The organism is Pelomonas sp. BJYL3 (assembly GCF_027257975.1).
GTDB classification, from domain to species: domain Bacteria; phylum Pseudomonadota; class Gammaproteobacteria; order Burkholderiales; family Burkholderiaceae_C; genus Roseateles_B; species Roseateles_B flavus.
In genome coordinates this window covers 1-55607 of the sequence record NZ_JANZKX010000008.1, presented here as the reverse complement: position 1 = coordinate 55607, position 55607 = coordinate 1, and the positions used below count along the sequence as shown (strand labels likewise).

The following is a 55607-nucleotide window of genomic DNA, read 5'->3' as shown; positions in this document are numbered from 1 at the left end:
CGCCTGGCGGCCGTGGGCCTGAAGCTGGTCGAGAACCTCTACGCCGACCACATCACCGTGGCCATGCTGCGCCCGGCCGAGGTGGCCGTGTTCGGCGAGACGGGGCTGGCCTCCAACAACAACCTGGACCTGCCGCGCGACGGCGTGGCCCTGCTGGTGGTGCTGTGGTCCCTGATCATCCTGCCCAAGCGCCAGCGCCAGATCGCCCGCACCGAGGCGCAGGCCGAAGGGCAGGGCGAGATGTTCGCCACGGACAAGCCGCTGCCGCTGGCCTCCAGCGTGTCGCCCACGCTGTCCTACCGCAGCCTGCTGGCCGACTTCGGCAACCAGCTGGGCAAGAAGATGCGCCTGGACGCCAACCTCAAGCTGCTGGAGCGCAACGGCTTCATCACCCGCCGCGCCGAGGACATCGCCGAGGGCCCGCTGCTGGACCTGCTGCTGGACTACGACGTGCTCGCCCCGCGCGTGCTGGATGGCTCTCTGGCCGATGTGCTGGCCCGCGCCACCGACCCGCTGGCAGGCCCGGCGATCAACGCCATCATCGCCAAGCGCAACGAGCCTGAGCCTGAGCCTGAGCCCGAGCCTGAACAAGACATGAACGACGCCGCCCCCACCCAGGCGGGCGACGCGCCGGAGACGCACTGATGTTTCACCTGCAATCGCTGGAACTGCTGCACTGGGACTACTGCCGCCGCGTCTCCATGCCGCTGGACGGCAACATCATCACCATCGCCGGCCCCAACGGCTCGGGCAAGACCACGCTGCTGGATGCCATGCGCACCCTGCTGGGCCTGGAGTGCTCGGGCGGCCGCACCTACAAGACCTACGCCCGCCACGCCAACGCCGAGACCGCCTGGCTGCGCGCCCTGGTGGACAACCGCCCGCGCGGCCGTCAGAACAGCAGCCGGCCCTTCGCCAGCTCGCTGCTGTATGCCGACCAGGTGACGCTGGCCTGCCGCATCGAGCGCCACGGCGGGGACTGGCAGCGCCGCTACCTGCTGGTCGACGGCGTCCATGAGATCGAGGCCCTGGCCGAGCGTGCCGAAAAGGACTGGCTGGGCATCGAGGCCTGGAAGAAGCGCCTGGAGGCCGCCGGCCTGACCCGCGCCATCGGCCGCGTGCTGGCCCTGGAGCAGGGCCAGACCGACCGGCTGTGCGAGCTGAGCCCCAAGGAGCTGCTGCGCCTCGTGTTCGAGGTCTTCGGCGACCAGGAGGTGCTGGACCGCTACGACCAGGCCCGCAGCCACCAGCAGCAGCTGAGCAAGGAAGTGGAGCAGGCGGCGCATGAGCTGTCCCACACCCAGGCCCAGCTGTCTGACCTCGCCAACCGCGTCAACAGCTACCAGCAGTACCAGCTGCGGCTGAAGGAGCGCGAGCGCCTGGCCACCGAGGTGGTGCCGGTGCTGCAGTGGTCCGAAGGGCGGCTGCGCACGGCCCAGGCCCTGCGCGAGCTGCACCGCCAGCGCCTCTTCGCCTCGGGCGACCAGCGCAATATGGCCGCCAAGCGCGCCGAGCTGCATGCGCTGTTCGAGAAGCACGAGAACGCCAAGGCCGAGCTGCAGGACCTCGAGCGCCAGCGCAAGGAGGCCCGCGCCGCCTTCGACGCCGCCCGCGAGGCCGAGCGCCCCGCCGAGCTGCTGGCCAAGCGGGAGGAGGAGCTCAAGGCCCTGTCGGCCGTCGAGGCCGATGCCAAGGAGCTGACCGCCCGCCTGGAAGACCTGGGCAACCGCCAGCACGCGCTGCGCGAGAGCTACACCCGCACCAATGACCAGGCCCGCAAGGCCCAGGCCGCGATGGACGCGCTGCAAGGCCAGCGCCTGCCGCCGCCGCCACCCGAGGTCACGCGCTTCCGCAAGGCGCTGGACGACGCCGGCATCGGCCACCATGTGCTGGCCGACTGCATCGACATCGCCGACGAAGCCTGGCGCGCCGCGGCCGAAGGTTTCCTGCGGCCCTCGCGCTGGGTGGTGGTGCTGGAGCGCTCGGGCGACGAGTCCCGCGCCTTCGCCCTGGCCGCCAAGGAGCGCTACCGCCATTACGTGGTGGGCGACAGCGAGCACGTGCCCTCCGTGGTGCCCAAGGACAGCCTGCTCTCGGCGCTGAAGGTCAGCGCCAGGCTGCCGGGCTGGCTGATCCGCCAGCTGGGCGGCATCCGCTGCGTCAAGGACACCGAGGCCGGCCGCGACGCCGGCGGCGAATGGATCACCCCCGACGCCTACTACCGCGACGGCCGCGGCGGCCGCAGCCTGTGGGTGGAGCCGCGCGAGTACCAGTTCGGCGTCTCCGCGCTGGATTCGCGCCGCCAGTCCCTGGAGCGCGAGCTGGCCCGCTACGACGGCGAGCTGACCCGCATCGCCAAGGAGCAGGCCGAGGTCGAGCGCCAGCTGAAGGACGCGCAGCGCGCGGCCCAGGGCCACAAGGCGGCGCTGGAGCTGTCCGAGCGTTCCGACGAGTTCGCCGAATGCCGCGCCCGCATGCCGGCGCTGCGCCAGGCCCGCGTCGAGGCCGCGACCCGCATGGCACAGCTGGACCAGGCGCACGACCGCGCCCTGGCCCAGGTCACGCGCAGCGAGCGCGACTACGAGTCCGCGCAAGGCTCGCTCAAGGCCAGCGAGGAGAACGTGCTGCGTGGCCAGCGTGACCAGGAAGGCCGGCTGCGCGAGCTCAAGGCCGCAGCGAAGGCCTCGCGCGAGGCGCGAGCCAAGTTCCCGTCCAGCTGGACCCAGCCGGCCCGCGTGGCCGCGCTGCGGGACGAGTTCGAGAACGCCAAGCAGGCCGAGATCGCCATGCGCCATGTGCAGCAGGAGCTGGACACCGGCCTCAACGCCGGCACCTGGGAGACCGACCCGGCCGTGGCCGACCGCCATACCCGCATGCACCTCTCCGTGCTGGAGCAGACCACGCAGCTGGAGGACCGGCGCGCCAGCAACGAGATGGCCCGCATCGCCGCCTTCAATGCCCGCGAGCGCTACATCGACGTGCTGCGCGCCACCGTGCGCCGCTACAAGAAGAACGTGCAGGAGCTGGGCGAGCTGGCCGGCGTCATCGCCCAGGCCGAGCTGCCGCACCTGGACAACGACGACCTCGTGCTGGCCCAGGCCGGCCTGCACGTGCGCTTCAACTTCGACGGCAAGGGCGAGGTCGGCCTCAACGACGGCGAGGCCTCGGGCGGCCAGCAGGTGCTCAAGAGCCTGATCCTGCTGGTGGGCCTGATGAAGGACGACGACAGCCCCGGCGGCTTCGTCTTCATCGACGAGCCCTTCGCCCACCTGGACGTGCGCAACATCCAGCTGGTCGGCCACTTCCTGCGCTCCACGCGGGCCCAGTACCTGCTGACCACGCCGATCACGCACAACGTGGAGGTCTTCGAACCCTCGGAGATCACCCTCGTGACCAGCAAGAAGCCGCGCGGCGAGCGCTGGGCGCCGCCCATCGCGGTGCTGGCGCGGCGGCCGGAGAAGTCGATCTACGACTGAGCAGGAGCAAAGGGCGCCGCGGCGCCCTTTTTGCTGCCTGAGCCCTGCCGCGGCTCAGTTCCGCGCGTGGGTCACGCGGTACTCGCTCACCCCGGGCAGATCGCCCAGGCGGCTGGAGAAGCGGGTGAGCGTCTCGCCCCGGTAGTTGCGCTTGGCGGTGCAGACAAAGCGCCATTCCTCGTGCTTGCCCATGCGCTCGATGCTCAGCGAGCCGGGCGCGAAGCGGTAGCCCAGCTGCTCGGTGAAGGCGGCCAGCTCGGCCTGGCTGAAGTGCCGGCCGTCCACGCCGCGCATCATCACCGAGATGGCCGGGTGCGAGGGCAGGGCGGACTCCAGCTTGGCGCCCCACATCATCAGGCTGGCGCACAGCAGCGTGAGCGAGATGGCCGCGAAGTAGAAGCCCATGCCCAGCAGGATGCCGATGGCCGAGGCCGACCACAGCGAGGCCGCGGTGGTCAGCCCGGAGATGTTCATGCCCTCGCGCATGATCACGCCGGCGCAAAGGAAACCGATGCCGGTGACCACGCCCTGGATCACGCGGGTGGGGTCGGCGATCAGCGGGGCCGCGCCGCCCGCCACATGGCCACCGAACCACTGCTGCGGGTAGGCCAGCAGGATCACCACGCCCGTCGAGGCCATGCACACCAGCGCGTAGGTGCGCATGCCCGCGGCCCGGCCGTGGAAGGCGCGCTCGTAGCCGAGGATCAGCCCCAGCAGCATCGCGCCCATCAGGTGCAGCAGCATCAGCACATTGGCTTGCCACTGCTCGGCGGTCCAGTAGCGCAGCAGTTGGTCCAGGTCCAGCAGGCTCATGGGGTGATCTTGTCAGCGTGCAGGGCGCACCATGGCCTGACCATAGTCCTGCGCCGTGTGGCGAACAAGCCGAAGAGTGGCGAAATTGCCGCTTTGCTTGCGCTTCAGAAGCTCCATTGCGGCTTGGCCACCATCAGCCAGAAGATGAGGGGCATGGCCGCGAAGGCCGGGTAGCCCAGGCCCTCCCACCAGCGCGCATAGCGCCAGTAGCGCGCCGGCAGGGGCTCGCCACGGGCCAGCGCGGTCTCGGCCATGTCCCGCATGCGCAGCTGCAGCCACACCACGGGCAGCCAGCAGCCGCCGGCCACGACGAACAGGAGGAGGGCCGCCAGCAGCCAGGGCGTGTCCAGCGGCCAGCCGGCCAGGTGGGCCATCCAGAGCCCGGTCAGCGGCTGCACGATCACGGTGGGCGTGGTGAACCAGGTGTCGGCCTTGACGACCATGCGGCACACGGCGGCCTGCGTCTCCAGCGAGCCCGTCCGGTTGGCGAAGAAGAGGTAGAAGGCCGAGCCGAAGCCCGTGCCCGCCAGCAGCACGCTGGAGATCACGTGCAGGGTCTTCAGGATCAGGTATTCACTCATGGTCGGGGGTCAGGTCTTGCAGGATCAGGAGCAGGGCGGCAATGGGCAGGTTCTTGCCCAGCGGGCCCAGAGGATGCAGCCACAGCGCGGGCTGCAGCACGGTGGCGACGAGCGTCATCAGCGCCATCAGGACCAGGCAGGCCCGGTAGACCCAGGGCCGGTCCCAGCGCCACAGGGCCAGGCCCAGCAGGGCGTCGGCCGCGCTGCCGGCGGCGATGGCCGCGCCGTGCCAGGCCGGCGGCAGCGGCGTGCCGCTCAGCAGCGCGTGCGAAATGCCTTGCCAGTCCAGCAGGCTGACCCCGGCCGTGCCCAGCCACAGGGCCACGAGGCTGGCGCGCGCCCAGCGGCGGTGGCTCGGATTCATGCGGGCGCGCCTTCGAGCACCGAGCGCGGCGCACGACCCAGCAGGGCCTGCAGCGGCGCGGCGTCCGCGATGTTGTCGGCGCCCAGGAGGGCCAGGGTCTCGCTGCCCCAGGGCTGGCGCGGGCAGAGATCGCCCATGCGGGCGGAGGCGGTGCCCAGGGCGGCCGGCAGCACCAGCAATTGGGCGGGCCGGCCTCCGTGCGTCTGCCGCAGCGCGGCGATGAAGTCGGGCAGGGTGTAGCGCGCGGGGCCGACCAGGTCCAGCGTGGCGGGCAGCGGCCCCGGCGCGTCCAGCAGGCGGACGCAGGCCTGGGCCAGGTCCTCCACCCGGATGGGCTGGATGCGCGGGCTCACCGCCTGTGCGGGCCAGGGAAGCCACGGCAGGCGGGCCAGGCGCTGGAAGAGGGCAGTGCTGGCGCCGCCCTCGCCAAAGACCACGCTGGGGCGCAGCACGCAGGCGTCCAGCCGGCCCTCGGCACGCAGGGCCAGCAGCGCGGCCTCGGCCTGGCGCTTGCTCTGGGCGTAGCGGGTGCGGCTGTCGGGCGGCATCAGGGCCGAGACCTGCAGCACCCGGCGCACGCCCGTGTTGGCGCAGGCGCTGAAGAGCGCCGCGGGCACGGCATGGTGGATGGCGTCCATGGACTGCCCGGCCTGCTCGCGCAGCACGCCCACGGCGTTGATCACGGCCTCGCAGTCGGCCACGCGGGCATGCCAGGGCTCGGGGCGGGTGTCGCGGCTGAAGTCCATGGGGCAGGGTTCGACGCCCGCGGGCAGGGGGGCCGTCGAGCCCGCGCGAACGCCGGCCCGCACCGTGAAGCCCGCCTGCAGCAGGGCCTGGACGATGTGCCGGCCGATGAAGCCCCGGGCCCCGCACACCAGGACGCGACGCACGGGGCCGTTCATGAGCGACCCTCCGGCGACCGCTCGCAGGCGCCGTCGCTGCAGCGGGGCTGCGCTGCGGCGCGCTGGGCCGCACGCCGGGCCGCACGCTCGAACAGGCCCCGGATCAGCGAGCGCGGCAGGCGGTAGCGGTTGCGCACCACCCAGGGGTAGGCCCGGTCGGCGATCGGGCGGATCAGCGGATGGATCAGCAGCCGGCTCACCCAGGGCAGGCCCACGGCACGGTAGGCCGCCTCGAACAGATCCACCGCGCGCAAGACCTGACCCCCGGCGCCGACGCCATGGATGACGTTCATCAGCGCCGCCCGGTCCGCGCCGGGCACGGGGGAGACGAAGTCCGCGGGGCTGCAGTCCACGAAGCTCAGGCGGCCGTGGGTGTCCCGCAGCTGGAGGTTGCGGATCTCGGCGCTGCAGAGCTGGCAGGAGCCATCGAAGTAGATCGTCAGCGGGTACAGCGCTTCAGGCGTGTCGGTGGTATTCATTTGTCTGATATTTCGGTAGTGACAGAAATTGAGAGACAAAAAAGGGGCGCCGGAGCGCCTCAGGCGGTGCCGCCCGGCTTGCTCTCGCCGCGCACGAACTTCTGCACGCTGGCGCCCATCTTCAGCACCTTCTCCAGCGTGCTGGGCGAGAGGCGCAGCATTTCCTCGGACCAGGAGCCCAGGGTGTCCATGAAGCGCAGGGCCTCGCGGACGCGGTCCTGGGCATCCGGGCTTTCGCTGGCGAAGGCCGGGTCGGCCACGATCTCGCTGAGCACGCGCACGGTGGGGTCGAACTCGCGCTCCTTGCGCTCGCGCACGATGGTGCGGAACAGCTCCCAGACGTCGACCGAGGTCTCGAAGAAGTCGCGCCGGTCGCCCAGCTGGTGGGTCACCCGGATCAGCTGCCAGTTCTGCAGCTCCTTGAGGCTGGTGCTGACGTTGGAGCGGGCGACGTTGAGGGTGTCGGCGATCTCCTCGGCGTTCAGCGGCCGGCCGTGGAAGAAGAGCAGAGCGTGGATCTGGGCCACGGTGCGGTTGACCCCCCAGGCGGTGCCCATTTCTCCCCAGTGGACGATGAATCGACGTGCGCTGCTGCTGAGTTCCATGGCTGGCAGTCTAGGGCATCTGTAATTTCTGTCAACACAGAAATTAGCGGGCTGTGAACCCGTGGGGCGGGGCTGGGACAATAGCGCCATGAGCCTCAAAGCCCCCGAACTCCTTCTCCCGGCCGGTTCCCTGGCCAAGATGCGCGCCGCCTACGACTTCGGCGCCGACGCCGTCTACGCCGGCCAGCCGCGCTATTCCCTGCGTGCCCGCAACAACGAATTCCGCCTGGAGCAGATCGCCCAGGGCATCGAAGAGGCCCACCAGCGCGGCAAGAAGTTCTTCGTCACCAGCAACCTGATCGCCCACAACGACAAGGTCCGCACCTATCTGCGGGACATCCAGCCCGTGGTCGAGCTCAAGCCCGACGCCCTGATCATGGCCGACGCCGGCCTGATCATGCAGGTGCTGGACCAGATGGAGCGCGGCCTCTTCCCCAAGGTGCCCGTCCACCTCTCCGTGCAGGCCAACACCACCAACTGGGCCGCCGTGAAGTTCTGGCAGAAGGCCGGGGTGGAGCGCATCATCCTCTCGCGCGAGCTGAGCCTGGATGAGGTCGAGGCCATCCGCAACGAGTGCCCGGACATGGAGCTGGAGGTCTTCGTGCACGGCGCGCTGTGCATCGCCTACTCGGGCCGCTGCCTGCTCTCGGGCTACTTCAACCGCCGCGATCCCAATCAGGGCACCTGCACCAACGCCTGCCGCTGGGAGTACGGCACGACGGCGGCCAGCGAGGAATCGGCGTCCGGCGAGGCCATCCCGGTGGGCAAGCTCGAGGCCGACTTCAACTTCGCCGAAGCCCAGGCCGAGGCCGAGAGCAGCTTCTCCACCTGCGGCGGCGGCCAGCGCCACCCGGCGGCGGACAAGGTCTACTTCCTCGAGGAGAAGGGCCGTCCCGGCGAGCTCATGCCCATCATGGAAGACGAGCACGGCACCTACATCCTGAACAGCAAGGACCTGCGCGCCGTCGAGCATGTGGAGCGCCTGGCGCGCATCGGCGTGGACTCGCTGAAGATCGAGGGTCGCACCAAGAGCCTCTACTACGTGGCCCGCACGGCCCAGGTCTACCGCCGCGCCATCGACGACGCCGTGGCCGGCCGACCCTTCAATCCCGAGCTGCTGCTGGAGCTCGAGGGCCTGGCCAACCGCGGCTACACCGGCGGCCTGCTGGAGCGCCGGCCAGCCCAGGACTACCAGAACTACATCAGCGGCCACAGCGAGCTGCACCGCAGCCATTTCGTGGGCGAGGTGACCGGCGTGCGCGAGGACGGCTGGGTGCAGGTCCAGGCCAAGAACCGCTTCGCCGTGGGGGACCGTGTCGAGCTGCTGCACCCGAGCGGCAATCGCATCGTCGAGCTGACCCAGATGCAGAACCTGGACGGCGAGCCCGTTCAGGTGGCGCCTGGCGACCCGGTGCGGGTCTGGGTGCCGCTGGGCCTGCCGGCGGAGGGCGGCCTGCTGGCGCGCCTGCTCTGATCGGGTCAGGCGCGATGGGCCGAAGGGGCCAGTCGGCCCTTCATCGGCAGGCCGCAGTCGCCGCACAGACTGCCTGCTTTTTTGCGGCAGCAGACCGCCAGGAGACAGCATGGCCCCCGATTCCCTCGACCCTTCCGACATCAGCGAGACCGGCGTGAACACCTCGCGCCGCGGCCTGTTGCTGGGCGCGGCGGCGGCCCTGTCCTCCTCGCCCGGCTTCGCCCAGACCATCGCCCGCGCCCTGGCCGTGCCGGCACAGCGCCTCAGCGGCGGCCTGGGCGACATCGAGCATGTGGTCTTCCTGATGCAGGAGAACCGCTCCTTCGACCATTACTTCGGCAGCCTGGGCGGCGTGCGCGGCTTCAGTGATCCGCGTGCCGTGCCCTTGCCCTCTGGCAAGCCCGTCTGGCAACAGCCCAGCAGCGCTGCGGTGGGCACGGCGGACGTCACGCCCTACCACTTCGACGTGCGCAACACCAATGCGCTGCGCGTGGGCCTGGACCATTCCTGGAAGGGCAGCCAGGCCGCCTGGAAGGACTGGAACGCCTGGGTGCCCAGGAAGGGCGCGCGCTGCATGGGCTTCTTCAACCGCCAGGATCTGCCCTTCTACTACGCGCTGGCGGACGCCTTCACCGTCTGCGACGCCTACCACTGCTCGATCTTCGGGCCCACCGACCCCAACCGCTTCTATGCCCTCAGCGGCCACTGCGGCGGCGTGGTGACGGGCATCGGCGACTCGCGGCTCTACAACGTCACCGGCGGCATCTACAACGCCGACATCGCCAATGACAACAGCGCCGCCAGCGGCATCAGCTGGCCCAGCTACGCCGAGCAGCTGGACGGCCTGGGCGTGAGCTGGAAGGTCTACCAGGAGTGGGACAACTACGGCGACAACTACCTCCAGTACTTCCGCCGCTACCGCGTGGACGCCAGCGGCGCGAAGCTGACCCCGGCCTCGCCCCTCTACCAGCGCGCGCGGGCCATGGCGGCGGGCTCGGGGCCGGGCAACGTGGGCAGCACGAGCGGGCAGTACCTGATCGACGCCTTTGCCAAGGATGCGCGGGAAGGGCGGCTGCCGGCGGTCTCCTGGATCTGCGCGCCCACCGAGTACTGCGAGCACCCGGAGCAGACGCCCAATGCCGGCGAGCACTTCACGGCGCGCCTCCTGGCCGCGCTGGTGGATCAGCCCCAGGTTTGGGCCAAGACCCTGCTGGTGCTGACCTACGACGAGAACGACGGCTTCTTCGACCACATGCCCGCGCCCGTGCCGCCTCTGAGCAGCGCCCAGGGGCGCAGCACCGTCAGCACCGCCGGCGAGACCTACGGCAGCGAGCCCATCGGCCTGGGGCCCCGTGTGCCCATGCTGCTGATCTCGCCCTTCACCAAGGGTGGCCGCGTGAATTCGCAGCTGGCGGACCACACCTCGCTGATCCGCCTGCTCGAGGAATGGCTGGTGCAGGGGCGCGGCCTGCCGCGCGAGCGCGTGCAATGCCCCCACATCAGCCCCTGGCGCCGCGCCGTGTGCGGTGACCTCCTGAGCGCGCTGCAGCTGGGCACCGCGGATGCGCGCTGGCCCGCCAGCGTGCCCCTGAGCGCCAGCTACCCCCGCACCTGGGGCACGCGCGACGCCCTGCCGCCCGCGCTGCAGCCCCTGCCCGCCCAGGAGGTCGTGCCCGGCTCGCCGCGGCCGGCCTGCCCGCTGCCCTATCGCTCCGTGGTGACGGGTGCCGTGCAGGGCGATGCCCGCCAGTTTGCCCTGAGCTTCGCCAACCTCGGCAGCGTGGGCGCCAGCTTCATCGTCCAATCCCAGCTGCGCAGCGACGGGCCCTGGCACTACACCGTGGAGGCCGGCAAGCGGGTGGACGCTGAGGTGTGGAACTGGTCGGGCCCGGCCTACCACCTGCGGGTGCAGGGCGCCAACGGCTATCTGCGCGAGTTCGCGGGCGCGCTGGGCGCCGGCACGGCACGGGCGGACTTCAGCCTGGAAGAGGATCCCGCCAACGCCGGCGTGCGCCTGCGCCTGACCAATGCGGGCAGCCAGCCGATCCGCCTGACGCTCAAGGACTTGGCCTATGGCGATGCCGCCGTGCTCACCGTGGACCTCGCCCCCTCGCAGTCACGCGAGTTCAGCCGGCCGCTGTCCAACAGCCGCGGCTGGTACGACCTGGGGCTGACGGTCGAGGGCGATGCCCGCTTCTGGCGGCGCTTCGCGGGCCACCTCGAAGGCGCCGGACTGGACTTCAGCGATCCGGTGCTCAACGGGCAGGCGCTGGCCCAGCCCTCGCCGTCGCTGCCGGGCCTGCCCGCCGCCGCCCGCTTCGGCATCAGTGCCCTGCAATGCCGGGTGGGAGAGAGCGTCACGCTCAACTGGGTCAACCTGCCGGCGGGTGACAAGCACTGGATCGGCGTCTACCGCAAGGGCGACACGCCGGGCAGCACCTCCTCGCTCAAGTGGAACTATGTGAGCGCGCCGGCCGGCAGCCAGGCCCTGGGCGGGCTGCCCGCCGGTGACTACCTGCTGGGGCTGTTCCTCAACGACGGCTATGTCCAGGCGGCGCCGGCGCTGGCCCTGAGCGTGAAGTGAGCCGGACCGCCATGGCGCGCCCCTGCGTCCATCGCCGCCAGCTCCTGTGGCGCGGGACGGGGCTGCTAATGGCCTGGCCCGGCATCGCGGCTGCGGCCGATCCGGCGGGGCCGGAGGCCGCTGCGGCCGCCTGCGTGCAGTCGACCGCCCGGCTGGTGCGGGGCGAGCGGGTCGATCCGGGGCCTGCCGAGGGCTGCGGCGGGTCCGCCACGCCGGGCGTCTTCCAGGGCGCCTCCCTGGCCAAGCCCCTGGTGGCCACCCTGGTCTTGCGCCGGGTGCTGAAGGGGCAGCTGGACCTGGATCGCCCGCTCGACGCGCTCCTGCCCGAGGGCTACGCCCATCGACAGAACCTGTTCGCCCTTCGCGAGCCGCCGGTGCTGGACCCGGTGCCGCGGGACATGCTGGCCCGGATCACGGTTCGCCGGCTGCTGTCCCACACCGCCGGGCTGCCGAACTGGGCGGAGGGCAGGGCACTGCGCTTCGCTGTCGAGCCCGGCACGCGCTGGGTCTACTCGGGCGAGGGCTACGTGCTGCTGCAGCATCTGCTGCTGGGGCTGACGGGCCAGACGCTGCAGGCGCTGGCCGCGCAGGAGCTCTTCGGTCCGCTGGGCATGGCGGACAGTGCCTTCAGGCTCACCGAGCAGATCCGGCCCGCGCTGGTGGCGGGGCGCACGGCGTCGGGGCAGGTCCGCCAGCTGCGCTTTCCCCATGAGATCGCCGCGGCATCCCTCTACACCACGGCGGCCGACTACGCCCGCTTCCTGGCGGCGACCCTGGCGGACCGCGAGCTGCTGGCGCAGGTCACGACCTCGCCCGTGGCGGTTCCGGAGGTGCCGGGCGTGTCCTGGGGCCTGGGCTGGGGCCTGGAGCAGACACCGGGCCGCCGGGCGCTGTGGCAGTGGGGCGCCAATCCGGGCTTCCGTTCGCTGGCCATGGCCGAGCTGGAGTCCGGGAACGCGGTGGTGGCGCTGGTCGCGCAGGACAGCGGCATGGACCAGGCCAAGGCCCTGCTGCGCCAGGCGCTGCCCGGGCCGCATCCGGCACTGGCGCTCAAGCTGGTCAGCTGAGCAGGGGGTCAGGTCTTGCTCAACCTGGGCCTCAAGCCGGGCCGGGCCTACCTCGTGCGCCGGTAGCTGCCGGGCGCCAGGCCCGTCCAGCGCTTGAAGGCGCGCTGGAAGGCCGCCGTGTCCGAGAAGCCCAGCTCCAGCGCCAGCTTGCCCAGCGGCAGGGCACTGGTGTGCAGGCGGTAGATGGCCACCTCGCGCCGCAGCTGGTCCTTGAGGGACTGGAAGCTGCTGCCCTCGGCCGCCAGGCGGCGCTGCAGCGTGCTGGGTGACAGGTGCAGGGCCTCGGCGCAGCGCGCCAGGTCCGGCCAGAGGGGCTGGGCCCGCTGCAGGTGGGCGCGCACCTGGCCGCTGATGCCCGCATCGCGCCGGGGCAGGATGACCTGCACCGGCGCATCGGCGACGAAGCGGCGCAGGGCCTGCTCGTCGCGGCAGACGGGCAGCTTCAGGCGTGCCGCCTGGAACCACATCGCGCTGTGGGGCTGCTCGAAGCGCCAGGGGGCCGGGAAGATGGGGCCATAGCCCTCCGAATAGGCCGGCCGCGCATAGGCGAAGTCGAAACGGACCGCCGGCAGCTGGCCGCCCACCAGCCAGGCAAACAGCCGCCAGTAGACCCGTAGCACCAGCTCGTGCAGGTGGGGGTTCGCGGCCACCTCGGGGTTGTGAAAGCACAGCTGCACGCCCGCCAGCTCGGGCCCCTCGTGGACCAGGACCAGGCTCAGGTCGTCATGCAGCAGCCGGAACACATGGGCGATGTGGCGGATGGCCTGCTCCAGCGTCGCGCCGGCAATGCCGGCCCGCACCTGCAGGGCAAAGGAGCCGCGCTTGGAGGGGCGGGACAGCATGCCCAGCACCTCGTCGTCATGGCGCTCGATCAGGGTGCGCAGCAGCGTGGCCAGCTGCAGGGTCGAGATGCGGGCGCCGGGCTGGCTCAGCGCCTCGGGCGGGATGCCGGCCTCCAGCAGCAGCTCGCTGCCCTCGATGCCGCGCCGGCGCAGGCCGGACAGCAGGTTCAGCGCGAACTCGATGCCCACGGTCAGGGCCGGGGCCGGCTTGAGGGACGGGCGGGATGTCACAGCCGTCCACTGTAGCGCGGGGCGGGGGCGCGGCGTGGCGATGTCCTGCCCGGGGTGCGCGAGGTGAAATGACATCACGGCGCGGTCTTTTGCCATCGCCGCGGGCAGCGGCCCTGCCTAGCATGGCGAGGTCGCCGGCTCCGGGGCTGCGCCGAGGGGCGCGCCGGTCGGGTGGCTGGCAAAGGAGCAAGGCCCATGAATCGCAAGGTACTCGTCGCCGGGGTCGGCATGATCCCCTTCACCAAGCCCGGCGCCAGCGCGCCCTATCCGCAGATGGCCGCGGAGGCCACGCGCCTGGCCCTGGCTGATGCCGGCCTGGGCTATGCGCAGGTGCAGCAGGCCTATGTGGGCTATGTCTATGCCGACAGCACGGCCGGCCAGCGCGCGCTGTACGAGGTGGGCATGAGCGGCATCCCCATCGTCAACGTGAACAACAACTGCTCCACCGGCTCGACGGCGCTGTTCCTGGCGCGCCAGGCGGTGGAGAGCGGGGCGGCGGACTGCGTGCTGGCGCTGGGCTTCGAGCAGATGAGTCCCGGCGCCCTGGGCTCGGTCTTCAAGGACCGCCCCAGCCCCTTCGACCGCTTCGACCAGACGACGGACGAGCTGGTCGGCCATGCCGAGATTCCGCTGGCGCTGCGCTACTTCGGCGGCGCCGGCCTGGCGCACATGCAGCAGTTCGGCACCCGGCTGAGCACCTTCGCCAAGATCCGGGCCAAGGCCAGCCGGCACGCCGCCCACAATCCCCTGGCCCTGTTCCGTACGGTGGTCACCGAGGAGGAGGTGCTCAGCGCACCCGTCATGTGGCCCGGCGTGATGACCCGCCTGATGGCCTGCCCGCCGACCTGCGGCGCCGCCGCCGCCCTGGTCTGCTCGGAAGACTTTGCCGCCCGCCACGGCCTGCGTGCGGCGGTGCGGATCCGGGCCCAGGCCATGAGCACCGACGGCCCCGAGACCTTCGAGTCCCGCGACATGCGCGAACTGGTCGGCTTCGGCATGGCCCGGCGCGCCGCCGAGCAGGTCTACGAGGCGGCCGGCGTGGGACCGGCGGACCTGGATGTGGTGGAGCTCCACGACTGCTTCGCGCACAACGAGTTGATCAGCTACGAGGCCCTGGGCCTGTGCCCGGTGGGCGGCGCGGAGCGCTTCGTGGTCGACGGCGACAACAGCTACGGCGGCCAGGTCGTGACCAACCCTTCCGGTGGCCTGCTCAGCAAGGGCCACCCGCTGGGCGCCACGGGCCTGGCGCAGTGCACCGAGCTGGTCCAGCAGCTGCGGGGCACGGCGGGCCCGCGCCAGGTGCCGCAGGCGCGTCTGGCGCTGCAGCACAACCTCGGCCTGGGCGGTGCCTGCGTGGTGACGCTCTACGAGCGGCTGTAGGCCGCCCCTTTTACCTCTGTTTCCCGGATTGGCGGCCGGCTGCTGCTCGCCGCATGTCTTCAGGAGTTCCCCCATGAGTGAGTCCCTGTTTCCCCGCTTGCACCGGCATGCCTGGATGGACGAGCAGATCGAGGCCTTCCGCGAGCAGGTGCGCCGCTACGTCACGGCCGAGCTGGCGCCCCAGCTGGAAGGCTGGCGGCGCCAGGGCTACATCCCGCGCGAGGTCTGGCGACCCTTCGGCGCCCTGGGCTTCCTGCTGCCGGAGCTGGACGAGGCCTGGGGCGGCGCAGGCGCCAGCCTGGCCTACCAGCTGGTCGTGCAGGACGAGCTGGCCCGCGCCGAGATGCCCGCCAACACCGCCGTGCACACCATCGCCGCCCACTACATCCTGGACTACGGCACGCCGGCGCAGAAGGCGCGCTGGCTGCCCGGCTTGGCCAGCGGCGAGCTGCTGGCCGGCATCGCCATGACCGAGCCAGGCTGCGGCTCCGACCTCAAGGCCCTGCGCACCCGCGCCCGCAAGGAGGGCGACGGCTATGTCCTCGACGGCGCCAAGACCTTCATCACCAACGGCTTCACGGCCAATCTGCTGGTGGTGGCCGTGCGCACCGGCGAGGCCGGCAGCCGGGGAGTCTCCCTGCTCGTGCTGGAGACCGAGGGCCTGCCGGGCTTCAGCGTGGGGCGGCGCCTGGAGAAGCTGGGCCAGCATGCCTCGGACACCGCGGAGCTGTCCTTCCAGGGCGTGCGCGTGCCCCAGGACCAGCTGCTGGGAGGCGTCGAGGGGCAGGGCTTCCGCCAGCTGATGAGCCAGCTGCCCTACGAGCGCATGCTGCTGGCCGTCCCGGCGGCGGCCACCATCGAGCGGGCGGTGGAGCTGACGGTCGAGTACACGACCCAGCGCCAGGCCTTCGGCCAGTCTGTCGCCAGCTTCCAGAACACCCGCTTCAAGCTCGCCGAGTGCGCCACCCTGGCCCATGTGGTGCGGAGCTTCGTCAACGACTGCGTGCAGCGCCTGCTGGACGGCACGCTGGACGACGAGGCCGCCTACATGGCCAAGTGGTGGACCACCGAGCAGCAATGCCGGGTGATGGACGAGTGCCTGCAGCTCTTCGGCGGCTACGGCTACATGGCCGAGTACCCGATCGCCCGGCTCTATGCCGATGCCCGCGTGCAGAAGATCTACGGCGGCACCAACGAGATCATGAAGGACCTGATCGCCCGGCGCCTCCTGGGCTGAGGCCGGGGCCACCGTCCCGCGGGGGCCGTCAGCCCCGGGCGCCAGGGGCAAGCTCAGGGCGCCATGCGCGCCGGGCTGATGCGGGGCAGCAGCCACAGCCAGTCCCAGTGCCGGCCGAGCTGGCCCGGCTGCTGCGAGCTTTCGACGCCGCCCTGCCCGTATTCGTAGGCGAACTGGGGCAGCGTGACCGGGGCCGAGGCCCTGACCAGCAGGGCCTGGCCCGGATGCTCGCGCGCCAGCTGCTGTTCCAGGGCCTGCGGCGGCTGCGCGGGCACGTCAGCCTCCTGCAGGCTGACGTAGTCCAGGTAGCGGCCGCCTGAGGCGCTGAACTGCAGCACCTGGTAGGCCGCACCCCACTGCCGGTGCATCACCTCGCCGGCCTGCAGGTGGGCGGGGTCGCGCTGGAAGCCGCGCGCCAGGTGCACGGTGTGACCCCAGACCACGGCCTTGCGGCCCGGATGGAGCTGCTCCATCAGCCAGATGGCGTTGTCGCCCATGGCCTGGTCGCGCTGGTAGTCGGCGCCGTTGCTCCAGAGGCTGCGGGCCTGCGCGTCCATGCTGCGGACGACGCGGCACCACCAGCCCGCACCGTCTGGCCTCGCGCGCGTTTCCCTCACGGCGCACAGCGCGTCCTGGAGCGCCTGCGAGCGGGCCTGGAAGGCCTGGCGCTCGGCCGCCGGGGGCGCCTGCCGCGAGAGCGTGAACAGGGTGGTCAGCTGCCGCGCATAGGCTTGCCAGCCGGCATCTTCCGACAGGGCACGCCCGCGCGCGCCGCCCATGCCGCTCCTCAGCGCCCGCCTCAGGCCCCGTGCCAGGTCTTGCTGGCTGCGCAGGCCGCTGTGCTGGCTGTCGATGCCGGCCACCAGCAGGGGCCGGCCCATCGCCTGCTGCTGGTCGAGATAGGCCATCAAGGCCTGACCCTCGACGCTCTTGGAGTACATGTAGAAGACATTGCCGGGGGCGCCCCTGGCCCAGCTCGACGACCGCGCGGCGGAAGCCTTCCCTCGAAGCCTTGCGGCCGCCTGGACGTCCTGCTGCAGCTGCTCCACGTCGAAGAAGCCGCTTTCCAGCAGCAGCACGTCGAAGCCCTGGGTCTCGTGCAGATGGCGCAGCAGGCGCAGCTTGGTGGCGAATTCCTCGTGCCCGCCATGCGTCTGCTCCGCCAGCCCCAGCACCCGCACGCCCGCGAGGCCGGCCGTGAGGGGCGCGAGGTCGGCGGCGTCGTCGCTGCGGTTGTCACCCGTGGCGCTGCGCACCGGCCACGCCTGCCAGGGCGGGGCCTCCTCGGCCCGGGCCGGCGCGGGGCCGGCGCCGAGGAGACCCGACAGCAGGGCGGCCAGCCCGACGGGCAGCAGCCGGGCAGGCGGGCGAAGCGGCAAGGCAGGGCGGGGACGCGGAGGCAGGACGGGCATGGCGATGTCGAAGGAGCCGCAGGACGGCGCGATGCTAACCAGCCCCAGGGCCGCCCGGGCCCTGCAGGACACCCGGCTCAGCACGCTTGTGCGAGGGCCCCACCTCGGGGCACATGCGCTTACGCCGCTCGGGGCCAGACCCCGGGGCGGCCGGCCAGCGGCCATGGCCTGCCGGCCTCCCCGGCAGCAGGAGGGTCAGGTCTTGCTATGCTGGAAGCTGACAACGCCAGACTTCACGGAAGGACCGCCCCATGCCCAGGGTGCATCTCATCGAAGGCCCTGTGGGAGCAGGGAAGTCCACCTTTGCCGCCTCGCTTGCCGCCCGCAGCGGCGGCGTGCACATTGCGCTGGATGCCTGGTTCGCCCGGCTGTTCAGCCCGGACCGCCCGGCCGGTGACTTCATCCCCTGGTATCTGGAGCGCAAGGACCGCCTGCTGGCACTCATCTGGGCGCACAGCCAGGCGCTGCTGGCCACCGGGACGGACGTCATCCTGGAGCTGGGCCTCATCCAGCGTCAGCCGCGCATGGACTTCTGCCGCCAGGTCCTGGACCAGGGCGTGGAGCTCCTGATGTATGAGCTGGACGCGCCGCGCGAGCTGCGACGAGCCCGCGTGCAGCAGCGCAATGTGGAGCAGGGCGCGACGTTTTCCATGGTCGTGCCGGAGGCAGTCTTCGAGCTGGCGAGCGATCTGTGGGAACCGGTGGATGAGCAGGAGCGTGAAGTGCCTGGCATGGAGTACCAGCATGTCGTGTCCGAAGGGCGCGGCGGAGGTTGGCATGGCGCATGAATGGCTTCGTGATCGTGGCTTGCATGCCCCTGCCCGACGGCAGGAAGGCAGCCGGTCCCTGCGAACCCTCGGGGTGACCCTGCTCGCAGCCGCTGCCTCCGCCGGCTGGGCAGGCCCGGTCCCCACACCATGGAACTGCGACAAGGGACGAGACCATGCGGTGCAGGGCCGCACGCGGATCACCGTCACCGCGGCGCTGTCGCGTGCCGCCGCGCAAGCTAGGGCCGAGGGCTGGGACCTGCGGAAGTACGCGGGGCCGGAGCTGTGCTACAGCGCCAGGGATGCTAAATGGACCGTTTTCTACGATGGCCTGGACCCTTTGCCGGGAAACCACTTCATGGTGCTGGTCGATGAACGCACCAAGGCAAGCAGGCTCGTGCCAGGGGAATGAAGCCGCGGCCAGACGCTGTGACGCGGGGCGCCATCCGACCGTCGCTGTGCCCTCAGGGCTTCAGTACCTTCGCCACCGGATTGGGCCGCAGCCTGAACGCGTCCGGCATGCCCGAGCCCAGCAGCGGGCGCAGGTAGAGGCGGAAGGCGTCGGTGACGTCCGTGCCGCTCTCGCTGATGAAGTGGTCCTCCATCACCCGGGTCTTGCCGGCCACGGCCTCCAGGGGCAGGAGCTCGTAGTCCACCGAGTAGTAGCCATTGCGGCGGATGGCCACCGAGCCGTCGCGATCGCCCCACATGGCGTACTGCACGGCCTTCTCGCCCACTTCGCGGGCCTCGCGCTGATCGACGTCGGACACGCAGCCCACGAAGCTGCGCTGCAGGTAGCCGAAGGTGTCGCCGCGCACGCGCTTGATCTTGAGGCGGGTCTTGATCTCCTCGCACAGCAGATCGGCCAGGGCGCCGGTGCCGGAGAGCTGCACATTGCCGTGGGCATCGTGCTCCAGGTCCTTGGCCAGCCGCGCGGCGATGGGCTGGCCGCTGGCATCGTGGATGCCCTCGCTGACGGCGATCACGCAGCGGCCATGGCGCTCGTAGACTGCCTTCACGTCGGCCAGGAAGCGGTCGATCTCGAAGACGCGCTCGGGCAGGTAGATGAGGTGGGGGCCGTCTTCATCGAACTTCTTGCCCAGGGCCGAGGCCGCGGTCAGGAAGCCGGCATGGCGGCCCATCACCACGCCCACGTAGACGCCGGGCAAGGCGGCGTTGTCCAGGTTGGCCCCCGCGAAGGCCTGGGCCACGAAGCGCGCGGCCGAAGGGAAGCCGGGCGTGTGGTCGTTGCCGACGAGGTCGTTGTCGATGGTCTTGGGAATGTGGATGCAGCGCAGCGGATAGCCCGCCTGGCGCGCCTCCTCGGCCACGATGCGGACGGTGTCCGAGCTGTCATTGCCGCCGATGTAGAAGAAGTAGCCGATGCCGTGCGCGCGCAGCACCTCGAAGATCTGCTGGCAGTAGGCGAGGTCGGGCTTGTCGCGGGTGGAGCCCAGGGCCGAGGCCGGGGTGCCGGCCACGAGCTCCAGGTTGTGGCTGGTCTCCTGGGTGAGGTCGACGAAATCCTCGTTGATGATGCCGCGCACACCGTGGCGCGCGCCATAGACCAGGTCGATGCCCCTGTGCCGTCGCGCCTCCAGCACCACGCCGACCAGGGACTGGTTGATCACGGCGGTCGGACCGCCTCCTTGGGCGACGAGAATCTTGCGGGCGGCGTGCATGCTCACGGAGGGCTCCTTGGGTGGTCGGGCGCTGGCTGACGTTCTACACCATGCCGGCCGTGTTGGCACCTCGGAGTGGCCGACTTGATGCAACAGCTAATGTCGAAAGCACATCCTCAAGAGGGTGGACGGTGGCGGCTCTGACGGCGCCCCCGGCTTCCTAGAATTCCGCGGCTGGCCGGGCAGGCCAGGGAGGGAGCGGGTGGTGCAATTCATGGCAAAGGCGGGGCACAGGCAGGGGCTGAGGCCGGGAACGCTGGACCTGACCGGGCGCCAGCGCTGCCAGTGGGGTCAGGTCTTGCGCGAGCTGGAGGCCGAAGGCCAGCTGGCGGCCAGCCTGCCCGAGGGGCTGGGTCACCTGCCGCCCGGCAGTTCGCCAGAGGCCTGGATCGATCTGGCGGAGGCCCGGGGTCAGGTCTTGCCCTGGCTGCTGCGCCAGCTGAGCCTGCGGGCCCACGACCTGAGGCTGCACGCGCTGGGTCGGGACCTGGGCCTGTGCGTGGACAGCCGCGAGCGCCTGCAGTGCAGTCCCGGCTGGCGCCACTGGACGGGCCTGGACTCGCCGGCGCAGGGGCTGTCACCCGGTGCCGGTGCCCTGCGGCCGGCGCTCGCTCCCACGATGGTCCTGGAGGTCTGGGTGCGCCGCCTGCTGTGCCTGTGGCAGGGCGGGGCGGCCCCCGCGTCCTGGATTCCACGCAGCCTGGTGCTGGACCTCGGCGCAGACCTGCTGCCGCTGGACGATTCCGTCGTCCCTTCGGGCGAGGGCAGCGTGCCCGCCGTGCGCTGGCAGCTGGCGGCCCTGCCTCGGCATGTGGCGGACGAGCCCCCGCGCGTCGAGGCCCATTTCAGGCTTCCCCGGCCATCTCGGCCATCTCGGCCTTCTTCCCGTGAGGCGGGGCCGGCGCTGCCACGGCTGCAGCAGGACGGGCCTGCCGCGCCCCCGCTGGACCCGGCCCTGCTCGGACAGCCGCAGGCCGGGCCGGTGCTGCTGCTGGGGGCCGATCCCGGCCGGCCCCCTCAGCTGTGCCTGGTCCTGCTGCAGCGGCGGGGTGGCGTCTGGCGGCATGACGGCCGCCCCGTCGCCATGGCCGGCGGTGCCCTGTGCCTGGACCTGCAGGGCCGGCTGCTGGGCTATTGCCAGCCCTTGAGCCTGGAGGCCGTCTGCCTGCTGGCGCAGCCCGGGGACTGAGTGGCGCCCTTCATCAAGGCGCGGGTGAGCGGGCTCAGCCGGCGTCCGCGGGCCCGATGCCGGCCGGGCTGCCGAGGCAGCGGGCGCGCAGCTGCTGCAGCTGCGCCAGGTGCCAGGTCATGCCCAGGCGCTGCAGCGGGGGCTCGGCGGCCTCCAGCTGTTCCAGGGCTCCTGCGCGGTCGCCCTCCAGCGCCAGGACCTCGGCCTGGCACAGGCGGTTGAGCGCGGTCTCGTGCAGCGACCCGCGGCGCCTGGCCATGGCCTGGGCCAGGGCGAGGTAGCGGCCGGGCGGGTGGAGCAGGAAGCCACGTGCCGCGGCCAGGGCCAGGGCGCGCAGGGCGGTGGGGCCGCCGAGCAGGTCACCCTCGCGGGCGCGGCGCAGGGCCTGGGCGGCCTGCTGGCGCAGCTGGACGGGGCGGCCCTGGGCCTCGTAGGCCTCCGCCAGCCAGCCGTGCAGCAGGGAGCCGAACAGGCGCTTGCGGCGGGATTGCAGCCATTGCAGGGCGTCTTCCAGGGCCTGAAGCGCGCGCAAGGATGCGGTGCTGCCCGGCTCGCACTGGCGCCACTGCGCGCGGCTCAGCAGGGCCCGGCTCATGCCAAAGACATAGAGGTTGCGCACCCGCTGGGCGATCTGCAGGGCCTGGCTGGCCGACTGCTGCGCCTCGGCCCAGCGGCCCTGCCACAGCTGCACCAGGGCCAGCAGGCACAGCACCGAGCCCTCGACTTCGTGGCCCGCACCGTAGATGGCCTGGCGCGCCTCCGCGAAGCACTCGGCGGCTTCGTCAAAGGTGCCCCAGTCGCCCAGCACGGCGGCCTTGCAGGCCAGGGTGTAGGCCGAGCCCACGGCGGGGCGGGCGCCGCTGCGGTGCTGGCGCTTGATGGCAATGGCGCTGTCCATCAGGTGCAGTGCGGCCTCGTAGTCTCCGGCGGCCGCCAGGGCTTGGCCCAGCGTGGCCTGGGCCTGCACGAGCAAGGGGAGCCAGGTGCCGGCGCTGCCGTCGGGCGAGGGCGAGGCACTGAGCTGCTCCAGGCCCAGCAGCGCTTCACGCAGATGGGCTACCGCGGGCTGGGTCATGCCCAGCGCGTAGGACACATAGCCGCGCCAGTAGACCGTCAGCGCCATGGTGGCGTGGTCGTCGCAGCGCCGGGCCAGGGCCCAGCCGCGTTCGAAATAGGCCAGGTCTTCGGGCGTGGGATCGAAGACGCAGGCGAGGCCCAGGCGCTGCAGGATGCGCACCTGCGCGGCGTAGCACGCGGCGCTGGGCGGGCACTGCTCCAGCGCGTCCAGGGCCAGGTGGTAGAAGTACTGGGCACGGTCGGGTGCGGCGCCCTGCTCGGCGCGTTCGCCGGCCTGCTCGGCCTGGTGGGCGGCTTCGGCCCATTCGCCCGCCTGGGCGAGGTGGTAGGCCAGGGACGACTGCCCGCTGGCGGCCTCCATCGCAGGGGCTGCGGCCTTGGCCGCCGCCAGGCTGCGGGCGATGCGGCGGTGCAGCTCGCGTCGCTGCGGGCCCCCGACCAGCTGATAGACGACCTCGCGCGTGATGCCGTGCTTGAAGCGCAGCAGGCCCGGGGTCTCCGCCGGGTAGAGCAGGTCGTGGCGCGCCAGGCAGGCCAGGGCGGCCTCGGTGTCGATGGGGGCCGTGGTGTCCTCGTTGCACAGGCCCTGCAGCAGCCACAGGGGCAGGTGCGGGCCGATCACCGCGGCCGTCTTGAGCAGCGCCAGCGGCTCGGCAGGCAGGCGCTCGAGCCGGGCCTCGACCAGGCTGCGCAGCCAGGGCAGCTCCAGGGCCGTCCAGGCCGCCTGGGCGGGCCGGGGCTCCTCCAGGCGCTGGGCCAGCTGGCCGCGGGGCAGCTGGGCGGCGCAATGGCACAGCTCCTCGATGTAGAGCGGATTGCCGCCGCCCTGGGCATGGATGCGCTCGACCAGGAAGGGGTCCAGCCCCGGCAGCAGCTGCGCGATGGCGCCGCGGCAGTCCTGCAGTGACAGCGGACCCAGCGCGAAGGGGTGGAACTCGCCCCGGTGCTGCACGGGCCCGAGCTCGGCTTCCCGGCTGGTCACCAGCAGCATCAGAGGCCAGTCGCCCAGGCGCATCAGGCGCTCGAGGATCTGCTGGCTGGCCTGGTCCGCCCACTGCCAGTCATCCAGGAAGACCAGCTGCGGCTGCTGCCGCCCCAGCGCCCGCAGCAGGGCGGGCAGGCGGGGCAGCCAGTCGCGCCATGATCGTGCGGCCCCGCGGGCATGGGCCTGCGGGCGCAGGGCTTCCAGCCACTCGGCGGCGTCGGCCTGCAGCTCTGTGGGCAGGGCCTGCAGCAGGGCGGCGAGGTCCGGGGCGGTGGGCAGCTGGTCCTGGGGACTCAGCTCGGGCTGGCCGAAGCAGGCCCGCAGCAGCTGCATCCAGGGCTGCATGAGCTCGCCGTGCAGGTGGCCGTCGCAATAGCCGCGGTGGATGCGCCAGCCCTGCTGGCGGGCCTCGGCGATCAGGGCCTCGCACAGCCGCGTCTTGCCCAGGCCCGGCGAGCCGTGGACCAGGGCGGTCCGCGTCTGGCCTGCCGCGGCCTGGGCCAGCAGCTGGCGCAGGTCCTGGAGCTCGTCCGCGCGACCGATGAAGGGCAGGGCGCCCTGGCGCTCGCGGGCGGCCAGCCGCGTCAGCACCTGGCCGCGCCGCGTGATGCAGACCGCGGGCAGCGGCTCGGCCAGGCCGCGCAGGGGCAGGCGCTGCATGGGGCGGTGCTCGAACTGGTGCAGCTCCGGCCCCAGGGCGGCCTGGCTGACCCAGATCTCGCCGGCCTCGGCCTGCTCGCACAGGCGGGAGGCGATATTGGGCGGCTCGCCGAGCAGGTCCAGGCGGCCGCGTTCGCAGTCGCCCTCGATCACCAGGGTGAGGCCGGCATGGACGCCGCTGTGCATCTGCAGGGGAGGCTGGCGCAGGCCCTCGGCCGCGCGCAGCCGGGCGACGCCGGCATGCAGGTCCAGGGCGGCTTCGGTGGCGCGCCGCGCGGTGTCCTCGCCCCCTTGCGGGTAGCCGAAGACCGCCAGCAGGCCATCGCCCTGCAGGCGTACGACCAGACCCTGATGCCGCTCGACGGCGCTGCGGCAGCAGTCGCGCACGCGCGCCAGCAGTTCCAGGTAGTCCTCGGCTTCCAGCTGGGAGGCCAGGAGGCTGGAATCGCTGAGGTCGCTGAAGAGGACGGCCAGGTGCAGCCGCCTGGCGGACGACGGTTCGCGCGGACTCTGTTCTGTGGACACGACGACGCTGGCTCCCTGGCGATGGGGGCAGGTCTTGCCACTGGATCCCGTGGCTTGGTCCCGAGGCTTGGCGCCGGCCCCCGCTGCCGCGCAGTATGGGGGCGCCGGCGCCGGCCGTCCACCGCCGCAGCTGACGACGGGCTCGCGCCGTGATCCGCGCCGGCCCGGCGCTCAGTCGCCCAGCTCGAAGATCTGGGCCGAGCGCGCGGGCAGGGGCAGGGTGTCTCCCGACTGGACCAGGCGGCCCTGGCGCCCCGTCATGACCTCACGCCAGGCCTGGCCCGGCTTGAGCATCTCAGGGAAGCGGCCGATGTCCAGCTGCGCGTCGGTTGCGCCCTTGTGCAGCACCAGCATCAGGGTCCGGCCGCCCAGCTGGCGGAACAGCACGTAGACGCCCTGGCGAGGGCTGTAGTGGACGAGCCGCCCCTCGTGGATGGCCGGCTGCCCCTTGCGCCAGTTCAGCAGCCGGCGCAGCCAGTCCTGGGCCTCGCGCTGGCGGGCGTCCAGGCCCTGGCCGGTGAAGGCGTTGACGGCATCGCCGGCCCAGCCACCGGGGAAGTCGCCGCGCACGGCGCCGTCATCGCGCTCGCGCGGGCTGCTCAGCAGCACCTCGGAGCCGTAGAAGAACTGGGGGATGCGCCGCGTCATGGCCAGGTAGGCGGTGGCCATCTTGTAGAGCGCCAGGTCTCCGTGCAGGGCCGCGATGACGCGAGGGGTGTCGTGATTGCCCTCGAAGACCACCAGGCGTGCCGGGTCGGCGTAGACAAAGTCGTGGGCCAGGGCCTCGTAGAGCTTGGTGAAGCCGCTGTCGTGGCCCTCGGGCTCGGTCAGCGAGGCCAGCAGGGCCCCGTGCAGCGGGAAGTCCATCATGGAGGGCATGTGGGAGACGTAGCCGTCGTGGTTGCGCTTGCCGCGCTGCCAGTAGGCCACCACCGCCGGGTGCGGGCTCCATTCCTCGCCGACCAGATTCAGCCGTGGGTACTCCTCCAGCATGCGCTGGCTCCAGCGGGCCAGGAAGGCCTTGTCGGAGTAGGAGTAGGTGTCGGTGCGCACGCCGCTGAGGCCGGCGTACTCGATCCACCAGAGGCTCATCTGGATCAGGTAGTTGGCCAGCACGGGCTGGCGCTGGTTGAGGTCCGGCATGTTCGGCGAGAACCAGCCGTCGCTGAAGGCGCGGCGGTCGCTCTCGGTGCCGTAGGGATCCTGGACGGACATGCGGAAATGGCTGGTCTCGGTGTAGCGCGGCCACTGGTTGACCCAGTCGCGCGTGGGCAGGTCCTGCATCCACCAGTGGCGGGCGCCGATGTGGTTGAGCACGATGTCCTGGATCACGCCCACGCCACGCTCGCGGGCCTCGGCCGCGAAGGCGCGGAAGTCCTCGTTGCTGCCGAAGCGGGGGTCGACGCGGTAGAGGTCGGTGCTGGCATAGCCGTGGTAGCTGTACTCGAGGCCGTTGTTCTCGGTCAGCGGCGTGGGCCAGATCTGGGTGAAGCCCATGGCGGCCACGTAGTCCAGGTGCTGGCGCATGCCGGCCAGGTTGCCGCCGTGGCGGCCGCCAGGCAGCTCGCGGCGCTCGCCCTCGCTCATGCCGCCGGCATCCGGTGCGGGCAGTCCCTTGGCGAAGCGGTCGGGCACGATCAGGTAGATGGCGTCCTTGGGCCCGAAGCCCTCGCGCTGCGCCGAGCCCGGCGCGCGGGCCTGAAGCGGGTAGGGGTGGCTCAGCACCAGGCGGTCGCCCTCGCGCAGCTCGATGCGCAGGGTGCCAGGTCTTGCCTCGGCGCCGATCTCGAGGTCCAGCACCAGGTAGTTGGGACTCTCCAGGCCCTGCTGGCGCAGCAGGCGCACGCCGGGATACTCGACGCGTGCCTTCAGGCGACCGATGTCCTGGCCATGCAGCATCAGCTGCAGGCCGCTCTGCTTCATGCCCACCCACCAGGAGCGGGGCTCGACGTGATCCAGGGTCATGGCATGTGCGCTGCTGAAGAGGGAGGTGGCCAGGAGCATGGCGCGCAGCCAGGGCTGGCGGCTCAGGAGGGAACGCAGGGGCATGGTCGCACCATTCTCACGGGAGGCGGAAGACGGCAAAGGACTGTGGCGGCAGCTGGAGCTGGTCCGCTCGCAGCGCAGGCGCCGCGCGACGGCGCTCGTGCGCCAGCCGGGCCTGGGCGGCGCTGCGCAGCACGGGGCGCAGGCGCTGGTCCGCGCGGACACCCGCCGGCAGCCCCCGCCAGGCCTGCGTGCCGTAGTTGATCAGCACCAGCAGGGTCTGGCCCTCGGCGCTGCGCTGGAAGCCGATGACGCTGCCGTCCTGGAAGGCCTGCCGGTAGTCGCCCCGCTTGAGCGCGGGCTGCGAGCGGCGCAGCTGGATCAGCGCGCGGTAGTGGTTCAGCAGCGAGCCCGGATCGCGGGTCTGTGCCTGCGCATTGTGCGTGGCCGTGTTGGGCGAGACCGCGCGGAAGGGCCGGCCCTGCGTGAAGCCGCGCCCGTCGGCGGTCCAGCTCATGGGCGCGCGAAGGGGCTCATCGCCCGGGCCCTCGATGCCGGCCATGCCGATCTCCTCGCCGTAATAGAGGAAGGGGATGCCGGGCAGCAGCAGGTAGCTCGCGGCGGCCAGGCGGTAGCGGGCTTCGTCCCCGCCGAGCTGGTCCCAGACGCGGGCGCCGGCAAAGATGTCGTGGTTGGCCAGCATGGTGGCCATGTTCAGGGGCGTGGTCTCGAAATGCCGGGCCAGGGGCGCCAGGGCCTCCGCGTCGCCGCGCACGGCACCGAGGATCAGCTTCTCCAGGCCGAAGTCGAAGGCGCTGCCGCAGACCTCGGGGCTGGCATAGGCCGCGGGGCTGGCCGTGGCCTCGCAGACGGTGAAGCGCCCGGGGTAGCTGCGGATCAGGCGGGTGAAGTCGGCGGTGAGGGCGCGGCTCTCGGGCTGGTCGTTCCAGTCCCTGGCGCTGTTCTCGATCAGGTGGGGCACGGCATCGAGCCGGAAGCCGTCCAGGCCGCGCTCCAGCCAGAAGCGCAGGCTCTGGCGGTGATCCTCGACGACGGCCGGGTTGCGCAGGTTGAAGTCCGGCATGTGCGGGCCGAAGGTGGCGAAGTAGCGGGCGCTCGGCGACACCTGGTCCGGGTCGGCATACCAGGGGGTGTGGCCCCAGATGTCCCAGTCCTTGAGATCGGCGGGGGCCGGGTCTTGCCACACGTACCAGTCGCGGTAGGGGGACTGCGGATCGCGCAGGCTGTCCTGGAAACGCGGATGCTCGCGGGCGCTGTGGTTGAGGATGTAGTCCATCACCACGCCGATGCCGCGGCGGTGGGCCTGGCGCAGCAGTTCGTCGAAGTCGGCCTGGCTGCCGTAGTCGGGCTCGATGCCGCGGAAGTCGGTGATGGCGTAGCCGTGGTCGTGGTCCGCGCTGCGGGTGATGGGCATCAGCCAGAGGCCGGTCACGCCCAGGCGCTGCAGGTAGTCCAGCCTGCGGGTGAGGCCCCGCAGGTCGCCGATGCCATCGCCATTGCTGTCCTGGTAGCCGCGCACGAAGACTTCCATGAACACGCCCTGGGACCAGTCCGGCGGCGGGCTGCCCTGGGGCGCGGCGCTGGCGGCCAGGCTCAGGCAGCCGAGCCAGCAGCTGCTGAGAAGTTTGTAGTTGAAATACATGGTGGGACAGAATACAAGGAAGGGATGTCCGCGAAGCAGCATAGTTGCAAACCGGCGTCCTGAAAACTCAGGTTTTGTTTGTATGTAGTTTTGCTACTATTTGCGCGGCCGCAGGCCCTGTGGCCACCCCGCACCTCCCCCGACCTCCACTGCATCGTCGCCATGGCCTCTCCCGTCTCCATCACTCCCGCGTCGTCCCTCCGCCTGGCTGGTGCGGCCATGGGTGTGCTGCTGGCGCTGCTGCCCGGGGTCGGGCATGCGCAAGGGGCGGCGCTCGCGAGCGAAGGGCTGGCGGCCTGCGATGCGCCGGGCCTGGCCGAGGTCCTGAGGGCCCCGGCGCCGGGAGCGCCCGAGTGGCCGGCGCGCGCCCATGCCCTGGACCTGCAGCATCTGCAGTGGCCCGGCCTCCAGGCGGAGGGGGCGCTTCGCCTCGTCGCGGCCTGGCGTGGCGGCCTGAAGGCGGTGGCTGGGGAGCCTGTGCAGGGGGTCGACGCCAGCCTGCCGCTCCGGCGTGGCGAGGCGCTGCCCGAGGAGCTGGCCCTGAAGTTTCCGCACCTCCGCGCGGGCGGCGTGCTGACGCTGCCGCCGGGCCTGGGCCTGGACGAGCGCTGGTTGCGCGCCGAGCTGCTGCTGCTGCGGGAAGACGCGCAGGGCCGCGTGCTGGAGGCCAGCCGCCTGCAGCTGCCCGGTGCGCTGGACCAGCTGTATGCCGAGGCCGCCGAGCGCCTGGACTACGGGCCGCTGTTCGCCCCCGCCACCCGGGCCAGCGGCCTGCGCCTGTGGGCGCCGACGGCGCACCAGGTGCAGCTGTGCCTGTATCCCGACGCCGAATCGCCCGCAGCGCGCCTGCTGCCCCTGCAGTGGGAGCCGGCCAGCGGCAGCTGGCTGCTGTCACCGGCCGAGGACCTGCGAGGCCAGTACTACCGCTTCCTCGTGGACGTGCTCGTGCCGGGCCAGGGCCTGCTGCGCCAGCGGGTGACCGATCCCTATGCCGTCAGCCTGAATGCCGATTCGCGCCGCAGCTTCATCGCGGACCTGGACGATCCCGCCTGGATGCCGCCCGGCTGGCTGCAGCACCGCCGGCCCGCCCCTGCGGCCGCGCCGACGGACATGAGCATCTACGAGCTCCATGTGCGGGACTTCTCCTGGCATGACCCCAGCCAGCCGCCCGCCCTGCGCGGCCGCTTCGGCGCCTTCGCGCAGGCCGAGTCCCTGGGCGTGCAGCATCTGGGTCGGCTCGCACGGGCGGGCATGACGGACGTCCACCTGCTGCCCGTCTTCGACATTGCCAGCATTCCCGAGCGCGGCTGCGTCCAGCCCGCCGTGCCTGAGGCCGCGCCGGACAGCGAGGCCCAGCAGGCGGCCGTCAGCGCACAGGCCGGCCGCGACTGCTACAACTGGGGCTACGACCCCCTGCACTACAGTGCCCCGGAAGGCAGCTACGCCAGCGACGCCAATGCCGGCGGGCAGCGCCTGCTGGAGTTCCGCCAGATGGTCATGGCCCTGCACGGGCTGGGCCTGCGCGTGGGCATGGATGTGGTCTACAACCACACGCCGGCTTCCGGCCAGCACCTCCATTCGGTGCTGGACCGCGTGGTGCCCGGCTACTACCAGCGTCTGGATGCCGAGGGCCGCGTCGAGCGCTCCACCTGCTGCGACAACACCGCCACCGAGCACCGGATGATGGCCAAGCTGATGAGCGACTCCGTGCTGCTGTGGGCGCACAAGCACGGCATCGACTCCTTCCGCTTCGACCTCATGGGCCACCAGCCGCGCGCGGTGATGGAGGCCCTCGCGGCCCGCCTGCGCCGGCAGCTGGGCCATGCCGTGCCCCTGATCGGTGAGGGCTGGAACTTCGGCGAGGTCGCGAACGGCGCGCGCTTCGTGCAGGCCAGTCAGCTGTCGCTCAACGGCAGCGGCATCGGCACCTTCAGTGACCGGGCGCGAGACGCCCTGCGCGGCGGCTCGCCGGGCGATGGATCGCCGGCCGGCCTGGTGCGCCAGGGCTGGGGCAATGGCCTCTTCAGCGCGCCCAACGGCGTGGCGGAGCCCGCCACCCTGGCGGCGCTGCAGCAGGCGGCCGACCTGGTCCGCGTGGGCCTGGCGGGCAGCCTGCGCAGCTACCGGCTGAGGGACTGGCGCGGTGTGTCGCGCCCTCTGTCGGGCATTGCCTATGGCGACCAGCCGGCCGGCTATGCCAGCGAGCCGGCAGAGGTCGTCAACTACGCCGAGAACCATGACAACCACACCCTCTTCGACAACCACGTGCTGCGCCTGCCTCGCGACGTCACGCACGAGGAGCGGGTGAGGGCGCAGATGCTGGTCACGGCGGTGACGGCCTACAGCCAGGGCGTGGCCTACTTCCATGCGGGCATGGAGATCCTGCGGTCCAAGTCCCTGGACCGCAACAGCTTCGACTCGGGCGATGCCTTCAACCGACTGGACTGGCGCCTGCAGGACAACGGCTTCGGCGCCGGCCTGCCGCCCGCGGCCGACAACGCCGGCGCCTGGCCCCTCTACCGCGGCCTGCTGGCGGACCCCGCGATCAAGCCGCGTCCCCAGGACATCCGCCAGGCCCGCGACATGTTCCTGGACCAGCTGCGCGTGCGCGCCAGCTCCAGCCTCTTTCACCTGCGCAGTGCGGCCGAGGTGCAGCAGCGCCTCAGCTTCCCGCGCCCTCCCCGGGGTGTCCCGCCCACCGTGCTGATGGCGCGGCTGGACGGCCGTGGCCTGCCCGGTGCCGGCTTTCGCGAGCTGCTGATCGTCTTCAATGCGGGGCGCGAGGCGGCCCGTTTCAGCTGGACGCCGGCGCGGCTGGGCTGGCGCCTGCACCCGGTGCTGGCTGCAGCCGACGCGGCGGACACCGCCCTGCGCCGGGGCGCCCGCGCGGATGCCGCGCGGGGCGAGCTGCAGGTGCCGGCCTGGGCGGCGGCGGTGTTCGTGCGCTGAGGCCCAGCCGCAGTCCCGCGGCCGCGCCGGTGTTGCCGGCGCCATGAGTTCCGGCACGGCTTGCCAGCGCGGCGCCAGGCGCTCATCATGGGTCGGGATCCCAGCCCTGCGAGGCCCGCATCATGACTCAGCCCCACCCGTCCGCCCGTCTGCGCCTGGCCGGCATGGCCCTGGCCCTGAGCTTGCTGCAGGCCTGTGCCACCGCCCCCCGGCAGGCCCTGCCTACGCCGCCCCTGGTGGACGAGGCCTATGCCCCGGCGCCGGTGCTGCCGAGCAGCCAGGAGCTGCTGGCCCTGTCGCCGGCCATGCGGGAATTCCTGGAGCAGACGGTGCGGCCCAAGGTCCGGATGTATGGCAGCAAAGAGGGCCTGCTGAAGGCGCTCTACCGCGAGGGGCAGCTGCGCCTGCAATACGACGCCGAGAAGACCCGCACCGCAACCGAGACCTTTGCCGATGGCCGGGGCAACTGCCTGTCCCTGGTGCTGATGACGGCCGCCTTTGCGCAGGAGCTGCAGCTGCCGGTCTACTTCCGTTCCGTGCTGGTCGACCCGCAATGGACGCGCAGCGACAGCCTCATCTTCCAGTCCGGCCATGTGAACCTGGGCCTGGGCACGCGGCTGCAGGAGCGGGCCTTCACGGGCACGGTGGAGGCGCCCGTGATCGTGGACTTCCTTCCTGAGGAGGGGCAGTACCGCAGCCGGGCGGTGGAGGTCAGCGTCGCGACCATCACGGCCATGTACTACAACAACCGCGCGGCCGAGCAGCTCAATGCCGGTGATGTGCATGGGGCCTACTGGTGGGCTCGCGCCGCGGTGCTGGCCGATCCGCGCTTCAGCGCCGGCTTCAACACCCTGGCCGTGCTGTACCGCCGGCAGGGGCGGCTGGACCTGGCCGAACGCGTGCTCGAGCAGGTGCTGGCGCAGGAGGCGGACAACGAGGTCGCCCTGGCCAATATGGTGGTCGTGCTGCGCGAAGCCCACCGGACCGAAGAACTGGCGCGCTATGAGCAGCGGCTGGCGTCCGTGCGGCCCGTGCCGCCCTTCAAGTATTTCGACGACGGCCAGGAGGCGATGAAGCGCCAGGACTACCTTGCGGCTGACGCCCTCTTTGCACAGGAGCTGGCTCGATCCGGGAACTACCACGAATTGCATTTCTGGGCCGCCCTGGCCAAGCTCGCCCTTGGGCAGCAGGAGCGCGCCGCCCGGCATCTGGCCTTGGCCGCCGAGACCAGTCCGACGCCGGGGCAGCAGCGCATCTATGAAGCCAAGCGCGAGGCCTTGCTGGCCCGCCGCATGCATTGACAGGAGCACACCATGCGATCCACTCGCTTGAACGTCTTTCAGCGCCTGGGCTGGCGCCGCCCGGGTGCAAGCCTGCTGATCGCCGTTGCCACCGCGCTGGCGGGCTGCGCGAGTGCGCCGGTGGATCAGGGGATTGAGGAGGCGGCCCGCAACCGCCTGGGCGCCGTCTTTGCGGATGAATTCTTTGACGACGCCACGGCGTCGCTGGCCCGCAAGAAGTCCGAGGAGGCGCTGCTCTTCACCGACGAGATGGAGCAGTTCGCGCTGCGCTCGCTGGTGAACCCGACCGACCGCGGCAACTCCGCGCAGGTGCTTTATGGCGTCTTGTTCGAACGCGGCCGTGTGATGGTGGAGTACAGCTCCGACCACACACGCAATGCCCACGAGGCTTTCCATGACCGGCGTGGCAACTGCCTGTCGCTGGCCCTGATGACGGCGGCCTTTGCCAAGCGCCTGGGCGTGGGCACGCGCTTCCAGCTGCTGCAGTCCGCCGAGCTCTGGAGCCGGGGAGATCAGCTGAGCTACCTGGTGAAGCATGTCAACGTCGCGCTGCTGGGGCGCCTGGGCGAGAACACCATGTTGGGCCCTTACGAGCGCGGGCTTACGGTGGACTTCGTGCCTGCCAGCATCCGCGACCTCCGCACGGTCAGGGAGGTGTCCGAGGCGACCATCGTGGCCATGTATCTGAGCAACCTGGCCTCGGAGTCACTCGAGGAGGGGCAAACCGACCTGGCCTACCAGCTGATCAAGCAGTCCCTCATCAAGGACCCGCAGCTGGCCGAGGCTTACAACACGCTGGCCGTCATCCTGGCGCGCCGCGCACAGATGGACAAGGCTGAGCAGGCCTTGCGTGTCAGCATCCGGCTGGCGCCCGACGGGTTGCCAGGCCTCACCAACCTGATCAGCTTGCTGGAGAGCCGCAGCGGGGCCGCGGCCCATGCTGAGCTCGCCGCCCTGCGGGCGCATCTCAAGACCCTACAGTCGAGGCCGCCGTTCGCGGACATGGACGAAGGGGTGCAGGCCTTCCAGGGGGGGGATCTTCCGCGTGCCCTGAGTGCCTTTCTGCGGCAGCGCGATCGCACCGGCGTGGACGGACGGCTGCAGCAATACCTGGCAGCCACCTACGCGAGGCTGGGGCGCTATGAGGAGGCGCAAGCCGCCGTGGCTCAGGGCCTGAAGCTTGTCGACAACGAGACCTTGCGCCGCCAGCTGCTGGACAAGAAGCGAGCCCTGCTGCAGGCTTCGGCCAGGTACAACTAGAACACCTGGATCGACAGGAATCGGCGCCAGGGCTCAGTCCATCAGCGGCGGCAGCCCGTGCCGCTGGCGGGCCCGGGCGCAGGCCTCGTCCCCCAGCCCCAGCGGCGCGCGCAGGCCGAATTCCCGGCAGGGCGAGGGGCGCCACTCGTAGATGCCGCAGTGGGCATCGACACCCACCTGGCCCACCAGTGCCGCGCAGCGCGGGCGCGCATGATCGGTGCCTCGCAGGCGGCACAGGCTGCCGGTGAGGTCCACGCTGAGGCCGTCGGGCACGGTGCCCCCCTCGCTCTGCAGTTCCTCGCGGGCGAAGTCGACGCGGAAGCTGGCGCAGCAGGCGCCGCAGCGCAGGCAGGGGTTGTCGGTGCTCATGCCGGCCAGTGTAGGGCCCGGCGGTGGCGCGCCCGCAGGCTCAGTGCCGTGGCGCCTCCAGGGGCGCGGCTGCCGGTGCCGGCTCCGCCGGGGCGGGCGGCGGCGCGGCCTTGTGCCCGGAGAGATGCCCCGAGGCCACCTCGCGGACCACGGTGACGCTGCAGTCCGACTCCGCCACGACCTGGGCCGACACGCTGCCCAGGTAGCGCCGCAGTGCCGAGTTGCCGCGGGCGCCCATCACGATGTGGTCGGCCCCGTTGCGGGCGGCGAAGTCGATGATGGCTGAGGCGGGGTCCGGCGCCTCCAGCACGTGGAAGGTGAGGCGGCCATCTTCAAGGCTCAGCGCGCGGCTGATGGGGCGAGCCCAGTGCTTGAGTGCGACCAGCTGCTTGACGTGCACGCTCTTGCCGTCCTTGTCAGTCAGAACGTCCATGCCGATGCGGGCGGTGCGCATCACGCTGACGCAGGCCAGGCGCGCGCCCGGCTCCGTCTGCACGATGCGGCGCACGGTCTCGCGCAGCTGTTCCAGCAGGCCCGGCGTGGCGTTCTCGATGTCCACGGCCGCCATGATGATGGGGCTGCGCGCCACCTGCTCGGCCACGCTGGGCTGCAGCACGGGCTCGGAGCCCAGGGCGAAGAACCAGCGCTTGAGTTCCTTGATGGCGCCGCTCTTGCTCATGCGTTCGGCGCGCCGCGTCAGCGTGACGCCTTCGGGGCGCTGCAGGTCCAGGGCCAGCTGGGCCGCGCTCTGGTAGCGGCGCTCGGCCTTGACCTCCAGGCAATGCAGGATCACCTCCTGCATCCAGGGCGGGATGTCGGGGTTGATGGCGCGCGGCGGCACGGGCTCCACATAGAGCCGCCGGCGCAGGCCGCGCACGGAGGAGGGCTGGCCGAAGGGCCGCTCGCCGGTGGCCAGGTGGTAGAGCATGACGCCCAGGGCGAAGAGGTCGCTGCGCGGGTCGTTGCGCACGAACTGCACCTGCTCGGGAGACATGTAGGGCCCCGTGCCCATGGGCAGGCTGAACTCCTCCTCCAGCAGGTCGGGCAGGTGGTCGTGGCGCGAAAGGCCGAAGTCGATCAGCACCGCGCTGCCGTCCGGCCTGAACATGATGTTGCTGGGCTTGATGTCCAGGTGGACCACATGCTGGCGGTGCAGGTCCTGCAGCGCGGTGGCGACGCGGCTGCCGATCTCGACGACCTCGTCCAGCGGCAGCGGTGCCTCGTCCAGCCGTGGGCGCAAGGACTGACCCTCGATGTGCTCCATCACGATATAGGCCTGACGGGTCCAGTCGCCGCGCGCCACGTAGCGGGGCACGTGGGGGCCCTTGAGCGCGGGCATCAGCATCTGCTCGACCTCGAAGCCCACGATGGTGGCCGGGTCCTCGCCGCCCTTGATGCGCGGCACTTTCATCAGCAAGGGGAAGTCTTCGCCCGGCATGGGGTCCAGCCGGGTGACGCGCCACAGATTGGCCATGCCACCCTGGTGCAACCGCTCTTCCAGCCGGAAGCCGTCCAGCACCATGCCGGGCTCCAGCGGGCCGACCGCGGGCGAGGGCAGGGCGGCGTCGGCCTTGGCGCTGGGCTTGTCTTCTCGGGCGGCGGTCACTCGCATGGCTGGGTCCCGGGGCTGGTGGCGATGCTCATTCTCCGAGCAGCAGACGCTGCGCCAGCCGCTCGGCGACCGCAGCGTTGAGCCCGGACTGACGGACGCGCGCAGCCGCGGCGTCCACGTCATACGGTACGCGCTGGAAGCTCAGCAGACCCGTGGCCATGTCAAACAATGCGTAGCAGGCCGCCGGGTTGCCATCACGTGGCTGGCCACAGGAACCGGGGATGACCAGCCACTGCCGGTTGGGCAGCAGGGGGATGTCCACGCCCGGCGAGGGCACGAACTCGCCGGCCTTGCCGGTGCCGGACAGGTGGTAGAGCCGCGGGTCGTGCATGTGGCCGCAGAAGGTGTAGCGGCAGTGCGTCGCATGAAGGCTGCGCATGGCCTCCAGCCGGCCCTGGATGTATTCGTAGCCGGCCGGGTCGAAGGCGTTGGCGTGCACGAAGAGGCAGTCGTCGCGCTCGTGGTGCATGGGCAGCCCGGCGAGGAAATCCAGCTGCGCCGCATCGAGCTGAGCGCGGGTCCAGAGGATGGCGTCGCGGGCGTCGTCGCGCATGCTGGGGAGGGGCCCGGTGACGATGGCGCTGTCATGGTTGCCCATCACCGCGATGGCGCCCTGGCTGACCAGTTCCCGCACCTGGTCGACCACCCACGCCGGGTCACCGCCGTAGCCGACGAGGTCGCCCAGCAACGCAAATTCCCGCGCGCCGTTGATTCGTGCATGGTCGAGCACGGCGCTGAAGGCCTCGCGGTTGGCATGCAGGTCGGAAATCAGGGCAAGCTTCATGTCCGGAGTTTCTCCTGGGACTCTGACGGCATGCTGATGCTTTCATGGCATGCTGAGAGTTCGTGGCTTGGAGTATCACGGATGGTCGTCGGGTGTTGGATGCGTGTGTGGGGGCTGGTCCTGGGCAGTATCGCGGCGGGTATGGCACAGGCGGCCTGCAGCCGGGTGATCCAGGTTCCGCTGGCGCCGGTGGGGCTGAGCGTGCTGCTGCCTCCGCAGGGCGCGGCAACAGGGGTCTATCCCGAGCTGCTGCGCCAGGTTGGCGAGGCCGATGGCTGCCTCTTCGCGATGAGCGCCGTGCCCCGCGCCCGCCAGGAGCTGATGTTCGAGTCCGGCCGCAGCGACGTACTCGTGCCCGCCTCCCGCACGCCGCGGCGCGATGAATTCGGCGACTTCGTGCCCCTGATCCAGGCGCGGGCCATGATGATCTCCCTGCGCTCCGACCGTGTCCTGCCAAGCAGCCTGCGGGCGCTCGCGCAGGCCAGCGAGCTGCGGGTGGTCCTGGTGCGGGGCTTCGACTACGGGGATGCCTACCAGGCCCTGCTCAAGGAACTGGGGCGGCAGGGGCGTCTGCGGCTGGAGGTGGACCCGGTGTCCGTGGCCCGCGTCCTGGATGCCGGCGGTGCGGACCTGACCGTGATGGCCCCCTCCATCCTGGCCAGCGCCCTGTATGCCGACGAGCGCGTCAGCCATCTGCTGGGGCGCCTGCGCCTGGATGCGGCCGAGGAGCTGGGCTGGAACGACAGCGGTGTCTACCTGTCCCGCGCCGCGCTGGGCGAGGCCGATCGCCGGCATCTGCAGGAGTCCCTGGACAAGGCCGCCCGCAGCGGCCTGGTCTGGAAGCTGTTCAAGCAGTTCTATCCGGCCGGCAGCATGGAAGGCAGCCTGAGGCCCAAGTACTGAGGAGGACTCGATGCCGGACCAAGCCAGCGACGCGATGCTCCAAGGCGCCTGCCATTGCGGTGCCGTGCGCCTGACCCTGCCCTTTGCGCCGGAGACGGCCACGAGCTGCAACTGCTCCCTCTGCCGCCGCACCGGCGGGATCTGGGCCTATTACGAATTCGGCTCGGTCCGGGTCGAGGGCCACCCCGAGCACACGGAGGCCTACATATGGGGTGACCGCACGCTGAGGAATCTGCGCTGCAGGACCTGCGGCATCGTGACCCACTGGGAACCACTCGAGGCCAAGCCCGGTGCGAAGCATGGCGTCAACCTCCGCAACTTCGATCCCCAGCTGCTGGAGTCCGTGGTGGTCAGGCGGTTTGATGGGGCGCAGACGTGGGCGTTTCTGGACTGAAGCCGACGTAGCGCCGCCCTCACGGAGGGGTGATCAACGGGGTCACCTCCCTGTGCGGGGATCGAGGAGGCCGACGTTCAGCGTGCAGTGAAGGTCCTGCTCCGCAATCCATGCGCTGCGCCTCTGGATCGAACGCTCGGGGCGCCGCGAGGCAAGACCTGACCCTGGGCCCGACCTTCAGCCAATCCGCCCCAGCAGCAGATACTCCATCAGCGCCTTCTGGACATGCATGCGGTTCTCCGCCTCGTCCCACACGACGGACTGCGGGCCGTCGATCACCTCGGCCGAAACCTCCTCGCCACGGTGCGCGGGGAGGCAGTGCATGAAGAGGGCGTCCGGCTTGGCGGCGGCCATCATCTCGGCGTCCACGCACCAGTCGGCAAAGGCGGTGCGGCGGGCCTCGTTCTCGGCTTCGTAGCCCATGCTGGTCCAGACGTCGGTCGTGACCAGGTCGGCGCCGCGGCAGGCTTCCATGGGGTCGGTGAAGACCTTGTAGCAGTCGGGATTGCTGACGCCCGCCACCTTGGGGTCGACGCCATAGCCGCTGGGCGTGCTCACGTGCACGGTGAAGCCCAGGATCTCGGCGGCCTGCAGCCAGGTGTTGGCCATGTTGTTGCCGTCACCCACCCAGGCCACCACGCGGCCCTTGAGGCAGTTCATGTCGATGCCGCCGCGGCGGTCCATGCCGCGGGCCTCGAGGAAGGTGAAGAGGTCTGCCACGATCTGGCAGGGGTGGAACTCGTTGGTCAGGCCGTTGATCACAGGCACGCGCGAGTGTGCGGCAAAGCGCTCGATCTTGCTCTGCTCGAAGGTGCGGATCATCACCAGGTCGACCATGCGGCTGATGACGCGGGCGCTGTCCTCCACGGGCTCGGCGCGGCCCAGCTGGCTGTCACCGGTGGTGAGGTGCACCACCGAGCCGCCCATCTGGTACATGCCGGCCTCGAAGCTCACCCGCGTGCGGGTGCTGGCCTTCTCGAAGATCATGGCCAGCGTGCGGTCCTGCAGGGGCTGGTACTTCTCGTAGTTCTTGAAGCGGCGCTTGATGATGGAGGCGCGCTCGAACAGGTGGGCGTACTCTTCGGCGCGGAAGTCCTTGAACTGAAGGTAATGGCGCATGAGGCTGTCCCCGGGCTTCATGCCTGGGTCTCCGAGAGGAATTGCTTGACCACGGGCACGAGCAGGCTCACGACCTGCGCGGCTTCGTCGCTGGAAAGGATGAGGGCGGGCACCAGGCGGATGACGCGGTCGGCGGTGACGCTGATCATCAGGCCGGCTTCGGCGCAGCGGCCCAGCAGGGCGCCGGCGGGGCGGTCAAGCTCGATGCCCAGCATCAGACCCTGGCCGCGCACCTCGCGCACGCCGGCCACGCCGGCCAGCTCGCGCTCCAGGGCGGCCTTGAGCTCGGCGCCGACCTTGGCGGCATTGGCCAGCAGGTCTTCCTCGACCATCAGCCGCAGGGTCTCCACGCCGGCACGCATGGCCAGCGGGTTGCCGCCGAAGGTGGTGCCGTGGTTGCCCGGCTGCATGACCCGGGCCGCGCGCGGGCCGCAGACCACCGCACCCACCGGCACGCCCGAGCCCAGGCCCTTGGCCAGCGGCATGACGTCAGGCTGGATGCCGGCCCACTGATGCGCGAACCACTTGCCCGTGCGGCCGATGCCGCATTGCACCTCGTCCAGCATCAGCAGCAGGTCGCGGCGGTCGCAGACGGCGCGCAGCTGCTGCAGGAACTCGATGCGAGCCGGCTTCACGCCGCCTTCGCCCTGGATGGTCTCCAGGAAGATGGCGGTGATGTTGGGATGGGCGTCCAGGGCCTGCTCGACCGCAGCGATGTCGTTGAGCGGCACACGGACAAAACCTGGCACCAGCGGACCGAAGCCGGCGTGGATCTTGGGATTGGCCGTGGCAGACAGCGTGGCCAGCGAGCGGCCGTGGAAGGCGCCCTCGAAGACCAGGATCTCGGGATTGGTGTTGCCGCGGTCGGTGCCGAACTTGCGGGCGATCTTGATCGCGGCCTCGTTGGCTTCCAGGCCCGAGTTGCAGAAGAAGGCGTTGGTCAGGCCCGAGAGCTCCACGAGCTTCGCGGCCAGTTCCTCCTGCAGGGGCACGTGGTAGTAGTTGCTGCAGTGGATCATCTTGCCGATCTGCTCCTGCAGGGCAGGGACCAGCTTGGGGTGTGCGTGACCCAGGGTGTTCACCGCGATGCCGCCCAGCGCGTCCAGGTATCGTCGCCCGTTCACGTCCCAGACCCAGACACCCTGGCCATGCGACAGCGCGATCGGCAGGCGGCCATAGGTTTGCATCACATGCGGTTCGGACGGAACGGAAGGCGCAGAGGCGTTCATCAACTCTCCATGTCGGATGGGTGGGGTAAGGGCGCTCCGGGCCTGGTGCTGCGTCAATCCAGCGTCAGGCCGGGAGCCGATGATTCTAAGGTTGCGTCCCAGGCAGCCGAGGGTTTTCGCCAAGAAGTGCCGGGCAAAAAATGAAGCCTTGCAACTCACCCGTGCTGCGGCGCAACACATCCAAGGCACAATAGCGGTTTGCCGTTCATTCCGTTGTCCGGGCGGCCGCCGTTTCCATCCATGACCCAAGTCCCCAAGCCCCGCGAAGTGTTCATCCAAGGTGTGACCCTGGAAGGGCGCACCTTCCGTCCCAGTGACTGGGCGGAGCGGCTGGCGGGGGCCATGTCCTGCTTCCGTCCCGGGGGCGCGAAGGCGGGTATCGGGGCGCACATCGGCTATTCGCCCTACTGCGTGCCGCGGGTGATCAACGGCATCAAGTGCGTGATCGTCAACGAGGAGCTGAAGTCGGTCGAGCCCATGGCCTGGGACTTCGTCATGAACTTCGCCCGTGACAACCACCTGCAGGTCGCCGAGGCCTGCCTGCTGCCCGAGCGCGGCGAGCGCTGAGCGGCGCCCGCCCCACGTCCCACCGTCCTGCGATCAGCCGCGGCGCCGGCGCCGGGTGCGCCACAGCGCCAGGCATTCGGCGCCACCCCACAGGAGCAGGCAGGTCGCGACCCTCAGGCGCTGCCCGAGTCGCAGGGAGGGCTTGTGCAGGGCGTTGTCCATCGGGCGTTGCATCTCGAGGGTGTCTTCAGGGGTGTCTTCCGGGGATATGCCCGCAGCCTAGTCCAGGGGCATGACGGCCAGGTGGCAGCGTCCTGGGCCGTTTGGCGCATGGCGGGCACCGCTGCCGCTGGCTATGCTGCCGGCTTGTCCTGCCTGCCTTGGCCGAGGTCACCGCCGCGATGCCACCGGGCGGCGCGCCGGCATCCGCAGGTCTGCTGCACGTCCGTCGCCCGACACCCTTGCTGGAATCACTCACCCTGCTGGACCGGCTGCAATCGCAGTCCCGCGGCCTCCTGGAGCGCCGTGACGTGGCCGTGGTGGAGGTGGCCGGGCAGTCGCTGCCCGTGCCGGTGCTGAGCCTGGGCAGCCGCGCGCCGGAGGTGCCGGCCATCGGCTTCTTCGGTGGGGTGCACGGGCTGGAGCGCATCGGCAGCCAGGTGGTGCTGTCCTATCTGGCCAGCCTGGTCGCCCGGCTGCGCTGGGACGAACTGCTGCACCAGCAACTGCAGGGCCTGCGCATGGTCTTCATGCCCCTGGTGAATCCGGGCGGCCTGCTGCTGGGCACGCGCGCCAATCCGGCGGGGGTGGACCTGATGCGCAACGCGCCCGTGGAGGCGGAACGCCCGGTGCCTTTTCTGGTCGGGGGGCAGCGCCTCAGCGCGAACCTGCCCTGGTACCGGGGCAGGGCAGGTGCCAAGATGCAGCCGGAAGCGCAAGCCCTTTGTCAGGTGGTCTGTGAAGAACTGTTGCGCCATCGCGCCGCCTTGTCCATCGACTGCCATTCCGGCTTCGGCCTCGATGACAGAATCTGGTTTCCGTTCGCTTGTAGCACAAGGCCGATCATGCATCTGCCGGAGATGCTGGCGCTCAGTGAATTGCTGGACCAGACCCACGCCCAGCACCGCTATGTGTTCGAGCCGCAGAGCCGGCAATACCTGACGCATGGGGACCTGTGGGATTACCTGTATCTGGAATCCTGCCAAATGCCTGACCGGCCCGACCGCGTTTTTCTACCGCTGACCCTGGAGATGGGCTCCTGGATCTGGGTCAAGAAGAACCCCCGCCAGCTCTTCTCCCGGGACGGCATCTTCAACCCCAAGGTGAGCCATCGCCAGCAGCGGGTGCTGCGCCGCCACCTGGGCTGGCTGGATTTCTGCGCCAGGGCCGCCTTCAGTCTGCCGCGCTGGCTGCCGACTGGCGCCGGGCGGGAGCGGGCCCGCGAGCGGGCGCTGGATCGCTGGTATCGCGGGGGGCGGGCATGAGTGAAGCGCAGACGGCGACCTGGGTGCTGCTGCGTGGCCTGACGCGCGAGTCCGGCCACTGGGGGAGCTTCCCCTTGCAGATGGCGCGGGGCCTGCAGGCCACGCAAGGCTCGGTCCGCGTGCTGACGCTGGATCTGGCCGGCAATGGCAACCGCTGCCGAGAAAGAAGCCCCACCGACATCGGCGAGATGGTGGAGGATCTGCGCGCACAACTGCGCCAGGCTGGCGTGGAGGGGCCAGTCCATGTGCTGGCCCTGAGCCTGGGCGGCATGGTGGCGGCCGAGTGGGCCCAGCGCTACCCCGCGGAGCTGGCCGCCGCCGTGCTGGTGAGTACGAGCATGAAGCCCTTCAGCCCCTTCTTCAGGCGGCTGCGCCCCACGAACTACCTCACGCTGGTCGCCATGAGCCTGGCGCGCTTCGCGGCGCGCTGGCGTGAGCGCCATGTGCTGCAGCTGACCTCTCAGCTGATGAGTCACTCCGAGGAGGTGCTGGACGCCTGGGTGAAGCTGCACCGGCAGCATCCGGTCAGCGGCCTCAATGTGCTGCGCCAGCTGTGGGCGGCGATGAACTACCGGGCCAGCCGGGCGCGGCCGCGGGTCCCCATGCTGCTGCTGTGCGGGCAGGGTGACATGCTGGTGGACTGGCGCTGCTCCCAGGCGGTGAGCCGGGGCTGGGGTCTGCCCCTGCGCATGCACACCCGGGCCGGCCACGACATCCCGCTGGATGATCCGGACTGGGTGGTGCGCGCCGTGGGCGACTGGCTGGCCAAGCGCGAGCTGATGAGCGGCCCGAGCACGCAGCCCATGGACCTGGAGACGGTGCCGCTGCACCTGGCCTGAACCCGGCTTGAGGCCTGGGCTCCAGGGCCGCCTGCAGGCCGGGTGCCGTCCCTCTCGTGCAAAGAAGACGGGCGGCCCAGCTCGGGCGCCATGAAAAAGGCCCGCCAGAGGCGGGCCTTTCAGTTCTTTGCACCAGGACTGGTGTTTCAGGCAGCCAGGGCCTTGATCTTGGCGGACAGGCGGCTCTTGTGGCGAGCAGCCTTGTTCTTGTGGAAGATGCCCTTGTCGGCGACCGAATCGATCACGGCCTGGGCAGTCTTGAACAGTTCAGCAGCCTTGGTCTTGTCGCCAGCGACCACGGCCTTTTGCACGTTCTTGATGACCGTGCGGAATTTGGAGCGCAGAGCCGTGTTGGCGGCGTTCAGCTTGACGTCCTGGCGAGCGCGCTTGCGGCCCGATGCCAAACGGACGGTTTTCTTCTTGGCTTTGGAAGAGCTTGCCATGTTCTTTGTTAATCCAGTTGGTGCAAAGACCGCGAGTATAGCACTTGCAATTGGAGTTTCATAGGCCCGACATGCAAATTCGGTCCTCTCGCGGAGAAAACGGGAAGAAGGGGCCGGATTCTAGTCCAAGGCCTTCGCTCATAATCGCCGGCCACCTGCATGGTCCCGCCCGGCCTGTCTCCCAGGAGGGTTGGGACCTGGCCGCGCCGGCCAGGCGTCCCGAGACAAGAAAGACGATATTCCCGATGAGCCTGCTGCGTTCCGCGTCCCTGATTTCCGTGCTGACCCTGGCCTCCCGCGTGACGGGGCTTGTGCGGGAGCAGATGGTGGCAGGCCTGTTCGGCGCGAATGCCATGACCGACGCCTTCCTGGTGTCCTTCCGCATTCCCAATCTGCTGCGCCGCCTGTTTGCGGAAGGGGCCTTCTCCCAGGCCTTCGTGCCTGCCCTGGCCGCCACGCGCGCCAAGCACGGGGATGAAGCCACCCGCGAGCTGGTGGATGCCGTGGCCACGGTGCTCACCTGGGCCCTGCTGGCCACCTGCGTACTGGGCGTGGTGGGGGCGCCGCTGCTGGTCTGGGCCCTGGGCTCGGGCATGTCGAAGGAGGGGCATGAGGCCGCCGTGGTGATGACGCGCTGGACCTTTCCCTACATCGGCTGCATGTCCCTGGTGGCGCTGTCGGCCGGCGTGCTCAACACCTGGAAACGCTTCATGGTGCCGGCCGTCACGCCGGTGCTGCTGAACCTCAGCTGCATCGTCGCAGGCGTGCTGCTGGCCAAGCGGCTGCCGGCCTGGGGCTATCCGGGCATCTATGCCATGGCCCTGGGGGTGATGATGGGTGGCGTGCTGCAGCTGGCCGTGCAGGTGCCGGCGCTGCGCCGCATCGGCATGCTGCCGCACATCGGGCTGAGCTGGGCGGCCCTGCAGCGAGCCCGGCGCCATGGCGGCGTGATGCAGATCCTCAAGCAGATGGGCCCGGCCCTGCTGGGCGTGGGCGTGTCCCAGGTCTCACTGCTGATCAATACCCAGATCTCCACCCATATCGCCGATGGCGCGACCTCCTGGCTCAACTACGCGGACCGCCTGATGGAATTCCCCATCGGCCTGCTGGGCGTGGCCCTGAGTGCGGTGCTGACGCCGCAGCTGGCCGCGGCGCAGGCCAGCGAGGAGGGCGAGCGCTACTCGGCCCTGCTGGACTGGGGCCTGCGCATGGTGATGCTGCTGGCCCTGCCTTGCGCCGTGGCCCTGCTGGTCTTTGCCGAGCCCCTGGTGGCAACGCTCTACCACCGCGGCGCCTTCCACGACGTCGACGTGACGCGCACCGCGCAGGCCGTCATGGGCTGGGGCGTCGGCCTGCTGGGCCTGGTAGCCATCAAGGTGCTGGCGCCGGGGTTCTATGCCCGCCAGGACAGCGCCACGCCGGCGCGCATCGCCATCGGCGTGCTGCTGCTGACCCAGGTGTTCAACCTCGTCCTTGTGCCGACCATCGGCGTGGCCGGGCTGGCGCTGTCCATCGGCCTGGGGGCCCTGGTCAACGCGGCCGTGCTGCTGCGGGGCCTGCGCCAGCGTGGGGCCTACACCCCGGCGCCGGGCTGGGTGGCCTTCATGGCGCGCGTGCTGCTGGCCTGCCTGGCCATGGGGGGGCTGCAGTGGTGGCTGGGTCAGGCGCTGGACTGGGTCGCCCTGGGGCGGCACGAGATGCAGCGCGCGGCCTGGATGGCTCTGAGCCTGGCCGGGTCGGCCCTGGTCTATTTCGCGGTCCTGCTGTTGTCAGGGCTGAAGCTGCGTGAATTTGCGCGCCGCCACTGAGGCGTGGATGATGTGCCCATGACTGCCTATCTGGACCTGGCCGCGGTGGACCCGCTGGACTATTTCGCCCGCCTGGTGGCCGAGGACGACAGCCTGAACCTCCTGGAGGCCGCCGCCACGCTGGCCCAGGACGAATGGCCGCAGCTGGACGTGCAGCAGCTGCTGGCGGATGTTGACGAGCTGGCGCTGCGGCTCAAGCGCCGGGTGCCGGCAGATGCCGTGGCCAGCCAGCGCCTGCGCCTGCTGAACCAGTTCTTCTTCCAGGAGCAGGGCTTCGCCGGCAATGTCAATGACTACTACGCCTCCGGCAACTCCTACCTGCACGAGGTGCTGAAGACCCGGCGCGGCATCCCCATCAGCCTGAGCCTGCTGTATGCCGAGCTGGCCCTGCAGCTGGGCCTGCGCGCCCGTGGCATCTCCTTCCCGGGGCATTTCCTGGTCTGCCTGAAGCTGCCGGCCGGCGAAGTGGTGATGGACGTCTTTCACGGCCGCTCCCTCTCCCGCGACGCCCTCGAGGAGCTGCTGCACCCCCTGCGCGAGCGGGCGGGCGTCAGCGACCCTGCGGACCTGCCCCTGGAGCTCTTCCTGCAGCCCTGCAACCCGCGCCAGTGGCTGGCACGCATGCTGCGCAATCTCAAGGAAATCCACCGGCGTGCGGCGGCCTGGGCCTTGCTGCTGCAGGTCCAGCACCGGCTGCTGATCCTGTTGCCGGGAGATGCCGAGGAGCTGCTGGACCGCGCCCACACCCTGGAGCGCCTGATGCAATGGCCCGAGGCCGTGGCGGACTACGAGCAGCTGCTGAGCCTGCATCCCCCCATGGAGCTGGCCCAGCAGGCCCGTGAGCGGCTGGAGCAGCTGCGCCACTCGCCGGGCGGGCGCCTGCTTCACTGAGCGCCGGGTGTCCCGCCCGCTCAGGACCCGGGTGGGGGCCCTGCAACAGACCCTAGAATCCGGCCCTGCCTGACGCGGCCCTGCCGGCTGCGCACAATGCCCCCCGCCGGCTGACGGCCTTCATCCGCAACACATCTGCATGACCCTGAGCAAGACCCAACGCTACGCGCTGGCCTGGACGGCCCTGGCCCTGCTGAGCCTGGGGCTGGTGTGGCTGCTCTCGCCGGTGCTGGCACCGTTCCTGGCGGCCGGCATCCTGGCCTACGCCCTGAGCCCCGCGGTGGATGCGCTCACGCGGCGCCGCGTGCCCCGGCTGCTGGCGGTGGTCCTGGTGGAGCTGGGCGCGGGCATCGCCCTGCTGTCGCTCTTCCTGCTCCTGCTGCCCATCCTCAGCCGGGAGCTGCCCCAGCTGCGTGAGCAGATCCCCGTGCTGGCCAATGCCCTGAACAAGCACGTCTCGCCCTGGCTGGCCCAGCACGGCGTGAACGTGGCCCTGGACACCGCCAGCATCAAGGCCTTCGTGCTCAAGTACCTCGATGCCAACCTGGAAGACTGGCTGGCCACGGCCCTGAGCTCGGCGCGCATCGGCGGCAGCTTCGTGCTGGCCATCGTGGGCAATGCCGTGCTGCTGCCGGTGGTGCTGTTCTACCTGCTGCATGACTGGCACAGCCTGCTCGGCCGGGCCTGGGGCCTGGTGCCGCCGCGACTGCGCCCGCCCGTGGGCCATTTCCTGAAGGAATGCGACAGCATGCTGGGCCAGTACCTGCGCGGCCAGCTGCTGGTGATGCTGCTGCTGGCCGTCTACTACAGCCTGGCCCTGCTGCTGGCGGGCTTCGATCTGGCGCTGCCGGTGGGCATCTTCACCGGCCTGGCCGTCTTCATTCCCTACCTGGGCTTCGGTCTGGGCCTGCTGCTGGCGGTGATGGCGGCCCTGCTGCAGTTCGCCAACCTCTATGGCCTGCTGGCCGTTGCCGTGGTGTTCAGCCTCGGCCAGGTGCTGGAGAGCTTCGTGCTGACGCCCCGCCTGGTGGGCGAACGCATCGGCCTGTCGCCCCTGATGGTCATCTTCGCCCTGCTGGCCTTCGGCCATCTGTTCGGCTTTGTCGGCGTGCTGATCGCCTTGCCCGTGTCCGCCCTGGGGGTGGTTGCCGCGCGCCGCCTGCGCGAGGCCTACCTGTCCAGCGCCCTGTACCAGAGTCCCCGTTCTTGAAGCAGATCCCGCTGGCGCTCGGTCCCGAGCCGCATTACTCCTTCGACAACCTCCTGCCCGGCGCCAACGAGGCGGCTCTGGCACATCTGCTGTCCCTGCGCCCGGGCGAGCCGCCCGTGTTCCTGTGGGGGCGGGCGGGCTGTGGCAAGACCCATGTGCTGCGCGCCCTGGCCCAGTCCTGGCAGGCGGCCGGCGCCCAGGTGGGCTGGTACGACGCCGAGACGCCGCTGCCCTGGGAGCTGCCCGCCCACCCCAGCCTGCTGCTGCTGGACGACTGCGACCGCTTCGACCCCGGTCAGCAGCACGCCGCCTTCACGCTCTTCGTCGAGGCGGCCACCCTGGGCCTGGCCGTGGTGTCCACCGGCGTGGCGCCACCCATCGACCTCGAACTGCGCGAGGACCTGCGCACCCGCCTGGGCTGGGGCCCGACCTACGCCCTCCAGCCCTTGCCTGAAGGCGAGATGCGCGCGGCCCTGCGCCGCGAAGCCGACCGCAGGGGCATCGTGCTCAGCGACGAGGTCATGGACTATGTTCTGAGCCGTTTCGCCCGTGACCTCAAGCACCTCATGGGCCTGCTGGACAGGCTGGATGAATTCGCCCTGGCCAACAAGCGGGCCGTGACCGTGCCCCTGCTGCGTCAGATGCTGCTCGACCAAGGAAGCTGATGAACCTCACCCTCTTCGACCTCGACGGCACCCTGATCCCGGGTGATTCCGACCACGCCTTCGGTGACTTCATGGTCCGGATCGGCTGGGCCGACGGTGGCGAATGGCTGCGCCGCAACGACGCCTTCTACGCCCAGTACCAGGCTGGCGAGCTGAACCTGCCCGAGTACATCGCCTTCGCGACCTCGGTGTGGCGCTCGCGTCCCCTGGACGAGGCTCTGGCCGCGCGCCAGCGTTTCATGGCCGAGGTGATGCAGCCCATGATGCGCGACAATGCGCGAGCCCTGGTGCGCCAACACCAGGAGCGCGGTGACCTGGTGGCCATCGTGACCGCCACCAACGAATTCGTGACCACCCCCATCGCCGAGGCCTTCGGCGTGCCTGATCTGATCGCCGTGCAACTGGAGCGCGACGCCACCGGCCACTACAACGGGGCCATCCGTGGCGTGCCGTCCTTCCAGGCCGGCAAGATCACGCGCGTCGAGCAATGGCTGGCCGGGCAGGGGCGGGCACTGAAGGACTTCGAGCAAGTGCATTTCTACAGCGATTCGGTGAACGACCTGCCCCTGATGGAGCGCGTCAGCCATCCCATCGCGACCAACCCATCGGCAGCGCTGGCACAGATTGCCCAGACCCGGGGCTGGCCCATCCTGAATCTCTTTGCATGATCAAGAACCTGATTGACAAGCTGCTGGGCAAGCCCGGCAAACCCGATGCCAAGCCCAAGGCCAAGGCCTCGTCCGGGGCGCATGCGCTGGGCAAGCGGCTCGAGATCGGCGTGGCCGAGCATGGCATCGACCCCGAGCTGCTGGACGACCGCGCCGTCAAGGTGGTGCGCACGCTCAGCGACGCCGGCTTCGAGGCCTACATCGTCGGCGGCGCCGTGCGGGACCTGCTGCTGGGCCGCCGCCCCAAGGACTTCGACGTGGCCACCAATGCCACGCCCGAGCAGGTCAAGGCCCTGTTCCGCCGCGCCTTCATCATCGGCCGGCGCTTCCGCATCGTTCACGTCGTCTACGGCCGCGGGCGCGAGCATGAAGTGATCGAGGTCTCCACTTTCCGTGCCCTGCTGGCCAACGAGGCTGCCGAGCAGGTCAGCGGCAACGAGAAGACCTCCAAGGACGAGCTGGCCGGCAAGAGCCATGTGGTCGATGCCAGCGGCCGCGTGCTGCGCGACAACGTCTGGGGACCCCAGATCGAGGATGCCGCCCGGCGCGACTTCACCATCAACGCCCTGTACTACGACCCCCAGCGCGAGCTGGTGGTCGACTACCACGGCGGCTTTGCCGACGTGAAGAAGCGCGTGCTGCGCATGATCGGCGACCCCGAAACCCGCTACCGCGAGGACCCGGTCCGCATCCTGCGCGCCGTGCGCTTCGCCGCCAAGCTGGGCTTCGAGCTGGAGCCCAAGACCCGCGTGCCGGTCAAGGCCATGATCCCGCTGCTGCAGAACGTGCCCATCTCGCGCATGTTTGACGAGATGATCAAGCTGCTGCAGACCGGCCACGCCCTGGCCAGCCTGGACGAACTGCGCAAGCAGGGCCTGGGCCGCGGGGTGTTCTCCATCCTGGACGCGGTGCTGGACGAGAAGGGCGCCTTGCCGGACGAGGCCCGCGGCCAGTTCGTGCGCCGCGCCCTGGAAGACACCGACCGCCGCGTGGCCGAGGGCCGCAGCGTGGCCCCCAGCTTCATGCTGGCCTGCATGCTGTGGCACGAGGTGCAGGGCCGCTGGCAGCGTCTGCGTGACGGTGGCGAGCCGGCCGTGCCCGCGCTGCAGCAGGCCATCGATCTGGTCTTCGACGCCCGCATCGGTGACATCTCCGGCCGCGGCAAGCTGGCCGCCGACATGCGCGAGATCTGGATGATGCAGCCGCGCTTCGAGCGCCGCAGCGGCAACGGCCCCTACAGCCTGGTCGAGCAGCCGCGCTACCGCGCCGGCTTCGACTTCCTGCTGCTGCGCGCCGAGGTGGGTGACCTGGACATGGCCCTGGTCGACTGGTGGGAAGACTTCGCCCTGGGCAGCGACGAAGAGCGCCGCGCCCTGGTCGAGCAGGCCCGCGAGAGCGAGCGCCAGCAGCGCAAGAGCGGCGGCGGTCGCGTGCGCCAGGTGGCCAAGGGTGCCGTCAGCGGTGAAGCCCGCACCGGCGCTCCGGCCCGGGCATCCGCTGACGACGAGGCCGACGACGGCGCCGACGCCAGTGACGGCCCGGACGAGGCCGGCGAGGCAGGCGAGGGCGCCTCGGCCCCCGCACGCAAGCGCCGCCGGCGTCGCAAGCCGCGCAGCGGTGGCGGTGGCGGTGGCGGTGGCGGTGCTGGCGGTGCCGTCCCCGCGGATGCCGGCTGAGCCTCTTCGTCCACGGGATCCCGCGTGAAGGCCTACATCGGGCTCGGCGCCAACCTCGGCGACCTGGCGGCCACCCTGCGTGCCGCCCTGCAGGCCCTCGACGGCCTGCCGCAGTCGCGGCTGCTGGCCGTGTCCTCGGGCTGGCGCAGCGCGCCGGTCGACGCTGGCGGCCCTGACTTCCTCAATGCCGTCGCCTGCCTGGAGACGGCGCTGGCGCCTCTGGAACTGCTGGACGCCCTGCAGGCCATCGAGCAGGCCCACGGTCGCGAGCGCCCCTACCGCCATGCGCCGCGCACCCTGGACCTGGACCTGCTGCTCATGGAGGGTCAGGTCTGGTCCGATGCCCGCCTGAGCCTGCCGCATCCGCGCCTGCACCAGCGCGCCTTCGTGCTGCACCCCCTGCTGGAGCTGGCGCCCGGGCTGTCGCTGCCCGGCATCGGCCCTCTCGCGGCGCAGCTGCCGGGGGTGGCCGACCAGCGCCTGCATCCTGACGGGGCCCTGTGGCCCGCCGCCGGGGGCGGGAACACGCCGCCTTGAGCCCGGGAAGTCAGGTGCCCGTGCATCCTGTGAAGGCGGCCTTCGTTCGCGTTGCGCAAGGATTGAGGCGGGACCAGTTCTTCCTGGTCCTGCTGGGTGCGTTGTTCCTCTTCAGTGTCTTCGGGCCGGATCGCATCGCCCGCTATCCCTCACTGGTGGACTGGCCGACCCTGGCCGCGATGACCGGACTCCTGCTGCTCACCAAGGGCCTGGAGCTGAGTGGGGCACTGCACCGCCTGGGTCGCACGCTGATCGAGTGGATGAGGACCGAGCGGGCCGCGGCGCTGTGCCTGGTCCTGGTGGCGGCGCTGCTGTCCACCGTGCTGACCAACGATGTCGCGCTGTTCGTCGTCGTGCCCTTGACGCTGAGCATCAGCAAGCTCACCGGCATGCCGTCCACGAAGCTCATCGTCTTCGAGGCGCTGGCGGTCAATGTCGGGTCGACGCTGACGCCCATCGGCAACCCGCAGAACATCTTCCTCTGGCAGATGTCCCGGATGAGCTTCGGGGACTTCGTCTGGCACCAGCTGCCACTGGTGGCGGCCATGCTCGGGGCACTCCTGGTGCTCACGGCCTTCGCTTTCGGAACGCGCTCGTTCGAGATCCAGGACCACGAGGCGCGCCCGCTCGACCGCGCGCTGCTGAGCGTCTCGCTGCTGCTGTACGTTCCCTTCCTGATCGCAACGGACCTCCATCTGGCCGGATGGGCGTCCCTGGGCCTGCTGCTGATGTTCGCCGTCTTGCGTCCACGGGTCCTGGCGGATCTGGACTGGGGGCTGCTGCTGGTGTTCGCGCTGATGTTCATCGACCTGCGCCTGCTGTCCGGACTGGACGTCGTGAAGCAGCTGATGCTGAGCCTGGGCCTTCAGGACCCCGTGCATCTGTACCTGGCGGGCATTGGCGCCAGCCAGCTGCTCAGCAACGTGCCGGCCGCCATCGCGCTCGCGGAGTTCTCGAAGGACTGGGGCGTGCTGCTGTATGGTGTCAATGTCGGAGGCTTCGGATGGATGGTGGGGTCCCTGGCCAATCTCATCGCCTTGCGCATGAGCGGCGACCGCCGGGCCTGGATCGCCTTCCATCTGTACGCCGTGCCGGCCTTGCTCGTGACGGCGGCCATGGGCTATGCACTGCTGTTCCATCGCTGAGGGCGAGCCTTTCCGCTCCTCGCCTCCACCTGATACAGCACTTCCCCTTCGGGCTTGCTCCCGGCCTGCTGATTGACCTGAATCACGTGAGCCGGGACACCTGAGCCCGCCGGGCCGCCGCCACCGGTCGACCGGGCGGCGCCCGAGTCCTTGCCCGATGTCCCCGCGCGAATTTCTGGGGCCGGATACGCCTGGGCCTATTCACCCATTTTGGGGAGGCGGCTGCGAGTCGCAAATGCTTGAATAATCAGCCAAAAGAGTGCCCACCGGACTTGGGGGCAGAGGCTGAGGGTGAATGGACCAGAAGAACACGGCTCGCACCGATGGCGTGTGGGCTTGCACCGAGGGGCATCCGATCAAGGCTGAGCAGCCGCCAGACCAGGCGAATGTGGGGCGGCCCTCCGGGAGGCTGGCCGCCCCGTGCCGTGCCGCGGTGGGTCCTCAGACCAGGCGCCGGATCGATGTGGGTGCCAGGCGCTCGCTCCCGATTCACGCCGTGGATGCGAAGCCAATGCAGGTGCAGCACAGCAATGCCCTCTTCGGATCCCTGGAACGCGGATTGGCCTTCACCAGGCTCGCCGAGTCCGCGCCAGGTGCCGCGGCCTTGAATGGGCGCCATCGGCGGATCCGGGCTCGCGCGCCAGCCGGCATCTGCGAAGAGCTCCCCCAGCAACGTGGCATCGGTGCTTTCAAGAAGCACTTGAGGGCGCGAGGGCAGGGGCGCGTCGTCAGAAACGTAGTCCCCACCTTCCATGGATCTGACCACATCGAGGGTGCATGCCGCTAGCAAGAAATTCATGCGCTCCCAGGAACCGGTCTAGCGTTCCGTCTACTCGGCTCCGCATTCCTGGCTGCTGGGCCTTGCTCGCCCTCTCGCTGGCCCTCAGCGCCTGCGGCAAGCCCGCTGAAGACAAGGAAGCCCAGGCCCGGGAGGCTGCCTACAAGGAGAAATACGCCAAGGCCAAGGCCCTCTTTGAAGAGCGATGCAAGACAGCCGGGGTGGTGGTGAAGCGGACGGTGAAGGATGTGGAGGGGATTGAGCTTGCCAAGATCCGGCAGCCGATTCCCTGGGGGGGCAAGGAGTACTTTGACCCGATGTACCCTGAGGCTGCGATGGCGGGGGAGCATCGCGGTGATGACTACATCAAGCAGTTCCTCATGAGCGAATTTGTGAATCCAGCCGATTCAGGCCAACGAGGTGCACTGGGTCCACCTGCAGCGGAAGAGCTGTTCAAGCGCTTCACAGTGAAAAATGGCTATTCATTTGTCGAATATGTGGACCCTACCAATGGCCAACGCTTCCGCTGCACGCCTGACTGGTCGCGGCGGCACCCGAATTGGGTGGATGGTCAACATCACTGCAAGCCAGTTGACCGCACCGCTACTCGCTATGCACTTGACTATGAAGACTTGGTGGAGCCTGCTGACCGGGCGCTATGGATCTCAGGTACCAGGATCAAGGCCGTCGATAAACAGTCGGGGAACGTTATCGCTGAATTAACCCGCTATGTATGGGAAGCGGGTTTTGGTGCAAGCTCCACGGGAAGATGGCCTTGGGAACACGCAAATGCCGGTGGCCGTAGCCAGGTCTGTCCAAGTCGGCCTGGCGAAAGAGATGACGTTAGTCGTAAGTTTGTAGACGAAGTAATCCAAGCAAAACAGGGAGAATAGATATGACGGCAGAAGCAAACCCGACGTCTCCACAGGCTATTGAGACGTATACCTTGTTGCAAATTGCCGCAGAGACCTTCTTGGGGTCTACAAAGAGAGAAGACCCAGCCGCACGGCCCGGCTCCGGCGCAATCCCGGTGACTCTCGGTGAAGAGATGCTGATGAAGGGTAATCTGCACTCCAGCAAGATGACCACCGAGCAAGCGAAACAGTTCGCCTTGGAATGGAAAGTTGTTTCCCATCAGCCCAATACCGCCACTGGTTTCAGCGGCACGCTGTTTCAATATATGGGTGAGACGGACCCAGTTCGAGGTCTCCAGGCAGGGCAGTTCGTCGTCTCCTTCCGCTCCACGGAGTTCATTGAAGACTACGCCCGCGACTGCGCCGCAACGAACGACCTTGAGGTGAAGACCCTGGGCTGGGCCATTGGACAGATCTCCGACATGAAAACCTGGTGGGATTCCGTCAAGGGGGAAGTCGGTACTTCAAAGGTGGCGGTAACGGGCTACAGCCTGGGGGGGCATCTGGCTACTTCCTTCTATGAGATGTACGGCCCCGACAGTATCGACAAGGTCTTCACCTTCAACGGTGCCGGGGTGGGGTCACTCAAGGATGGAAATTCGCTGAATTCGGTGATTCAGGCCTTCCGGAGCAACAAGGCGGATGGCGCCAATCGAGGGGCATTTTCTGACCCTGCCACGCGGACCCTCATAACCAGCAGCCAGGTGCTTTTCAACCGCACGCCCGCCTGGAATCTTGCTGCCAACGAACAGGAGCATTTGCATGCAGCCTAACTCAAAAATGAAATGGATGTTGCTGTCCGCTGCGGCAATGCTGGCCCTTGGCGCCTGCGGCAAACCGGTGGAAGACAAGGAAGCCCAGGCCCGGGAGGCCGCCTACAAGGAAAAGTACGCCAAGGCCAAGGCCCTCTTTGAAGAGCGATGCAAGACAGCCGGGGTGGTGGTGAAGCGGACGGTGAAGGATGTGGAGGGGATTGAGCTTGCCAAGATCCGGCAGCCGATTCCCTGGGGGGGCAAGGAGTACTTTGACCCGATGTACCCTGAGGCTGCGATGGCGCGGGAGCACCGTGGCGATGACTACATCAAGCAGTTCCTCATGAGCGAGTTTGTGAATCCAGCCGATTCAGGCCGACGAGGTGCGCTGGGCCCACCGGCAGCGGAAGAGCTGTTCAAGCACTTCCCAGCGAAGAGGGGCTATTCATTTGTCGAATACGTGGACTCCACCAACGGGCAACGCTTCCGCTGCACGCCTGATTGGTCGCGGCAGCACCCGAACTGGGTGGATGGTCAACATCACTGCAAGCCAGTTGACCGCACCGCTACCCGCTATGCACTTGACTATGAAGACTTGGTGGAGCCTGCGGACCGGGCTCTGTGGGTTGCAGGCACTAGGCTCAAGGTCGTCGATAAGCAGACGGGGAACGTGCTTGCAGAGTTGACTCGCTATGTATGGGACCCGGGTTTTGGCGCGAGCACCACTGGACGATGGCCTTGGCAGCATGCCAATTCCGGAGGCGGAGACCAGATGTGTCCGCATCAAGCTGGTGAGAAAGCCGATGTCAGTCGTAAGTTCATTGATGAAGTAATCAAAGCAAAACAGGGGGAATAGACATGACCGTAGAAATAAATCCGACGTCACCGCAGGTTCTTGAGACGTATACCTTGCTTCAGATTGCAGCAGAGGCTTTCTTGGGGGACACCGACAGAGGAGACCCTGCTGCACGGCCAGGGTCTGGCGCAGTATCGGTGACTCTTGACGGGGTGATGCTGAATGAGGGCAATCTGCACTCCAGCAGGATGACCACCGAGCAAGCGAAACAGTTCGCTGCGGAGTGGGAAGTCGTCTCCCACCAGCCCAATACCGCAACGGGCTTCAGCGCCACATTGTTCAAGTGGAAGGGCACTACAGATGATCCGATACGGGGGTTGAAGGCGGGGCAATACGTCGTCAGCTTTAGGTCTACCGAGTTCCTGGAGGACTACGCCCGCGACAACGTCGCGACGAACGATCTGGAGGTGTGAATCGCCCCGGCTTCCGCGGAGGCTAGTTGGTTTAAGTCAGACGTTCGCGGCCTGACCAGCGCGTTGACGATGGTAATTGGCTTCGAACTCGGCAGGCGGGACGTGGCCCAGCGGCCCCAT

The 55607-nt window shown here is 69.9% G+C and carries 49 protein-coding genes (1 of these 49 running past the window's edge); 30 read left to right on the top strand and 19 right to left on the bottom strand.

Annotation, left to right across the window (positions count from 1 at the left end; genetic code table 11):
* Together O9Y01_RS21295 and O9Y01_RS21290 are read left to right on the top strand one after the other, a co-directional pair.
* Positions 1 to 645, top strand: partial view of a hypothetical protein gene (locus O9Y01_RS21295; protein ID WP_269633659.1) — the 3' portion only. Its footprint begins 129 nt before the window's first position; 645 of the gene's 774 nt are visible here — the last part of the coding sequence; its start codon lies off the left edge, out of view; the stop codon is at positions 643 to 645.
* Positions 645 to 3476, top strand: a complete 2832-nt coding sequence (locus tag O9Y01_RS21290; protein WP_269633658.1) for an ATP-binding protein — start codon at positions 645 to 647, stop codon at positions 3474 to 3476. Before O9Y01_RS21295 ends, O9Y01_RS21290 begins: the two co-directional genes overlap by 1 nt.
* 54 nt (positions 3477 to 3530) lie before the next feature.
* Here the strand turns inward: O9Y01_RS21290 and O9Y01_RS21285 are convergent, their stop codons facing one another.
* The 6 genes from O9Y01_RS21285 to O9Y01_RS21260 form a co-directional block, all read right to left on the bottom strand.
* A complete protein-coding gene (locus O9Y01_RS21285; protein WP_269633657.1) occupies positions 3531 to 4289 on the bottom strand; it encodes an MgtC/SapB family protein in 759 nt (252 codons plus the stop codon).
* A 104-nt stretch (positions 4290 to 4393) separates the two neighbouring features.
* Entirely contained in the window at positions 4394 to 4870 is a 477-nt protein-coding gene (locus O9Y01_RS21280; RefSeq protein ID WP_269633656.1) for a DUF2269 family protein, read from the bottom strand.
* A complete protein-coding gene (locus O9Y01_RS21275; RefSeq protein WP_269633655.1) occupies positions 4863 to 5234 on the bottom strand; it encodes a DoxX-like family protein in 372 nt (123 codons plus the stop codon). Before O9Y01_RS21275 ends, O9Y01_RS21280 begins: the two co-directional genes overlap by 8 nt.
* A complete protein-coding gene (locus O9Y01_RS21270) occupies positions 5231 to 6136 on the bottom strand; it encodes an NAD-dependent epimerase/dehydratase family protein (RefSeq protein ID WP_269633654.1) in 906 nt (301 codons plus the stop codon). Before O9Y01_RS21270 ends, O9Y01_RS21275 begins: the two co-directional genes overlap by 4 nt.
* The gene (locus O9Y01_RS21265; RefSeq protein ID WP_269633653.1) at positions 6133 to 6615 is read right to left on the bottom strand and encodes a thiol-disulfide oxidoreductase DCC family protein; all 483 of its coding nucleotides are present in this window, start codon (positions 6613 to 6615) and stop codon (positions 6133 to 6135) included. Before O9Y01_RS21265 ends, O9Y01_RS21270 begins: the two co-directional genes overlap by 4 nt.
* A gap of 59 nt (positions 6616 to 6674) precedes the next feature.
* The gene (locus O9Y01_RS21260) at positions 6675 to 7220 is read right to left on the bottom strand and encodes a GbsR/MarR family transcriptional regulator (protein ID WP_269633652.1); all 546 of its coding nucleotides are present in this window, start codon (positions 7218 to 7220) and stop codon (positions 6675 to 6677) included.
* Positions 7221 to 7308: 88 nt separating this feature from the next.
* Here O9Y01_RS21260 and trhP point away from each other — a divergent pair, with 88 nt between their 5' ends.
* The 3 genes from trhP (at position 7309) to O9Y01_RS21245 (ending at position 12345) form a co-directional block, all read left to right on the top strand.
* Positions 7309 to 8694, top strand: a complete 1386-nt coding sequence (gene trhP, locus O9Y01_RS21255; protein ID WP_269633651.1) for a prephenate-dependent tRNA uridine(34) hydroxylase TrhP — start codon at positions 7309 to 7311, stop codon at positions 8692 to 8694.
* 109 nt (positions 8695 to 8803) lie between these two features.
* Positions 8804 to 11278 carry a phosphocholine-specific phospholipase C gene (locus O9Y01_RS21250; protein ID WP_269633650.1) on the top strand — a complete coding sequence of 825 codons (2475 nt, stop codon included), beginning with the start codon at positions 8804 to 8806 and terminating at the stop codon, positions 11276 to 11278.
* Positions 11275 to 12345: a serine hydrolase domain-containing protein gene (locus O9Y01_RS21245; protein ID WP_269633649.1), complete on the top strand. Its 1071-nt coding sequence runs from the start codon at positions 11275 to 11277 to the stop codon at positions 12343 to 12345. The genes O9Y01_RS21250 and O9Y01_RS21245 overlap by 4 nt, the downstream gene beginning before the upstream one ends.
* A 47-nt stretch (positions 12346 to 12392) precedes the next feature.
* Here the strand turns inward: O9Y01_RS21245 and O9Y01_RS21240 are convergent, their stop codons facing one another.
* Entirely contained in the window at positions 12393 to 13418 is a 1026-nt protein-coding gene (locus O9Y01_RS21240) for an AraC family transcriptional regulator (RefSeq protein ID WP_269633648.1), read from the bottom strand.
* A 195-nt stretch (positions 13419 to 13613) separates the two neighbouring features.
* Between O9Y01_RS21240 and O9Y01_RS21235 the strand changes: the two genes are divergently transcribed.
* Together O9Y01_RS21235 and O9Y01_RS21230 are read left to right on the top strand one after the other, a co-directional pair.
* Entirely contained in the window at positions 13614 to 14798 is a 1185-nt protein-coding gene (locus tag O9Y01_RS21235) for a lipid-transfer protein (protein ID WP_269633647.1), read from the top strand.
* Between the two features lie 73 nt (positions 14799 to 14871).
* The gene (locus tag O9Y01_RS21230; protein WP_442952784.1) at positions 14872 to 16035 is read left to right on the top strand and encodes an acyl-CoA dehydrogenase family protein; all 1164 of its coding nucleotides are present in this window, start codon (positions 14872 to 14874) and stop codon (positions 16033 to 16035) included.
* A gap of 53 nt (positions 16036 to 16088) precedes the next feature.
* Here O9Y01_RS21230 and O9Y01_RS21225 read toward each other — a convergent pair whose 3' ends face one another.
* Complete coding sequence (locus O9Y01_RS21225; RefSeq protein WP_269633646.1) at positions 16089 to 17447, bottom strand: erythromycin esterase family protein; 1359 nt, start codon at positions 17445 to 17447, stop codon at positions 16089 to 16091.
* A 251-nt stretch (positions 17448 to 17698) separates the two neighbouring features.
* Between O9Y01_RS21225 and O9Y01_RS21220 the strand changes: the two genes are divergently transcribed.
* Positions 17699 to 18235 (top strand): AAA family ATPase, encoded by a 537-nt coding sequence (locus O9Y01_RS21220; RefSeq protein ID WP_269633645.1) that lies wholly within the window; start codon positions 17699 to 17701, stop codon positions 18233 to 18235.
* Positions 18225 to 18626: a hypothetical protein gene (locus tag O9Y01_RS21215; RefSeq protein ID WP_269633644.1), complete on the top strand. Its 402-nt coding sequence runs from the start codon at positions 18225 to 18227 to the stop codon at positions 18624 to 18626. The genes O9Y01_RS21220 and O9Y01_RS21215 overlap by 11 nt, the downstream gene beginning before the upstream one ends.
* A gap of 52 nt (positions 18627 to 18678) precedes the next feature.
* Here the strand turns inward: O9Y01_RS21215 and O9Y01_RS21210 are convergent, their stop codons facing one another.
* Entirely contained in the window at positions 18679 to 19896 is a 1218-nt protein-coding gene (locus O9Y01_RS21210; RefSeq protein ID WP_269633751.1) for a 6-phosphofructokinase, read from the bottom strand.
* Between the two features lie 205 nt (positions 19897 to 20101).
* Between O9Y01_RS21210 and O9Y01_RS21205 the strand changes: the two genes are divergently transcribed.
* The gene (locus tag O9Y01_RS21205; protein ID WP_269633643.1) at positions 20102 to 21085 is read left to right on the top strand and encodes a hypothetical protein; all 984 of its coding nucleotides are present in this window, start codon (positions 20102 to 20104) and stop codon (positions 21083 to 21085) included.
* 34 nt (positions 21086 to 21119) lie between these two features.
* On the opposite strand, the gene O9Y01_RS21200 is transcribed toward O9Y01_RS21205, so the two are convergent.
* The 3 genes from O9Y01_RS21200 to O9Y01_RS21190 all read right to left on the bottom strand — a co-directional run bounded on the left by O9Y01_RS21200 (position 21120) and on the right by O9Y01_RS21190 (position 27981).
* Complete coding sequence (locus O9Y01_RS21200; RefSeq protein WP_269633642.1) at positions 21120 to 24332, bottom strand: ATP-binding protein; 3213 nt, start codon at positions 24330 to 24332, stop codon at positions 21120 to 21122.
* A gap of 171 nt (positions 24333 to 24503) precedes the next feature.
* Entirely contained in the window at positions 24504 to 26381 is a 1878-nt protein-coding gene (locus O9Y01_RS21195) for a glycoside hydrolase family 13 protein (protein ID WP_269633641.1), read from the bottom strand.
* A gap of 13 nt (positions 26382 to 26394) precedes the next feature.
* Positions 26395 to 27981: an alpha-amylase family glycosyl hydrolase gene (locus O9Y01_RS21190; RefSeq protein WP_269633640.1), complete on the bottom strand. Its 1587-nt coding sequence runs from the start codon at positions 27979 to 27981 to the stop codon at positions 26395 to 26397.
* 162 nt (positions 27982 to 28143) lie between these two features.
* Between O9Y01_RS21190 and O9Y01_RS21185 the strand changes: the two genes are divergently transcribed.
* The 3 genes from O9Y01_RS21185 to O9Y01_RS21175 all read left to right on the top strand — a co-directional run bounded on the left by O9Y01_RS21185 (position 28144) and on the right by O9Y01_RS21175 (position 33491).
* Positions 28144 to 30930, top strand: a complete 2787-nt coding sequence (locus O9Y01_RS21185) for an alpha-1,6-glucosidase domain-containing protein (RefSeq protein WP_269633639.1) — start codon at positions 28144 to 28146, stop codon at positions 30928 to 30930.
* 122 nt (positions 30931 to 31052) lie between these two features.
* Positions 31053 to 32231 carry a tetratricopeptide repeat protein gene (locus O9Y01_RS21180; RefSeq protein ID WP_269633638.1) on the top strand — a complete coding sequence of 393 codons (1179 nt, stop codon included), beginning with the start codon at positions 31053 to 31055 and terminating at the stop codon, positions 32229 to 32231.
* 12 nt (positions 32232 to 32243) lie between these two features.
* Entirely contained in the window at positions 32244 to 33491 is a 1248-nt protein-coding gene (locus O9Y01_RS21175; protein WP_269633636.1) for a tetratricopeptide repeat protein, read from the top strand.
* 33 nt (positions 33492 to 33524) lie between these two features.
* Here the strand turns inward: O9Y01_RS21175 and O9Y01_RS21170 are convergent, their stop codons facing one another.
* Genes O9Y01_RS21170 through O9Y01_RS21160 form a run of 3 tightly spaced genes read right to left on the bottom strand, consistent with a single transcriptional unit; the run spans position 33525 to position 36256 of the window.
* Entirely contained in the window at positions 33525 to 33860 is a 336-nt protein-coding gene (locus O9Y01_RS21170) for a YkgJ family cysteine cluster protein (RefSeq protein ID WP_269633635.1), read from the bottom strand.
* A gap of 40 nt (positions 33861 to 33900) precedes the next feature.
* Positions 33901 to 35472: a serine/threonine protein kinase gene (locus O9Y01_RS21165; protein WP_332108765.1), complete on the bottom strand. Its 1572-nt coding sequence runs from the start codon at positions 35470 to 35472 to the stop codon at positions 33901 to 33903.
* A 28-nt stretch (positions 35473 to 35500) separates the two neighbouring features.
* Entirely contained in the window at positions 35501 to 36256 is a 756-nt protein-coding gene (locus O9Y01_RS21160; RefSeq protein WP_269633634.1) for a metallophosphoesterase family protein, read from the bottom strand.
* A gap of 141 nt (positions 36257 to 36397) precedes the next feature.
* Between O9Y01_RS21160 and O9Y01_RS21155 the strand changes: the two genes are divergently transcribed.
* Together O9Y01_RS21155 and O9Y01_RS21150 are read left to right on the top strand one after the other, a co-directional pair.
* The gene (locus tag O9Y01_RS21155; RefSeq protein ID WP_269633633.1) at positions 36398 to 37159 is read left to right on the top strand and encodes a substrate-binding periplasmic protein; all 762 of its coding nucleotides are present in this window, start codon (positions 36398 to 36400) and stop codon (positions 37157 to 37159) included.
* Between the two features lie 10 nt (positions 37160 to 37169).
* Positions 37170 to 37553 carry a GFA family protein gene (locus O9Y01_RS21150; protein WP_269633632.1) on the top strand — a complete coding sequence of 128 codons (384 nt, stop codon included), beginning with the start codon at positions 37170 to 37172 and terminating at the stop codon, positions 37551 to 37553.
* Positions 37554 to 37730: 177 nt separating this feature from the next.
* Here the strand turns inward: O9Y01_RS21150 and argF are convergent, their stop codons facing one another.
* Entirely contained in the window at positions 37731 to 38693 is a 963-nt protein-coding gene (argF, locus tag O9Y01_RS21145) for an ornithine carbamoyltransferase (RefSeq protein WP_269633631.1), read from the bottom strand.
* Positions 38690 to 39901, bottom strand: coding sequence for an aspartate aminotransferase family protein (locus O9Y01_RS21140; RefSeq protein ID WP_269633630.1), 1212 nt, complete (start codon positions 39899 to 39901; stop codon positions 38690 to 38692). The genes argF and O9Y01_RS21140 overlap by 4 nt, the downstream gene beginning before the upstream one ends.
* A 240-nt stretch (positions 39902 to 40141) precedes the next feature.
* Here O9Y01_RS21140 and O9Y01_RS21135 point away from each other — a divergent pair, with 240 nt between their 5' ends.
* Complete coding sequence (locus tag O9Y01_RS21135; RefSeq protein WP_183104535.1) at positions 40142 to 40468, top strand: DUF3579 domain-containing protein; 327 nt, start codon at positions 40142 to 40144, stop codon at positions 40466 to 40468.
* Between the two features lie 33 nt (positions 40469 to 40501).
* On the opposite strand, the gene O9Y01_RS21130 is transcribed toward O9Y01_RS21135, so the two are convergent.
* The gene (locus O9Y01_RS21130; protein WP_269633629.1) at positions 40502 to 40642 is read right to left on the bottom strand and encodes a hypothetical protein; all 141 of its coding nucleotides are present in this window, start codon (positions 40640 to 40642) and stop codon (positions 40502 to 40504) included.
* A 227-nt stretch (positions 40643 to 40869) separates the two neighbouring features.
* Here O9Y01_RS21130 and O9Y01_RS21125 point away from each other — a divergent pair, with 227 nt between their 5' ends.
* Together O9Y01_RS21125 and O9Y01_RS21120 are read left to right on the top strand one after the other, a co-directional pair.
* Positions 40870 to 41892 (top strand): M14 family zinc carboxypeptidase, encoded by a 1023-nt coding sequence (locus O9Y01_RS21125; protein WP_442952783.1) that lies wholly within the window; start codon positions 40870 to 40872, stop codon positions 41890 to 41892.
* Entirely contained in the window at positions 41889 to 42731 is an 843-nt protein-coding gene (locus tag O9Y01_RS21120; RefSeq protein WP_269633628.1) for an alpha/beta fold hydrolase, read from the top strand. The genes O9Y01_RS21125 and O9Y01_RS21120 overlap by 4 nt, the downstream gene beginning before the upstream one ends.
* A gap of 146 nt (positions 42732 to 42877) precedes the next feature.
* Here O9Y01_RS21120 and rpsT read toward each other — a convergent pair whose 3' ends face one another.
* The gene (gene rpsT / locus O9Y01_RS21115) at positions 42878 to 43174 is read right to left on the bottom strand and encodes a 30S ribosomal protein S20 (protein ID WP_133604851.1); all 297 of its coding nucleotides are present in this window, start codon (positions 43172 to 43174) and stop codon (positions 42878 to 42880) included.
* Between the two features lie 245 nt (positions 43175 to 43419).
* On the opposite strand from rpsT, the gene murJ reads away from it, so the two are divergent.
* The 12 genes from murJ to O9Y01_RS21055 all read left to right on the top strand — a co-directional run bounded on the left by murJ (position 43420) and on the right by O9Y01_RS21055 (position 55487).
* The gene (gene murJ, locus O9Y01_RS21110; protein ID WP_269633627.1) at positions 43420 to 44982 is read left to right on the top strand and encodes a murein biosynthesis integral membrane protein MurJ; all 1563 of its coding nucleotides are present in this window, start codon (positions 43420 to 43422) and stop codon (positions 44980 to 44982) included.
* A gap of 18 nt (positions 44983 to 45000) precedes the next feature.
* Positions 45001 to 45873 carry a SirB1 family protein gene (locus tag O9Y01_RS21105; protein ID WP_269633625.1) on the top strand — a complete coding sequence of 291 codons (873 nt, stop codon included), beginning with the start codon at positions 45001 to 45003 and terminating at the stop codon, positions 45871 to 45873.
* Positions 45874 to 46012: 139 nt separating this feature from the next.
* Positions 46013 to 47083, top strand: a complete 1071-nt coding sequence (locus O9Y01_RS21100) for an AI-2E family transporter (RefSeq protein ID WP_269633624.1) — start codon at positions 46013 to 46015, stop codon at positions 47081 to 47083.
* The gene (locus tag O9Y01_RS21095; RefSeq protein WP_269633623.1) at positions 47080 to 47748 is read left to right on the top strand and encodes an HdaA/DnaA family protein; all 669 of its coding nucleotides are present in this window, start codon (positions 47080 to 47082) and stop codon (positions 47746 to 47748) included. The genes O9Y01_RS21100 and O9Y01_RS21095 overlap by 4 nt, the downstream gene beginning before the upstream one ends.
* A complete protein-coding gene (locus O9Y01_RS21090) occupies positions 47748 to 48416 on the top strand; it encodes an HAD family hydrolase (RefSeq protein WP_269633622.1) in 669 nt (222 codons plus the stop codon). The genes O9Y01_RS21095 and O9Y01_RS21090 overlap by 1 nt, the downstream gene beginning before the upstream one ends.
* A complete protein-coding gene (gene pcnB, locus O9Y01_RS21085; protein ID WP_269633621.1) occupies positions 48413 to 50092 on the top strand; it encodes a polynucleotide adenylyltransferase PcnB in 1680 nt (559 codons plus the stop codon). The genes O9Y01_RS21090 and pcnB overlap by 4 nt, the downstream gene beginning before the upstream one ends.
* A gap of 24 nt (positions 50093 to 50116) precedes the next feature.
* Positions 50117 to 50629 (top strand): 2-amino-4-hydroxy-6-hydroxymethyldihydropteridine diphosphokinase, encoded by a 513-nt coding sequence (gene folK / locus O9Y01_RS21080; RefSeq protein ID WP_269633620.1) that lies wholly within the window; start codon positions 50117 to 50119, stop codon positions 50627 to 50629.
* A gap of 20 nt (positions 50630 to 50649) precedes the next feature.
* Positions 50650 to 51774, top strand: coding sequence for an SLC13 family permease (locus O9Y01_RS21075; protein WP_269633619.1), 1125 nt, complete (start codon positions 50650 to 50652; stop codon positions 51772 to 51774).
* Positions 51775 to 52635: 861 nt separating this feature from the next.
* Positions 52636 to 53445, top strand: coding sequence for a hypothetical protein (locus O9Y01_RS21070; RefSeq protein ID WP_269633618.1), 810 nt, complete (start codon positions 52636 to 52638; stop codon positions 53443 to 53445).
* Positions 53446 to 53447: 2 nt separating this feature from the next.
* Positions 53448 to 54239, top strand: coding sequence for a hypothetical protein (locus O9Y01_RS21065; protein WP_269633617.1), 792 nt, complete (start codon positions 53448 to 53450; stop codon positions 54237 to 54239).
* Entirely contained in the window at positions 54229 to 55074 is an 846-nt protein-coding gene (locus O9Y01_RS21060; RefSeq protein WP_269633616.1) for a hypothetical protein, read from the top strand. The genes O9Y01_RS21065 and O9Y01_RS21060 overlap by 11 nt, the downstream gene beginning before the upstream one ends.
* A gap of 2 nt (positions 55075 to 55076) precedes the next feature.
* On the top strand, positions 55077 to 55487 hold the full coding sequence (locus tag O9Y01_RS21055; protein ID WP_269633615.1) for a hypothetical protein: 411 nt from the start codon (positions 55077 to 55079) through the stop codon (positions 55485 to 55487).
* The last annotated feature ends 120 nt before the right edge of the window (positions 55488 to 55607 follow it).

Excerpts from the sequence above, each read along its gene's own strand:
- O9Y01_RS21055 (WP_269633615.1), top strand. The coding sequence starts at position 55,077 with ATGACCGTAGAAATAAATCCGACGTCACCGCAGGTTCTTGAGACGTAT.
- O9Y01_RS21225 (WP_269633646.1), bottom strand. The coding sequence starts at position 17,447 with ATGCCCGTCCTGCCTCCGCGTCCCCGCCCTGCCTTGCCGCTTCGCCCG.
- O9Y01_RS21270 (WP_269633654.1), bottom strand. The coding sequence starts at position 6,136 with ATGAACGGCCCCGTGCGTCGCGTCCTGGTGTGCGGGGCCCGGGGCTTC.
- O9Y01_RS21065 (WP_269633617.1), top strand. The coding sequence starts at position 53,448 with ATGACGGCAGAAGCAAACCCGACGTCTCCACAGGCTATTGAGACGTAT.
- O9Y01_RS21215 (WP_269633644.1), top strand. The coding sequence starts at position 18,225 with ATGGCGCATGAATGGCTTCGTGATCGTGGCTTGCATGCCCCTGCCCGA.
- O9Y01_RS21100 (WP_269633624.1), top strand. The coding sequence starts at position 46,013 with ATGACCCTGAGCAAGACCCAACGCTACGCGCTGGCCTGGACGGCCCTG.
- O9Y01_RS21130 (WP_269633629.1), bottom strand. The coding sequence starts at position 40,642 with ATGCAACGCCCGATGGACAACGCCCTGCACAAGCCCTCCCTGCGACTC.
- O9Y01_RS21165 (WP_332108765.1), bottom strand. The coding sequence starts at position 35,472 with ATGCGAGTGACCGCCGCCCGAGAAGACAAGCCCAGCGCCAAGGCCGAC.
- O9Y01_RS21120 (WP_269633628.1), top strand. The coding sequence starts at position 41,889 with ATGAGTGAAGCGCAGACGGCGACCTGGGTGCTGCTGCGTGGCCTGACG.
- O9Y01_RS21230 (WP_442952784.1), top strand. The coding sequence starts at position 14,872 with ATGAGTGAGTCCCTGTTTCCCCGCTTGCACCGGCATGCCTGGATGGAC.
- O9Y01_RS21175 (WP_269633636.1), top strand. The coding sequence starts at position 32,244 with ATGCGATCCACTCGCTTGAACGTCTTTCAGCGCCTGGGCTGGCGCCGC.
- O9Y01_RS21180 (WP_269633638.1), top strand. The coding sequence starts at position 31,053 with ATGACTCAGCCCCACCCGTCCGCCCGTCTGCGCCTGGCCGGCATGGCC.
- O9Y01_RS21195 (WP_269633641.1), bottom strand. The coding sequence starts at position 26,381 with ATGCCCCTGCGTTCCCTCCTGAGCCGCCAGCCCTGGCTGCGCGCCATG.
- O9Y01_RS21235 (WP_269633647.1), top strand. The coding sequence starts at position 13,614 with ATGAATCGCAAGGTACTCGTCGCCGGGGTCGGCATGATCCCCTTCACC.
- O9Y01_RS21105 (WP_269633625.1), top strand. The coding sequence starts at position 45,001 with ATGACTGCCTATCTGGACCTGGCCGCGGTGGACCCGCTGGACTATTTC.
- murJ (WP_269633627.1), top strand. The coding sequence starts at position 43,420 with ATGAGCCTGCTGCGTTCCGCGTCCCTGATTTCCGTGCTGACCCTGGCC.
- O9Y01_RS21250 (WP_269633650.1), top strand. The coding sequence starts at position 8,804 with ATGGCCCCCGATTCCCTCGACCCTTCCGACATCAGCGAGACCGGCGTG.
- O9Y01_RS21140 (WP_269633630.1), bottom strand. The coding sequence starts at position 39,901 with ATGAACGCCTCTGCGCCTTCCGTTCCGTCCGAACCGCATGTGATGCAA.
- O9Y01_RS21060 (WP_269633616.1), top strand. The coding sequence starts at position 54,229 with ATGCAGCCTAACTCAAAAATGAAATGGATGTTGCTGTCCGCTGCGGCA.
- pcnB (WP_269633621.1), top strand. The coding sequence starts at position 48,413 with ATGATCAAGAACCTGATTGACAAGCTGCTGGGCAAGCCCGGCAAACCC.
- trhP (WP_269633651.1), top strand. The coding sequence starts at position 7,309 with ATGAGCCTCAAAGCCCCCGAACTCCTTCTCCCGGCCGGTTCCCTGGCC.
- O9Y01_RS21155 (WP_269633633.1), top strand. The coding sequence starts at position 36,398 with ATGGCACAGGCGGCCTGCAGCCGGGTGATCCAGGTTCCGCTGGCGCCG.
- O9Y01_RS21285 (WP_269633657.1), bottom strand. The coding sequence starts at position 4,289 with ATGAGCCTGCTGGACCTGGACCAACTGCTGCGCTACTGGACCGCCGAG.
- O9Y01_RS21290 (WP_269633658.1), top strand. The coding sequence starts at position 645 with ATGTTTCACCTGCAATCGCTGGAACTGCTGCACTGGGACTACTGCCGC.
- O9Y01_RS21220 (WP_269633645.1), top strand. The coding sequence starts at position 17,699 with ATGCCCAGGGTGCATCTCATCGAAGGCCCTGTGGGAGCAGGGAAGTCC.
- rpsT (WP_133604851.1), bottom strand. The coding sequence starts at position 43,174 with ATGGCAAGCTCTTCCAAAGCCAAGAAGAAAACCGTCCGTTTGGCATCG.
- O9Y01_RS21150 (WP_269633632.1), top strand. The coding sequence starts at position 37,170 with ATGCCGGACCAAGCCAGCGACGCGATGCTCCAAGGCGCCTGCCATTGC.
- O9Y01_RS21170 (WP_269633635.1), bottom strand. The coding sequence starts at position 33,860 with ATGAGCACCGACAACCCCTGCCTGCGCTGCGGCGCCTGCTGCGCCAGC.
- O9Y01_RS21275 (WP_269633655.1), bottom strand. The coding sequence starts at position 5,234 with ATGAATCCGAGCCACCGCCGCTGGGCGCGCGCCAGCCTCGTGGCCCTG.
- O9Y01_RS21265 (WP_269633653.1), bottom strand. The coding sequence starts at position 6,615 with ATGAATACCACCGACACGCCTGAAGCGCTGTACCCGCTGACGATCTAC.
- O9Y01_RS21210 (WP_269633751.1), bottom strand. The coding sequence starts at position 19,896 with ATGCACGCCGCCCGCAAGATTCTCGTCGCCCAAGGAGGCGGTCCGACC.
- O9Y01_RS21135 (WP_183104535.1), top strand. The coding sequence starts at position 40,142 with ATGACCCAAGTCCCCAAGCCCCGCGAAGTGTTCATCCAAGGTGTGACC.
- O9Y01_RS21090 (WP_269633622.1), top strand. The coding sequence starts at position 47,748 with ATGAACCTCACCCTCTTCGACCTCGACGGCACCCTGATCCCGGGTGAT.
- O9Y01_RS21260 (WP_269633652.1), bottom strand. The coding sequence starts at position 7,220 with ATGGAACTCAGCAGCAGCGCACGTCGATTCATCGTCCACTGGGGAGAA.
- O9Y01_RS21160 (WP_269633634.1), bottom strand. The coding sequence starts at position 36,256 with ATGAAGCTTGCCCTGATTTCCGACCTGCATGCCAACCGCGAGGCCTTC.
- argF (WP_269633631.1), bottom strand. The coding sequence starts at position 38,693 with ATGAAGCCCGGGGACAGCCTCATGCGCCATTACCTTCAGTTCAAGGAC.
- O9Y01_RS21280 (WP_269633656.1), bottom strand. The coding sequence starts at position 4,870 with ATGAGTGAATACCTGATCCTGAAGACCCTGCACGTGATCTCCAGCGTG.
- O9Y01_RS21190 (WP_269633640.1), bottom strand. The coding sequence starts at position 27,981 with ATGTATTTCAACTACAAACTTCTCAGCAGCTGCTGGCTCGGCTGCCTG.
- O9Y01_RS21185 (WP_269633639.1), top strand. The coding sequence starts at position 28,144 with ATGGCCTCTCCCGTCTCCATCACTCCCGCGTCGTCCCTCCGCCTGGCT.